Source organism: Providencia sp. UF-183 (assembly GCF_058246155.1).
On record NZ_JBSICD010000001.1, the window covers coordinates 115,343 to 173,013 of the forward strand.

Annotated in this window: 38 protein-coding genes (2 of these 38 running past the window's edge); 23 read left to right on the forward strand and 15 right to left on the reverse strand. The window is 41.5% G+C overall.

Annotated elements, in window-relative coordinates:
- On the reverse strand, nucleotides 1-417 hold the 5' portion of the coding sequence (gene dksA / locus AC4IFT_RS00500) for an RNA polymerase-binding protein DksA (protein ID WP_004260494.1). Its footprint begins 39 nt before the window's first position; the window shows 417 of its 456 coding nt (coding positions 1-417); its start codon is at nucleotides 415-417; its stop codon lies beyond the left edge, outside the window.
- Nucleotides 418-611: 194 nt separating this feature from the next.
- A complete protein-coding gene (sfsA, locus tag AC4IFT_RS00505) occupies nucleotides 612-1,322 on the reverse strand; it encodes a DNA/RNA nuclease SfsA (protein WP_490750351.1) in 711 nt (236 codons plus the stop codon).
- Between the two features lie 100 nt (nucleotides 1,323-1,422).
- On the opposite strand from sfsA, the gene hrpB reads away from it, so the two are divergent.
- Together hrpB and mrcB are read left to right on the forward strand one after the other, a co-directional pair.
- On the forward strand, nucleotides 1,423-3,882 hold the full coding sequence (gene hrpB, locus AC4IFT_RS00510; RefSeq protein ID WP_490750352.1) for an ATP-dependent helicase HrpB: 2,460 nt from the start codon (nucleotides 1,423-1,425) through the stop codon (nucleotides 3,880-3,882).
- Nucleotides 3,883-4,071: 189 nt separating this feature from the next.
- The gene (mrcB, locus tag AC4IFT_RS00515) at nucleotides 4,072-6,594 is read left to right on the forward strand and encodes a bifunctional glycosyl transferase/transpeptidase (protein WP_490734575.1); all 2,523 of its coding nucleotides are present in this window, start codon (nucleotides 4,072-4,074) and stop codon (nucleotides 6,592-6,594) included.
- A 319-nt stretch (nucleotides 6,595-6,913) separates the two neighbouring features.
- Here mrcB and hemL read toward each other — a convergent pair whose 3' ends face one another.
- Nucleotides 6,914-8,203: a glutamate-1-semialdehyde 2,1-aminomutase gene (gene hemL / locus AC4IFT_RS00520; protein WP_490734577.1), complete on the reverse strand. Its 1,290-nt coding sequence runs from the start codon at nucleotides 8,201-8,203 to the stop codon at nucleotides 6,914-6,916.
- 213 nt (nucleotides 8,204-8,416) lie between these two features.
- Here hemL and erpA point away from each other — a divergent pair, with 213 nt between their 5' ends.
- Nucleotides 8,417-8,761, forward strand: coding sequence for an iron-sulfur cluster insertion protein ErpA (erpA, locus tag AC4IFT_RS00525; RefSeq protein ID WP_154623408.1), 345 nt, complete (start codon nucleotides 8,417-8,419; stop codon nucleotides 8,759-8,761).
- Between the two features lie 341 nt (nucleotides 8,762-9,102).
- On the opposite strand, the gene btuF is transcribed toward erpA, so the two are convergent.
- Together btuF and mtnN are read right to left on the reverse strand one after the other, a co-directional pair.
- On the reverse strand, nucleotides 9,103-9,933 hold the full coding sequence (gene btuF / locus AC4IFT_RS00530; RefSeq protein ID WP_490734579.1) for a vitamin B12 ABC transporter substrate-binding protein BtuF: 831 nt from the start codon (nucleotides 9,931-9,933) through the stop codon (nucleotides 9,103-9,105).
- A gap of 62 nt (nucleotides 9,934-9,995) precedes the next feature.
- Entirely contained in the window at nucleotides 9,996-10,688 is a 693-nt protein-coding gene (mtnN, locus tag AC4IFT_RS00535; RefSeq protein ID WP_490734581.1) for a 5'-methylthioadenosine/S-adenosylhomocysteine nucleosidase, read from the reverse strand.
- Nucleotides 10,689-10,934: 246 nt separating this feature from the next.
- Between mtnN and dgt the strand changes: the two genes are divergently transcribed.
- The 8 genes from dgt (at nucleotide 10,935) to AC4IFT_RS00575 (ending at nucleotide 29,726) form a co-directional block, all read left to right on the forward strand.
- The gene (gene dgt, locus AC4IFT_RS00540) at nucleotides 10,935-12,461 is read left to right on the forward strand and encodes a dGTPase (RefSeq protein ID WP_490750353.1); all 1,527 of its coding nucleotides are present in this window, start codon (nucleotides 10,935-10,937) and stop codon (nucleotides 12,459-12,461) included.
- Between the two features lie 165 nt (nucleotides 12,462-12,626).
- A complete protein-coding gene (gene rlmD / locus AC4IFT_RS00545; protein ID WP_490734585.1) occupies nucleotides 12,627-13,958 on the forward strand; it encodes a 23S rRNA (uracil(1939)-C(5))-methyltransferase RlmD in 1,332 nt (443 codons plus the stop codon).
- 16 nt (nucleotides 13,959-13,974) lie between these two features.
- Nucleotides 13,975-16,206, forward strand: coding sequence for a GTP diphosphokinase (gene relA, locus AC4IFT_RS00550; protein ID WP_490750354.1), 2,232 nt, complete (start codon nucleotides 13,975-13,977; stop codon nucleotides 16,204-16,206).
- Between the two features lie 420 nt (nucleotides 16,207-16,626).
- A complete protein-coding gene (gene mazG / locus AC4IFT_RS00555) occupies nucleotides 16,627-17,421 on the forward strand; it encodes a nucleoside triphosphate pyrophosphohydrolase (RefSeq protein ID WP_490734589.1) in 795 nt (264 codons plus the stop codon).
- A 569-nt stretch (nucleotides 17,422-17,990) separates the two neighbouring features.
- A complete protein-coding gene (pyrG, locus tag AC4IFT_RS00560; RefSeq protein WP_490734591.1) occupies nucleotides 17,991-19,628 on the forward strand; it encodes a glutamine hydrolyzing CTP synthase in 1,638 nt (545 codons plus the stop codon).
- 65 nt (nucleotides 19,629-19,693) lie between these two features.
- Entirely contained in the window at nucleotides 19,694-20,995 is a 1,302-nt protein-coding gene (gene eno / locus AC4IFT_RS00565) for a phosphopyruvate hydratase (RefSeq protein WP_206082943.1), read from the forward strand.
- A gap of 206 nt (nucleotides 20,996-21,201) precedes the next feature.
- The gene (locus AC4IFT_RS00570; RefSeq protein ID WP_490750355.1) at nucleotides 21,202-27,996 is read left to right on the forward strand and encodes a TcdA/TcdB pore-forming domain-containing protein; all 6,795 of its coding nucleotides are present in this window, start codon (nucleotides 21,202-21,204) and stop codon (nucleotides 27,994-27,996) included.
- Between the two features lie 344 nt (nucleotides 27,997-28,340).
- The gene (locus AC4IFT_RS00575; protein WP_490734595.1) at nucleotides 28,341-29,726 is read left to right on the forward strand and encodes a DASS family sodium-coupled anion symporter; all 1,386 of its coding nucleotides are present in this window, start codon (nucleotides 28,341-28,343) and stop codon (nucleotides 29,724-29,726) included.
- Nucleotides 29,727-29,793: 67 nt separating this feature from the next.
- On the opposite strand, the gene AC4IFT_RS00580 is transcribed toward AC4IFT_RS00575, so the two are convergent.
- The 3 genes from AC4IFT_RS00580 to AC4IFT_RS00590 form a co-directional block, all read right to left on the reverse strand.
- Entirely contained in the window at nucleotides 29,794-30,732 is a 939-nt protein-coding gene (locus AC4IFT_RS00580; RefSeq protein WP_490734597.1) for a two-partner secretion domain-containing protein, read from the reverse strand.
- Nucleotides 30,733-30,927: 195 nt separating this feature from the next.
- Nucleotides 30,928-34,086 carry an efflux RND transporter permease subunit gene (locus AC4IFT_RS00585; protein ID WP_490734599.1) on the reverse strand — a complete coding sequence of 1,053 codons (3,159 nt, stop codon included), beginning with the start codon at nucleotides 34,084-34,086 and terminating at the stop codon, nucleotides 30,928-30,930.
- A gap of 15 nt (nucleotides 34,087-34,101) precedes the next feature.
- Complete coding sequence (locus AC4IFT_RS00590) at nucleotides 34,102-35,289, reverse strand: efflux RND transporter periplasmic adaptor subunit (protein WP_490750356.1); 1,188 nt, start codon at nucleotides 35,287-35,289, stop codon at nucleotides 34,102-34,104.
- Between the two features lie 134 nt (nucleotides 35,290-35,423).
- Between AC4IFT_RS00590 and acrR the strand changes: the two genes are divergently transcribed.
- The 3 genes from acrR to mscK all read left to right on the forward strand — a co-directional run bounded on the left by acrR (nucleotide 35,424) and on the right by mscK (nucleotide 39,958).
- A complete protein-coding gene (gene acrR / locus AC4IFT_RS00595) occupies nucleotides 35,424-36,074 on the forward strand; it encodes a multidrug efflux transporter transcriptional repressor AcrR (protein ID WP_490734601.1) in 651 nt (216 codons plus the stop codon).
- 13 nt (nucleotides 36,075-36,087) lie between these two features.
- Nucleotides 36,088-36,441 (forward strand): DsrE/DsrF/TusD sulfur relay family protein, encoded by a 354-nt coding sequence (locus AC4IFT_RS00600; protein ID WP_219246128.1) that lies wholly within the window; start codon nucleotides 36,088-36,090, stop codon nucleotides 36,439-36,441.
- Nucleotides 36,442-36,559: 118 nt separating this feature from the next.
- Nucleotides 36,560-39,958, forward strand: coding sequence for a mechanosensitive channel MscK (mscK, locus tag AC4IFT_RS00605; protein ID WP_490750357.1), 3,399 nt, complete (start codon nucleotides 36,560-36,562; stop codon nucleotides 39,956-39,958).
- A 135-nt stretch (nucleotides 39,959-40,093) separates the two neighbouring features.
- Here the strand turns inward: mscK and AC4IFT_RS00610 are convergent, their stop codons facing one another.
- From AC4IFT_RS00610 to priC, 5 genes are all read right to left on the reverse strand, one after another.
- Nucleotides 40,094-41,161 (reverse strand): T6SS immunity protein Tli4 family protein, encoded by a 1,068-nt coding sequence (locus AC4IFT_RS00610; protein ID WP_490750358.1) that lies wholly within the window; start codon nucleotides 41,159-41,161, stop codon nucleotides 40,094-40,096.
- Between the two features lie 22 nt (nucleotides 41,162-41,183).
- Nucleotides 41,184-42,257: a T6SS immunity protein Tli4 family protein gene (locus AC4IFT_RS00615; protein WP_490750359.1), complete on the reverse strand. Its 1,074-nt coding sequence runs from the start codon at nucleotides 42,255-42,257 to the stop codon at nucleotides 41,184-41,186.
- The gene (locus AC4IFT_RS00620; protein WP_490750360.1) at nucleotides 42,248-43,954 is read right to left on the reverse strand and encodes a lipase family alpha/beta hydrolase; all 1,707 of its coding nucleotides are present in this window, start codon (nucleotides 43,952-43,954) and stop codon (nucleotides 42,248-42,250) included. Before AC4IFT_RS00620 ends, AC4IFT_RS00615 begins: the two co-directional genes overlap by 10 nt.
- 260 nt (nucleotides 43,955-44,214) lie before the next feature.
- Entirely contained in the window at nucleotides 44,215-44,400 is a 186-nt protein-coding gene (locus tag AC4IFT_RS00625; protein ID WP_490750361.1) for a DUF2496 domain-containing protein, read from the reverse strand.
- Nucleotides 44,401-44,429: 29 nt separating this feature from the next.
- Nucleotides 44,430-44,978 (reverse strand): primosomal replication protein PriC, encoded by a 549-nt coding sequence (gene priC, locus AC4IFT_RS00630; protein ID WP_490750362.1) that lies wholly within the window; start codon nucleotides 44,976-44,978, stop codon nucleotides 44,430-44,432.
- Nucleotides 44,979-45,120: 142 nt separating this feature from the next.
- Between priC and apt the strand changes: the two genes are divergently transcribed.
- The 9 genes from apt (at nucleotide 45,121) to AC4IFT_RS00675 (ending at nucleotide 55,529) form a co-directional block, all read left to right on the forward strand.
- The gene (gene apt, locus AC4IFT_RS00635) at nucleotides 45,121-45,672 is read left to right on the forward strand and encodes an adenine phosphoribosyltransferase (protein ID WP_219246132.1); all 552 of its coding nucleotides are present in this window, start codon (nucleotides 45,121-45,123) and stop codon (nucleotides 45,670-45,672) included.
- A 112-nt stretch (nucleotides 45,673-45,784) separates the two neighbouring features.
- Nucleotides 45,785-47,707, forward strand: coding sequence for a DNA polymerase III subunit gamma/tau (gene dnaX, locus AC4IFT_RS00640; RefSeq protein ID WP_490750363.1), 1,923 nt, complete (start codon nucleotides 45,785-45,787; stop codon nucleotides 47,705-47,707).
- A 47-nt stretch (nucleotides 47,708-47,754) separates the two neighbouring features.
- Nucleotides 47,755-48,084 carry a YbaB/EbfC family nucleoid-associated protein gene (locus AC4IFT_RS00645; protein ID WP_070925175.1) on the forward strand — a complete coding sequence of 110 codons (330 nt, stop codon included), beginning with the start codon at nucleotides 47,755-47,757 and terminating at the stop codon, nucleotides 48,082-48,084.
- The gene (gene recR, locus AC4IFT_RS00650; protein ID WP_273803791.1) at nucleotides 48,084-48,683 is read left to right on the forward strand and encodes a recombination mediator RecR; all 600 of its coding nucleotides are present in this window, start codon (nucleotides 48,084-48,086) and stop codon (nucleotides 48,681-48,683) included. Before AC4IFT_RS00645 ends, recR begins: the two co-directional genes overlap by 1 nt.
- Nucleotides 48,684-49,012: 329 nt before the next feature.
- Complete coding sequence (gene htpG / locus AC4IFT_RS00655; RefSeq protein WP_490734634.1) at nucleotides 49,013-50,881, forward strand: molecular chaperone HtpG; 1,869 nt, start codon at nucleotides 49,013-49,015, stop codon at nucleotides 50,879-50,881.
- A 192-nt stretch (nucleotides 50,882-51,073) separates the two neighbouring features.
- The gene (gene adk / locus AC4IFT_RS00660) at nucleotides 51,074-51,718 is read left to right on the forward strand and encodes an adenylate kinase (RefSeq protein ID WP_206082928.1); all 645 of its coding nucleotides are present in this window, start codon (nucleotides 51,074-51,076) and stop codon (nucleotides 51,716-51,718) included.
- A 182-nt stretch (nucleotides 51,719-51,900) separates the two neighbouring features.
- The gene (hemH, locus tag AC4IFT_RS00665; RefSeq protein ID WP_490734612.1) at nucleotides 51,901-52,866 is read left to right on the forward strand and encodes a ferrochelatase; all 966 of its coding nucleotides are present in this window, start codon (nucleotides 51,901-51,903) and stop codon (nucleotides 52,864-52,866) included.
- Nucleotides 52,867-52,989: 123 nt separating this feature from the next.
- A complete protein-coding gene (gene wzz(fepE), locus AC4IFT_RS00670) occupies nucleotides 52,990-54,108 on the forward strand; it encodes an LPS O-antigen length regulator Wzz(fepE) (protein ID WP_490750364.1) in 1,119 nt (372 codons plus the stop codon).
- Nucleotides 54,109-54,215: 107 nt separating this feature from the next.
- A complete protein-coding gene (locus tag AC4IFT_RS00675; protein ID WP_490750365.1) occupies nucleotides 54,216-55,529 on the forward strand; it encodes an inosine/guanosine kinase in 1,314 nt (437 codons plus the stop codon).
- 318 nt (nucleotides 55,530-55,847) lie between these two features.
- Here the strand turns inward: AC4IFT_RS00675 and eutH are convergent, their stop codons facing one another.
- The gene (eutH, locus tag AC4IFT_RS00680) at nucleotides 55,848-57,098 is read right to left on the reverse strand and encodes an ethanolamine utilization protein EutH (RefSeq protein WP_490750366.1); all 1,251 of its coding nucleotides are present in this window, start codon (nucleotides 57,096-57,098) and stop codon (nucleotides 55,848-55,850) included.
- A gap of 22 nt (nucleotides 57,099-57,120) precedes the next feature.
- Nucleotides 57,121-57,671 carry the final stretch of an FGGY family carbohydrate kinase gene (locus tag AC4IFT_RS00685; protein WP_490750448.1) on the reverse strand. 889 nt of this gene lie beyond the right edge of the window, so the window shows 551 of its 1,440 coding nt (coding positions 890-1,440); its start codon lies off the right edge, out of view; the stop codon is at nucleotides 57,121-57,123.

Here is a 57,671-nt window from a genome sequence, read left to right on the forward strand (position 1 = left end):
TTTACAGTCGATACATAAATCAGCGGTAGGACGGGCTTCCAAACGGCGGATACCAATTTCTACACCACAAGATTCACAATAGCCAAAGTCGTCATCTTCAACTTTTTTCAGCGTTTTCTCGATTTTCTTAATCAATTTACGTTCACGATCCCGGTTACGTAATTCAAGGCTGAATTCTTCTTCCTGAGCGGCTCTATCAACGGGGTCTGGAAAGTTAGCTGCCTCATCTTGCATATGAGTAACAGTCCGGTCCACTTCATCTCTGAGTTGATTGCGCCATGCTTCGAGAATGAGCTTAAAATGCGCCAATTGGGCTTCGTTCATGTACTCTTCGCCAGCTTTTTCATGATAGGGCTCAACCCCAGCAATGGCGAGAATGCTTAAGGACGATGTCTTACGTTTTTGCCCTTCTTGCATAATGCTTCTCCTACACACGCAAATTTTACAAAAACCCCAAGGGGGAAAATTTAAGGTCGCTATAAATAGCAGAAGAGAGCTCTCTTGGCAATCGTTCATGCAATGAGTTTTGTAATGCTGTGAGGGCGAGCGTGTTTATTCCCTTTTAGCGCCCAGAACTCAGCGGCCTCGTATAAAAATCTACTAAAAAAATATTATTTAATAGATGTAAAACTAATCTGTTTACTTAACGACATTTGTTGAACGGTTATATCTGCCTGATAACAAAGTACTTCAACTCCACTTTGCCTTGCTTCCTCTAATAATTGCGCATATTTCTTATCAATATGTGCAGCTGCTGATGCTACGTGAATACCTGTATGTAAAGCAACAAACAATAGTATGGCTCTTTTTCCTTCTTTCGCAATGTGCATTAGCTCCCTGAGGTGTTTTTGTCCTCGGAGTGTGACAGCATCAGGAAAGAAACCCTGATTATCATCCAGTAAAGTCACTGATTTTACTTCAATAAAGCAGTCTGGTAACTCATTATGAGAAAGAAAAAAGTCAATACGGCTATTTTCTGCCCCATATTTCACTTCAGGTTTTATTTCACTGTATTCGGATAATTCTGGAATGCATTTTTTGGTCAAAGCTTCAGCAACTAACTGGTTCGCTCTCAGGGTATTAATGCAAATAAAGTGCCCTCTCGCCGTTTGGGTTAACTCCCAACTGTGGGGGTATTTGCGTTTTGTATTGTCAGATGTGGAATACCAAACTGTATCACCGGGAGTTGCACACCCCGTCATCGCACCCGTATTGGCGCAGTGAATTGTTATCTCTTCACCATTTGGCAGGGTGACATCCGCTAAAAACCGTTTGTAACGCTTAATTAAGATGGCGGGCTGTAAAGGGGGATGAAATTCCATAAGGTCTCCGTGCTGCTAACCAGTGATAAGCTGACTGATGAAAGTGGCTAATGCTACAATGTCTGATAGCAAAAGTTAAATGCAGGGAGTGGTTACTTTCGTGTTACCCATATTAGAAGTCAGTGAATCGTTATTGGCCGCCTTAAAATCGTCCCCACAAGTTTTGTTGCATGCACCTACAGGTGCGGGTAAATCAACCGTTTTACCTCTTGAGATATTAAGAAGCGATGTGATTGATGGGCGAATTATCATGTTGGAGCCGCGCCGCCTTGCTGCGCGCTCGGTTGCCGCTCGCCTTGCGCAGCAACTTGGGGAAGAGGTCGGTAACACGATTGGGTTACGCATGCGCTCAGAAACTAAAGTTAGCCGCCATACGCGTCTCGAAGTGGTGACTGAAGGGGTACTTGCGCGGCAGTTACAAAATGACCCGATGCTCGAAGGCGTTGGGTTGGTTATTTTAGATGAATTTCACGAGCGAAATTTACAGGCTGACCTTGGCCTTGCACTATTATTAGATAGCCAACAGGCACTGCGAGATGACTTACGTATCTTATTGATGTCTGCAACATTGGATAACGAAGGGCTCACGCAGCTATTTCCTGAAGCGCCAGTCATCACCTCTCAAGGACGAACTTTCCCTGTTGTGCGTGAGTACCATCCAATTAACCCTAATAAGTTATTCCATAAAGAAGTTGCCTCACTGGCATGGCAATTACTGCAACAACAATCAGGTTCATTACTTTTATTCCTGCCTGGGGTGGGGGAAATAGAGAAAGTGAGACTAGAGCTCTCCTCCATGGTAAGTGAGGACATACTTTTGTGCCCTCTATATGGCGCTCTTTCACTACAGGCACAGCAACAAGCTATTCAAGTTGCTCCCGAAGGAAAGCGCAAAGTGGTGCTGGCAACCAATATTGCCGAAACCAGTTTAACCATCGAAGGTATTCGTTTAGTGGTCGATAGCGGCTTTGAGCGTGTTGGGCAGTTTAACCCGCGTTCAGGGCTAACTAAACTGGTCAAACAGCGGATTAGCCAAGCCTCAATGGCTCAGCGAGCTGGGCGGGCAGGTCGTTTGGAGGCGGGTATTTGCTGGCACTTATTTAGTGAAGAACAAGCCGAGCGTGCTGCGCAGTTTAGTGAAGCAGAAATTAACCAAAGCGATCTCAGTGGGTTATGGCTCTCCTTATTGCAATGGGGATGCCATGATACGGCACAACTAAGTTGGTTATCGCCACCGCCACAACCTGCTATTGCCGCTGCGAAGGATTTATTAACGAAATTAGGCGCGGTTGATAACCAAGGTAAGTTAACAGTCTTGGGGCAAAAGATGGCAGCTTTCGGTAGCGAGGTGCGAACTGCCGCGATGCTCTGTAAAGCGCAAGAAAGCCAAAATAAAAATGTGATTCAGCTCGCCGCATTGCTCACGGCAATCATTGAAGAACCTCCACGTAATGGGGGGTGCGACTTACGCAGCTTCATTGAAAGGCCGACAGACAATTGGTGCAAGCGAGCATCAGTGCTGAGTGAACAAAAAGTATCAAATAAAATTGGGCTGCAATCAGAATTGATAAGTGAGTGGTTACCAACATTATTAGCCGCGGCTTTCCCAGACCGCATCGCCAAATCGCGTGATAACCAACTGCGCTACCAACTCGCCAGCGGGCTGGGGGCATCCCTGACTGAATCGGATCCGCTAATTGGCACGCCTTGGCTAATGGTTGTCTCTCTCTGGCAGCCTGAAAACTCAGCGGATGCGAGAGTCTCATTAGCCTATCCTATTCAAATTGAAAGGTTACAAGCAGATTGCCCTTTTTTATTTAGCACACAAGAAACCGTTGAATGGGATGAGCAAAAAGGCACTTTGCTAGCATGGAGGCGCTTACAATGTGGGCAATTGGTGGTGAAATCAGAGCGGCTCTCAAATCCAGATAAAACAGAAATTCGCCAAGCATTGGTTTACTGGTTAAAGCAAAATGGGTTACAACAGCTAAATTGGCAGGAAGATGCACTGCAACTGTGCATTCGTTGCACATTGGCAAAGCAGTTGTTTCCTGAAGTCGATTTCCCTGATTTTGATGAAAATGCCCTATTGGATTCTTTGGGAGAATGGTTAGAACCCTATCTGGATGGCGTGACAAACAAGCAAAAGTTGCAACAAATTGATTTGGCTAAGTTATTAATCAACCGTTTGGATTGGCAGCAACAACAATGGTTACAGAGTCTGTTCCCTGATACCTATCACGCACCATCTTCCCACGATGTGAGTATTCACTACGCTTTAGACAAGCCTCCCTTTATTGAAATTCGCATGCAGGAAATGTACGGTGAAAAAACGAACCCGACTGTTGCTCAGGGAAAACTGACGTTAACCGTGTCTTTGTTATCGCCTGCCATGCGACCACTGCAAATTACGCAAGACCTTGGTGCTTTTTGGCAAGGTAGCTACAAAGAGATCCAAAAAGAGATGAAAGGGCGTTATCCAAAGCACTTGTGGCCCGATGACCCTGCTAATACGGCACCCACAAGGCAAACAAAAAAAGCGATGATGAGTACGAAATAACCGATTTTTATGCTCTAATAGCGGGTTTCCAAAACTGGCTTAAATGGGCGAGTCAGAGTAAGGAAATGTAATTAAGAGCTTTCTTTGGTGAAATCTCAAGGGTTATGGGCCAAAATTAACCACTACGCGTTAAGCAATTAGTGAATAATTAAGTTGTTAAGTGATTTTGTAAGGTGATATGGAGCGACCATGTCCGGTAAAGATTTTGAACCAATCGGCCGACGTAATAAAAAAACGGCTGACAAAAAACAATCTTCATCACGCCGCCGTAGAGACCGCGATGATTATGATGATGAAGATTTATACCAAGATGATGATATTGAAGAACAATATCTTGACGATGAAGATGAAGAAGAGCACATGGCTAAAAAAGGCTCAAAAAATAAAAAAACACGCAAAGTAAAAAGCAAATGGCGTTGGTTCTGGCTACTTGTCAAACTGATGATTGTATTTGCAGTGCTATTGGCTGCGTATGGTTTTTATTTAAATCAACAAATTAAAGAACGCCTCGATGGTAAGGTCTGGGATCTCCCCGCTGCGGTATACGGCCGCATGGTCAACCTTGAGCCGGGGATGGATTACAGCCAAGCAGAAATGACACGCTTGCTTGAAGGCATGCAATATCGCAAAGTCAGCAAAATCACCACATCGGGTGAGTTTGTTGTGCGTGGCAATACCATCGAAATTTTACGCCGTCCATTTAACTTCCCTGACCAAAAAGAAGGGCAGATTTTGGCGCGTATGGTGTTTGAAAACAATTCATTAAGTAAGATTGAAAATATGGAAAATGGCCGCTCATTTGGCTTTTTCCGTTTAGATCCAAAACTTATCACCATGATGCAATCAGCAAATAACGAGCAGCGCTTAGTTTTGCCACTCGCTGATTTCCCTGAATCATTGGTGAAAATCTTACTTGAAACCGAAGATAGGAACTTTTACGAGCACGATGGCGTCAGTTTGTACTCTATCGGCCGTGCTGTTGTCGCTAACTTAACCGCAGGGCGTTCTGTTCAAGGGGGAAGTACCCTGACACAGCAATTGGTCAAAAACCTATTTTTAACCAATGAGCGCACCCTGAAACGTAAAGCCAATGAAGCCTACATGGCGATTTTGTTGGACTATAACTACGGTAAAGAGCGTATTTTAGAACTGTATTTAAACGAAGTTTTCCTTGGCCAAAACGGTAATGACGAAATTCGTGGTTTCCCATTAGCGAGTTTATATTATTTTGGTCGTCCAATTAATGAGCTGAGTTTTGATCAGCAAGCATTGTTAGTGGGCATGGTGCAAGGGGCGTCAACGTATAACCCTTGGACGAAACCGCAAAATGCCATTAAGCGCCGTAATATCGTGTTAAAAATCCTTGAAACACGCGGTGTGATTGACCAAGAAATGTACCAAGTCCTTAGTGCAAGGCCGCTAGGTGTGAAAAACAAAGAAGGGCTGGTGGCTTCTCAACCTGCCTTTATGCAGATGGTACGGTTAGAACTCAATGAAAAATTGGGTGATAAAGTCAAAGAACTATCAGGCGCGAAAATTTTCACAACCTTAGACCCCGTTGCACAAACTGCGGCAGAAAATGCCGTGGAAAATGGTGTCGCAGATTTACGCAAAACCCGTAAATTAGATGACATTGAAGGTGCTATGGTGGTGGTTGACCGCATTAATGGCGAAGTTCGTGCCATGGTTGGTGGTTCTCAACCTCAGTTCTCCGGTTTTAACCGTGCATTGAACGCACGCCGCAGCATTGGTTCATTAGCAAAACCGCCTGTGTACCTTGCCGCATTGAGTGAACCGGACCGTTACCGTTTGAATACGTGGTTAAAAGATGAGCCGCTGACGGTTAAAGTTGGCAATCAAAATTGGAGCCCAAGAAACTACAGCCGTAACTTCAATGGCCGTATGATGCTGGTTGATGCATTAGCTAAATCGCAAAATATCCCAACAGTAAACTTAGGGTTAGATGTTGGTCTCGACCAAGTGTTTAATACCTTTGTTCGTTTAGGGGCACCTGCCGCAGCGATGGAAAAAGTCCCTGCAATGTTATTGGGTGCCGTTAACTTAACACCAGCGGAAGTGGCTCAGGTATACCAAACCATTGGTGGCGAAGGGAATCGGGCGAAATTATCCTCCTTACGTTCTGTTATTGATGGTGATGGTAACGAAATTTACCAAAGCTACCCATCCGCAGAGCGTGCTGTGCCTTCGCAAGCTGCTTATTTAACACTTTATGGTATGCAGCAAGTGGTGAATCAAGGCACAGGGCGCGTTTTATTATCCAAATACGGTAAGTACAATTTGGCGGGTAAGACGGGGACAACCAATGATTTGCGTGATAGCTGGTATGCGGGTATTGATGGTAAAGAAGTGGCAATCGTCTGGGTTGGGCGTGATAACAATGGTCCAACACAGTTAACAGGGGCGACAGGGGCTTTGAAAGTCTACCAACGCTACCTTGATAACCAAGCACCTTTAGCGCTGATTAACCGTGCACCGGAAGGCATTGTTGATATGCAAGTTACGGCAGATGGGCAGTTAAGTTGTTCAAACTTTGGTGGCGGTAGAATGTTACCGATTTGGACAGATAACCCAGAAAGCTTGTGCCAAGGCTCAGAAAATCAAGCACCTGAGTGGAATTTAAATGGCAATAATGACGAGCAAAAAAGTGATGCGCCAGATTGGGTAAAAGATATGTTTGGCGATAACCCATAAATTCTCGTCATATTTCGAGCTGTGGCGGTGTTGGCTACATTCAACTACTCGGGTCACATACTAGTGTATGCTCCCCGAGATAGTTTCACTTGCCGCCTTGCCACAACTCGAACTATTTAGAGAATTAACGGTATATTTAGTTTTCTGATTCTCTTCATTGTTCATGTATCTAGACTAGTTACAGTTCAAGCTATTTAAATAACTAATAAAGATGATCTGTTCTAGATTTAATAACCTAATTGGGTGAGTTAGCGGGGAATACTGATAGGTAAGAGAGAGGTGAAGCGAAATTGCTTCACCTCTTTGTTTTTAATACGAATTAGTTTGCTTTAATCTTTGCCAGTGCTGTTTCTGCAGCTTTGATGGTTTTCTCAATATCTTCATCGCTGTGTGCGATAGACATAAAACCTGCTTCAAAGGCAGATGGTGCGAGGTAAATACCTTGTTCTAACATATAATGGAAGAATTTTTTGAAGCGTTCCACATCACATTTCATCACGTCTTGGTAGCAAGTTACTGTTGGCGCATCAGTGAAGAAAAGACCAAACATACCGCCGACATGGTTAATAACCATCGGAATACCTTGCTCTTGGGAAACACGTTTTAACCCGCGTGCTAATTTTTCGGTTAACTCATTTAAACGTGAATGAACCCCCGGCTGAGACACTTCTTTTAAGCAAGCAAGGCCTGCGGCCATCGCAACAGGGTTACCTGATAAGGTACCTGCTTGGTAAACAGGGCCGATAGGCGCTAATTTTTCCATGATTTCAAGACGGCCGCCAAATGCACCCACAGGCATACCACCACCAATAATTTTACCTAAGCAGGTCAAATCTGGCTCAACACCGTAGTAATCTTGTGCGCCACCTAATGCAACACGAAAGCCTGTCATCACTTCATCAATGATTAGGACAGCGTTGAACTCATCACATAGCGCACGTAGGCCCGGTAGAAATTCAGCGGTTGGTGGTACACAGTTCATGTTCCCAGCAACAGGTTCTACGATGACACAAGCGATATCTTCAGGATAGTTTTCAAATGCTTGGCGTACAGATGCAAGATCATTGTAGGTGCAAGTTAGCGTGTGTTTGACAAAATCTTCTGGTACACCCGGTGAGTTTGGTTCACCCATAGTCAGTGCGCCAGAACCTGCTTTGACTAATAAGCAATCTGCGTGGCCATGGTAGCAGCCTTCGAATTTGATGATTTTATCGCGGCCCGTATAGCCACGCGCTAGGCGAATGGCACTCATGGTGGCTTCAGTACCCGAGTTCACCATGCGTACTAAGTCCATAGAAGGAACCAGTTCACAAACTAATTCAGCCATTTCAACTTCGGCAGCGGTTGGGGCGCCGAAACTCAACCCTTTATGGACAGCTTTAATGACAGCATCACGAATTTCTGGGTGATTATGGCCTAAAACCATTGGTCCCCATGAGCCAACGTAATCGACATACGCTTTACCATCAACATCATAAATATAAGCGCCATCTGCTTTTTCGATAAATAAAGGCGTGCCACCGACACCGTTAAAGGCGCGAACAGGCGAGTTTACACCGCCGGGAATTTGTTGTTTTGCTTGCTCATACAGAATTTCAGATTGCGACATGGCAGGGCTCCAAAAAAGGGCGAAATAAAAATTTGCTACCATTCTAAAGCACCACATCAATTAAACCAAATGTTGCTATCAAGATATGCACAATGTGTCTAATTGTGTAACAACACTTGAACGATTTAGTCAAGTGGCGGATAATTAGGTTAATTGATCTGAGTGGGTTTTAGCCCACGCATGAATTTACCGGTCACCGGTTTGGAGTAAAAAATGAGTGATGATGCAGCTCTGCCATTGCAATTTACTGATGCGGCAGCAATTAAAGTTAAAGATTTAGTCTCTGATGAGGACAACCCAAATCTGCGTCTGCGTGTATATATCACCGGTGGCGGATGTAGCGGTTTCCAGTATGGTTTCACCTTCGATGATCAAATCAATGATGGTGATATGACGATTGAGAAACAAGGCGTTGCACTGGTCGTTGATCCTATGAGCCTGCAATATTTAGTAGGCGGAAGTGTTGACTATACCGAAGGTTTAGAGGGTTCTCGTTTTATTGTTACGAATCCAAATGCTAAGTCTACGTGTGGGTGTGGTTCGTCTTTTAGCGTCTAATTTTCGTCATATTTCGTAATTTTCGTCATATTTCGCGCTGTGGCGGCGTTGGCTTCATTCAGCTACTCGGGTCACATACTTATGTATGCTCCTCGAGATATCTTCATTCGCCGCCTTGCCACAACGCGAACTATTTAGAAAATTCCTGTAATTCGTAATTCGTAATTCGTAATTCTTAATTGGATAAATCGTTTAGCTGTTCGCGTAGTTGTTAGCTTTACGCTCTTTTCACCCTAGTCACATACTTGTGTATGCTTCCCGAGATATCTTCATTCGCCGCCGTGCCACAACACAAACTATTTAGAAAATTTTTGTAACTCGTAATTTTTAATTATTACTTATCAATAGGATAAGGTATTTAGCTGCCCGCAGAGTTGCTCGGTGGCGTCGATAATTCGTGGGCCTGCGCGGTGGAACCAGTCTTCATTTAAACGAATGATTGGCACATCCAATTGTGAATGCCAAAAATCCCTGACGACTTTTTCCTGTTCAGCTGAGCCCGTCATTACAATCACATTAGGATTGCGTGTGAGCACTTGCTCACGACTAACTTGTGGCCATTGTACAGCGCTGTTAGCAAAAATATTTTCCCCTCCACAAAATGTCACAACATCATTTTGCAAGGTATGGTTACCTGCGCTGAATAAAGGCTGAGTTCCCAGTTGGATAAATACTTTTTGGGTTTTAAGGCCTGATTTTTTTTGGTTTTGATAAGGTGTTAGTTTTGCTCGCATAGCATCAACATTTTGCTGAGCCAGCTCAGGTTTAGGGCTATATTGGGATAATTCATTGACTGCATCAATGACATCATCAATGGTTTGTGGGTCAAAATAGACAATGGGAATACCAAAGGACGCTAGCTGATCAAGTGGCCGCTGTGGGTTTCCCCCTCGCCATGCCAAAATCAAGTCAGGTTTAAGCGCGATAATACGTTCGACATTAACCCCTTGCCAATCAGAAACTTGTTCTAATATTTTTGCCTGCTCGGGGTAATCTGAATAAGCACTGACCGCAATCAAGTTATCACCTAAACCAGCGGCATAGGCGAGCTCTGTATTTGCAGGGGATAGGCTAATTACACGCTGCTTTGGCTCTGACAAAGCAGAAAATGAGATAAAACAAGCCAGTAATAAAGCAATAAGTTGAGATAAATAGACGGTTAATTTTTTCATCGCTATCATCATATTGAAATAAAAGGCATGCCTGACAAACAGTTATGCCTTTTTTGTTGAACTTAAGCCAGCTTAGCTAAAATTGCATTAATCATCAGTGAAGATTGGCGGGCAGCAACGGGAAGAAATTCGTCAAAACTGGTGTGCGATTCTTTATCAGCAACATCTGAAATCGCGCGAACTACGACAAATGGTACACCGAATTGATGACAAACTTGGCCAATCGCAGTGGCTTCCATTTCAACGGCAGCTACTTGCGGGAAAGTGGCTTTAATACGTGCCAACGGCTCTGCGCCATTAATAAAAGCATCGCCACTGCACACTAAACCACGAACTGCATTCATGTCGAGTAACTGAATGCACTGCTCAGCAACATCAATCAGTTTGCTATCGGCAACAAATGCAGGTGGGCATTGTGCCATCTGACCCGGTTCATAGCCAAATGCGGTGACATCGGCATCGTGATAACGTACTTCGGTAGAAACGACGATATCACCCACATTTAAGCGTGGATCCAACCCGCCTGCGGAACCTGTGTTAATCACTACATCAGGCTGGCAGTGTTCTAATAATAAGGTTGTACCAATTGCAGCAGCAACTTTACCAATACCTGATTTTAATAGGGCAACATCAACACCATTAATTTTACCTGTATAAATTTCACAGCCTGCACGGCTAATGGTTTGGCAGTTTTCAATTTGTGAGCGCAAAATGGCAACTTCTTGCTCCATCGCACCAATGATCCCAACTTTCATTTTGTCTCCTTTTCCCTGCTTAATGTGTACGATTAGTGTCAATATTTTGACTAGGGAAGATAATGTTTTATTGTGTTAGTGCTGTATTCTTCGAGCGGGTTCGCAAATTTTTTTGCAACAACTCGAATTTTGACAACGAAATTACAAAGATGCACGAAGTGTAACATTGAAAGGCAAGTCGGGAAGTATTTTTCCTGTATTTAGGCTATATAATGAAGCATCAATCGAGATAGGGAAGGTGGCAGCGTGGGTGAGATTAATTTTCTAAAGAAACTGAGTTTTCAACGTAACTACATGAGCAGCGCTAAAAACCAGAAAGTCTCACCGCAGGATGAAGACGCTGTAAACCGCTTATTTGAAAGTGACCGTGGGCGCATTATTAACTCCGCTGCTATCCGCCGTTTACAACAAAAAACACAGGTTTTTCCATTAGAACAAAATGCAGCAGTGCGCAGCCGGTTAACGCATTCACTTGAAGTTCAGCAGGTTGGGCGCTACATCAGTAAAACGGTGCTTGGTGAGCTGAAAAAGAAAAAATTGTTAGAAACCTATGGGTTAGATGAGCGTTGTGATGCTTTTGAAAGCCTAGTGGAAATGTCTTGCTTGATGCACGATATCGGCAATCCACCTTTCGGCCACTTTGGCGAAGCCGCTATTCAGCGTTGGTTTAGTAAGTTACTTTTTCCTGATTACGTTTATTCACCAGACTTGCCTGATCCTTGCCAAATTCAGGCACTGCAATTAACGGGGAATGAGAAACAAGACCTTTTTCGCCGCCAATTAAAACAAGATTTATGTTCATTCGAAGGGAATGCGCAAGGTTTGCGCATGGCTCACCGCTTGCTGAAACTTAACCTAACCTATGCACAAATTGGTGCCATCTTGAAATATACGCGTGGCGCTTATGATTTAGAACCCATTCCCGCAGAATTTGATTATTTGATGAAAAAACCAGGATATTACTGGTCTGAAGCGGATTTTGTAAGCGAACTCACCAAAAAACTCGATATGGAGAAATACTGTCGCTTTCCACTTTCGTACATTATGGAGGCGGCTGATGATATATCTTATTGTATTGCCGATTTGGATGATGCTGCAGAGAAAGGGATATTTACCGTTGAGCAACTGATCGATTATTTACGTGCAGAGTGGGGCGAAGTTGAGCCGAATGATTTATTCGACCAAACCATTATGCGTGCTTATAACAATATTAGTGATAATCACACTAGGCGTATTCAGCAAGACCAGTTTTTTATGTATTTACGCGTCAATATTACGGGTAAGTTAGCGCACTATAGCGCTCAACGGTTTATTAAAAACCTTCCAGAGATCTACCATGGTAATTTTAATAGCGCGCTATTAGAGGATAAAAGCCCCGAGCATCGCTTACTGAAAGTGTTGAAAACCGTTGCTTTTAAACATGTGTTTAATCATCACGAAGTCGAACAGTTAGAGTTACAAGGTTATAAAATTATCAGTGGGCTACTCGATTTTTATAGCCCATTATTGATGATGAGCCGGACTGACTTTGCGGATTTAGTCGAAAAAAACTACCACAAACACTTTTTTATTGAAACACGGCTATTCCATAAGTTATCCAACAAGCACCGATTATCCTACAATGAGGCGCTTGAGAAAGTGTCTGCAACGAATGAATCGGATAAATCTATTCTTGAGTTTTATTACCGAGCTCGTTTGATCCAAGACTATATTAGTGGGATGACAGATCATTATGCCTATGAAGAATATCGAAAATTTATGGTGAGTAATTAATAATATTAATTCGCTAAGCAATAAAGTCGCAAAGTAGGCAATAAAATAAAAGGAAAAACAGGTATACTATACATGTCTGTTTTTCCGTCTTCATGCATCAAAAATGCTTGAAATGGAAGCAAACAAGGACCCTTTTTTGTAACTAATACTTCGTTGTGATGACTTATGGCTCAATTTTACTCTCCGAACCGCCGCACCACTCCACGCCGTCAACTTACGGTTATTGCTGATAGCTTAGATGCCGCTGGACAAGGTATTGCACGCCTTGATGGCAAAACAATTTTTGTTGCGGATTTATTGCCTGGGGAAGAAGCCCAAATTGAGTTAACGGAAGATAAACGTAGCTTTGCAAAAGCGAAAGTGGTTAAACGTTTATCAACAAGTCCACAGCGGGTAAAACCCCAATGTCGTTATTTTAATCAATGTGGTGGCTGCCAACAGCAGCATATTGATATTGAATTACAAAGAAAAAGTAAGGCAGAAGCTTTACAATATTTAATGATGAGGGAAACTGGAGTTGATAAAAGCGCAGCTCCTGTAATGAGTGGTGAGTCTTATGGTTATCGACGTCGTGCGCGTTTAGGCCTGCAATACCAGCCTAAAAATCAACGGCTGGTTATGGGATTTCGACAAACACAATCAAATACACTCGTTGATATTAAAAATTGCCCTGTATTAACCCCAGAGCTGGATGCTTTACTTAAGCCGCTTTCTGAATGCCTTAACCAACTGAGCATTAAACCAAAATTAGGCCATGTTGAGCTTATTCATGGTGATAACACCAATATCATCATGATACGTCATTTAGTGCCTTTTTCTCATGCAGATAAACAAAAACTCCATGATTTTGAATGTGAATATGGCGTGTCTGTTTGGTTGGCAGGGAATGAGAACGCATTAGAGGCTTTGACGGGGAACTCTCCAATGCCTGAATATCAAGTTGCGGGTGAAGTGCTTAAGTTTAACCCATTAAATTTTATCCAAGTGAACGGGCAAGTGAACCAATTGATGGTGGCACAGGCGTTAGAATGGTTAGATCTAACACGTGAAGACAGGGTATTAGACCTTTTTTGCGGAATGGGTAACTTTACGCTACCAATAGCGCGATTAGCGAAATCGGTTGTCGGGGTTGAAGGTGTCGAAAATTTAGTCGAACAGGCACGAAACAACGCTCAGCTCAATACTATTTCCAATGCGACCTTCTATAATGAGAACCTAGAAGCCGAAATTCATACACAACCGTGGGCAGCTCAAGGGTTCAATAAAGTGTTATTAGACCCTGCCCGGGCAGGGGCGGCGGGCGTGATGGAACATTTAATTAAACTGATGCCCGAAAAAATTGTCTATGTTTCTTGTAACCCAACGACATTAGCAAGGGACAGTAAAGTTTTGCTTGATGCAGGGTATCAATTATTACATTTGCGGATGTTAGACATGTTTCCGCACACTAGCCATTTAGAATCAATGGCACTATTTATCCGTCGACCAGAGCATTAACAGGTAGGGAGAATATATGGTTGCAGTAAGAAGCGCACATCTTACCCCAGCAGGTGAGTTTGCCCCGGAAAAATGGGTAGGCGGTCTGGGTTTGAGCAATAAACAATCAGAAGAAAAGCTCATCCATACCTGGCAGTTTTGTCACGATAAATTAGCAGGCCAAGAAATTGGGCCGTTATTGCTATGGCGTGGCATCGAGATGACCGAAATCTTATCCACGCTCAGCATGGATATCGGCAGCTTACAAGCCGCATTATTATTTCCGTTAGTTGAAGAAGGCAAACTGGAAGAGCAAGAAGTCATTGATGAGTTCGGGAATTCGATTCACGAATTGGTTAAAGGCGTGCTTGAAATGGATGCCATTCGCCAATTAAAAGCGACACAATCAAGTGAAACTAGCTCTGTCCAAGTTGATAATATCCGCCGCATGTTATTGTCGATGGTGGAGGACTTTCGCTGTGTTGTCATTAAGTTAGCAGAACGTATTGCGCATTTACGTGAAGTCAAAGATGCTACGGAAGATGAACGTGTATTAGCCGCAAAAGAATGCTCCAATATTTATGCACCGCTAGCGAACCGCTTAGGAATTGGGCAATTAAAATGGGAATTAGAGGATTTCTGTTTCCGTTATTTGCACCCAGATGAATACAAAAAAATTGCTAAGTTGCTCCATGAACGCCGTATTGACCGTGAAGATTATATCGATAACTTCGTCAGTACATTGCGTAAACATATGTTAAAAGAAAACATTCAAGCTGATATTTACGGTCGTCCCAAGCATATCTACAGTATCTGGCGCAAAATGAAGAAGAAATCATTGGCGTTTGATGAGTTGTTCGATGTGCGGGCTGTGCGTATTGTGGTTGAGCGTTTGCAAGACTGCTACGCAGCGCTGGGAATTGTGCATACACATTTTCGCCATCTTCCGGATGAGTTTGATGACTATGTAGCTAACCCGAAGCCAAATGGCTATCAATCCATTCACACCGTCGTGTTAGGTCCTAACGGTAAAACGCTTGAAATTCAAATACGCACTCGCCAGATGCATGAGGATGCTGAACTGGGGGTAGCTGCGCACTGGAAATATAAAGAAGGCGCAACGGGAATTGGTAAGGGAAGCAGTTACGAAAACCGCATTGCATGGCTGCGTAAATTAATCGCATGGCAAGAAGAAATGGCTGACTCAGGTGAAATGCTTGATGAAGTTCGTAGCCAAGTATTTGATGACCGTGTATATGTTTTCACACCGAAAGGTGATGTGGTCGATTTACCTGCGGGGTCAACACCACTTGATTTTGCCTACCATATTCACAGCGATGTAGGGCATCGGTGTATTGGTGCAAAAATTGGTGGTCGGATCGTGCCATTTAGCTATCAATTGCAGATGGGTGATCAAATTGAAATTATCACCCAAAAGCACCCGAACCCAAGCCGTGACTGGTTAAACCCAAACTTAGGTTATGTCACAACAAGCCGCGGGCGTGCAAAAATTCAAAACTGGTTCCGTAAACAAGATAGAGATAAAAACATTCTTGCAGGACGTCAGATTTTAGATAGCGAGCTATCTCAGCTAGATATTAGCCTGCGCGAAGCGGAAAAACTGCTTATTGCTCGTTATAATGTTCATTCACTGGATGAAGTATTAGCGGGTATTGGTGGCGGTGATATTCGTATTAACCAGTTAGTGAATTTCTTACAAAGCAAATTCAATAAAGCCACTGCGGAAGAAGAAGACCGCGCGGCGATGAAGACGCTAGAAAGTAAATCTTCCGTACCAAGAGCACCATCTCACAGTAGTGGCCGTGTTGTTGTTGAAGGTGTTGGTAACCTAATGCACCACATCGCAAGATGCTGCCAACCTATCCCTGGAGATGAAATTGTTGGTTTTATCACCAAAGGGCGAGGGATCTCAATCCACAGTGTCGATTGTGAGCAACTGGCAGAGCTACAGAGCCATGCCCCAGAACGTGTGATAAATGCAGTATGGGGTGAAAACTACTCCAGTGGCTATTCATTAGTGGTTAGGGTTATTGCAAACGACCGTAGTGGATTATTGCGTGATATCACCACAATCCTTGCTAACGAGAAAGTAAACGTACTAGGGGTTAGCAGCCGCAGTGACGTTAAGCAGCAGTTAGCAACCATCGATATGACAATAGAAATTTATAATATCGAGGTGCTAGGCAGGGTGTTAGCGAAGTTGAATCAGTTAGCCGATGTTATTGAGGCCAAACGTCATTCTCAGTGATTTTCGTCATATTTTGAGCCGCAGCGTTGTTGGCTGCGTTTAGCTACTTGGGTCACATACTTCTGTATGCTCCCCAAGATAGCTAATCTTGCCGCCTACCTACAACACAAACTATTTTGAAAATCGATATTTTTATAAATCGCCATTTTCATATTTTGAGCCGCAGCGTTGTTGGCTGCGCGCTCTCACCTTAGTCACATACTAATGTATGCTCCTAAGGGCTCGCCTACTTGCCGCTTACCTACAACTCAAACTATTTTGAAAATCGGTACCTTTATAAATGACCGTTTTTATATTTTGAAAATAATTTTTTCTTTGTTTTCTCATTTGTTGGGAAAAATTTGTTGATTAGCGTTTATATCTGGTAAGTTTGAGATAAAGGTACAATGTAGAAGCAAAAGAAAATCAAAGGGTAATACTATGAGTCAGGAAAATCGCCAAATCGAACGTTTACTATCCATTATGGCGCAGCTGCGCGACCCGCAAACGGGGTGCCCTTGGGACAAAGTACAAACATTTAAAACGATTGCCCCCTACACACTTGAAGAAACTTATGAAGTACTTGACGCGATAGAACGTGAGGATTTTTCTGACCTAAAAGGTGAACTGGGTGACTTATTATTCCAAGTTGTTTTTTATGCACAAATGGCGAATGAAAAGTCACTCTTTGATTTCAATGATATCTGTCAGGCGGTTAGTGACAAACTTGAACATCGTCACCCTCATATCTTTGATACGAAAAACCAACTTTCAAGTTCTGAAGTGATTGAGGGATGGGAAAAGCGTAAGGCAAAAGAACGCGCTGAAAAATCACAATTTTCTGTACTCGATGACATTCCCAACTCACTTCCTGCCTTGATGAAAGCCTATAAAATTCAAAAACGTTGCGCTTCTGTTGGTTTTGACTGGGATACGCTTGGCCCAGTGGTTGGGAAAGTCCATGAAGAACTTGAAGAAGTTATGGAAGAAGCCACTCAGGTGGTTGTAGACCAAGGCCGGCTAGAAGAGGAAATTGGGGATTTACTGTTTGCGACGGTAAATTTGTCTCGTCATCTAGGCCATAAGCCTGAAATTGCGCTGCAAAAAGCCTGTAATAAATTTGAACGACGTTTTAGGCAAATCGAAAAAAGTTTATCTGAAAGTGGTAAGTCTGTAGAAGATGCTACACTTGAGGAGATGGAAGCGCTCTGGCAGCAGGTTAAAAGCCAAGAATAAAATGTCTCGTCATATTTCGCACTACAGCGTTGTTGGCTGCGTTCGGCTACATGGGTCACATACTTATGTATGCTCCCCGAGATATTCTCTCTTGCTGCCTAGCTGTAATGCGAACTATTTAGAGCTATTACATGTAAGTATTGAAACTATTTGTCGTTTTAAGATTTGGATATTGTTGGTTTACTCTAAAAGTACCTTATTCAACAGCGCCAAACAAAGCTTCAAAAACAATGAATAACGTGGCACTTTTGGGCGTTAAATGCCTTGTGATAGAGTAAATAGTTATTCAAAATCAAACTTAGTGCAGAATCGCATTTTTTACGCTATAGAATGAGCTGAAAGGATTTAGCTTTTGCCTTTAAACTGTGTTAATGTATAAAAACAGACGCAGATGACTATTTTTGAAGCGATAAATAATTTTCGTTTTTAACTTGCTGATAATATTAGAGTATTGATGAAATTTAGCCTTATTATGCTTAGAACATTTGTAGCGAAATTAAGGTTCGGGTATACTGTTTTCCCGTCCTGTTATATCCATCATCTTTTAAACCTAAACTTTCAGGTTCAGCATGAAAACTAACTATATTTTTGTGACCGGCGGGGTCGTATCCTCTCTGGGTAAAGGCATTGCCGCAGCCTCGTTGGCGGCTATACTCGAAGCCCGTGGACTCAATGTAACCATTATGAAACTGGATCCCTACATCAACGTAGACCCAGGTACAATGAGCCCAACCCAACACGGGGAAGTTTTCGTTACAGAAGACGGCGCTGAAACTGACTTAGATTTGGGTCATTATGAGCGTTTCATCCGTACTAAAATGACACGTCGTAATAACTTTACGACAGGCCGTGTTTACTCTGAAGTTCTGCGCAAAGAGCGCCGTGGCGACTACTTAGGCGCTACCATTCAAGTTATCCCTCATATCACTAATGAAATCAAAGACCGTATCATCCGTGGTGGTGAAGGTCATGATGTTGTTCTCGTTGAAGTTGGCGGAACTGTCGGTGATATCGAATCTCTGCCATTCTTAGAAGCGATTCGTCAAATGGCGGCGGAAGTGGGTCGTGAACGCACACTATACTTGCACTTAACCTTAGTGCCATACCTTGCAGCTGCAGGTGAAGTGAAAACCAAACCAACGCAACATTCTGTGAAAGAGTTGCTGTCCATTGGTATTCAACCTGATGTATTAATTTGTCGTTCAGACCGTGTGATCCCTGCAAATGAACGTGCGAAAATCGCGTTATTCTGTAATGTGCCAGAAAAAGCAGTTATCTCACTGAAAGACGTTGATTCTATTTATAAAATCCCAGCTTTGTTAAAATCCCAAGGTTTGGATGAATACATCTGTAGCCGTTTCCGTATCGATGTGCCAGAGGCGAATCTGTCCGAGTGGGAACAAGTTATTTACGAAGAAGCTAATCCAGCGGGTGAAGTCACCATCGGGATGGTAGGTAAATACGTTGAGCTACCAGATGCATATAAATCTGTTATCGAAGCACTGAAACACGGTGGCTTGAAAAACCGTTTAACAGTGAATATCAAGTTAATCGATTCGCAAGATATCGAAACGCGCGGTGTTGAATTACTGAAAGGTCTGGACGCAATTTTAGTCCCAGGTGGTTTTGGTGAGCGCGGCGTTGAAGGGAAAATTCTGACGGCACAATATGCACGTGAGAACAAAATTCCTTATTTAGGTATTTGTTTGGGTATGCAAGTTGCTCTGATTGAATTTGCACGTAATGTTGCCAACATGGCAGATGCAAATTCAACAGAATTCAAAGCAGATTGTAAATTCCCAGTTGTTGCGCTGATTACAGAATGGCGTGATGAAGAGGGTAACGTTGAAGTGCGTTCTGAAGAGAGCGACCTTGGCGGTACAATGCGTGTTGGTGGCCAGCCGTGTCATTTAGTGAATGGCAGCTTAGTTCGTGATATGTATGGTTCTGATACTATCGTTGAACGTCACCGTCACCGTTATGAAGTGAATAATTTATTACTGAAACGCATCGAAGATGCGGGCCTGAAAATTGCAGGTCGTTCAGTAGATAACAAGCTGGTGGAAATTATCGAAAACCCAAATCACCCTTGGTTTGTGGCTTGTCAATTCCACCCAGAGTTCACTTCGACCCCAAGAGATGGTCACCCGTTATTTGCAGGTTTTGTTAAAGCCGCTGGTAAGTACCAGAAAGGTGAGTTGAAATAAGATATGGGGAAGTCGGCGCAATGGCACCAACTTCCCGAAATTTAACTTGTACTGAGGAAAACCTAATGTCCAAAATTGTTAAAGTGATCGGCCGTGAAATCATTGACTCTCGTGGTAACCCAACTGTTGAAGCTGAAGTTCACTTAGAAGGTGGATTTGTTGGTTTAGCAGCTGCACCATCAGGTGCATCTACAGGTTCTCGTGAAGCTCTGGAACTGCGTGACGGTGATAAAGCACGTTTCCTGGGTAAAGGTGTTCTGAAAGCTGTTGGTGCAGTTAATGGCCCAATCGCAGAAGCCTTAATCGGTAAAGATGCAAAAGATCAAGCAAACATCGATAAAATCATGATTGACCTTGATGGCACTGAAAACAAATCTAAATTTGGTGCGAACGCAATTCTGGCTGTTTCTTTAGCAAACGCAAAAGCAGCAGCAGCGGCAAAAGGTATGCCTCTGTATGAGCATATTTCTGACCTGAACGGAACTCACGGCCAATATTCTATGCCTCTGCCAATGATGAACATCATCAACGGTGGTGAGCACGCAGATAACAACGTTGATATCCAAGAGTTTATGATCCAACCTGTTGGCGCTCCGACTCTGAAAGAAGCGGTTCGCATGGGTTCTGAAATTTTCCATCACTTAGCGAAAGTACTGAAATCTAAAGGTATGAACACCGCTGTTGGTGATGAGGGTGGTTATGCACCTAACTTAGAATCTAACGCAGCAGCATTAGCCGCTATCAAAGAAGCGGTTGAGCAAGCGGGCTATGTATTAGGTAAAGACGTAACTTTAGCGATGGACTGTGCAGCATCTGAGTTCTTCAACGCAGAAACAGGTAACTATGAACTGAAAGGCGAAGGTAAAACCTTTACTTCACAAGAGTTCACCCATTACTTAGAAGAACTGACTAAACAGTACCCAATCGTGTCTATCGAAGATGGCCTGAATGAATCTGACTGGGATGGTTTCGCATACCAAACTAAAGTTCTTGGTGACAAAATCCAACTGGTTGGTGACGACCTGTTTGTAACTAACACTAAGATCCTGAAAGAAGGTATCGATAAAGGCATCGCTAACTCTATCCTGATTAAATTCAACCAGATCGGTTCTTTAACTGAAACTCTGGCTGCAATTAAAATGGCGAAAGATGCTGGCTACACTGCTGTTATCTCTCACCGTTCAGGCGAAACTGAAGATGCAACTATCGCTGACTTAGCGGTTGGTACTGCAGCGGGCCAAATCAAAACGGGTTCTATGAGCCGTTCTGACCGTGTTGCTAAATACAACCAATTAATCCGTATCGAAGAAGCTCTGGGTAACAGCGCACCATTCAACGGCTTAAAAGAAGTTAAAGGCCAAGCATAATTTAATTGCTTAGCAAACTGACTGAAACGGGAGGCGAAAGCTTCCCGTTTTTTTATATAAAATAAATAATAAAAATATTAATCTTTTTATTTAAAAGTTTATCTTAAAATTTTATTTTTCATTAGAACTAACGTAATAAATTCTATTTTTTATGATAGTAATAAGATGTTTGTAACTAGTGGAAATTAATATTAAAGGATAAAACTATGGAAACGGAATGTTATAAATCATTGCTCGCAATTTCAAGATTGGGAAGGGATAAAGCAAAAATTGATCAGGAAATTATAGATTTAGTTAGAGAGATTAAAGTTGCTTATAAGAATAATAACTTTAATTGGGACCCAACACTAAGAGCAAAAAAGAAATATATCGAAGATAAAATCACAGATATTATTTACCATTTATACAGTAATGACACACCATCAGAAGCATCTAGGTTAAATCTTGAAGAAAGAAAATTATTTCTAGAAAACTTTCAATTAACTCTAAATTCAATGGTTAGAAAAAAGGTTAATATTAAGGTTCAAGGGCAAAATGAAGAATCTTTTTTTAAATTAAATCAAGAGCAGCTGTTAAATGCAAGTGCATATCGTATTTTACCAAAAGACTCTCGGCAACGTTATTTGCATAGTTCTAAATTAATGGCTCGATTAACCGTCAATGTGAACAAAAAAAACTATAATAATTTAGCTGATGCGTTAATTAAGTTATATGACAATGACCCACAAAAAAGAGTTACTCAAGCTAAAATTATGGGGCCCAGAAAATTAGGCAGTCGAACTGATCAAGCGGTTATTTATTTGTCAGAAGCGAATATTGAATCAGCGAAAGAAGTGAGCCAGCAATTGAAATTACTCTTACCTTCAGATGCACTCATTGGGCATACACCAGCGGGTATGAAAAGGCTAACGACAGGGATTTCCTACTCAGAGACAGTCGAGGGGCAATCAAGCAGCCATGGGGAATCAAGGGCACTGATAATGGCGAAAGCCACTACTGAGTCGTTGCTTACAGGTGAAAAGTTGAAAAACACATTACCAAGAACATTACAACGCTTTGGCTATGACCCTAAAGACCCTGCACTTATTTCTCAAACCATTAGAGACCGATTTTTGCTAACAGGATTAAATAGCCCGGACCAAGAATTAAGCACAATACAGCCAAGTCGAGATATACAGCAATTTGTATTAAATCCCGAACAATTTTGCTATGCATATAAAATTAATGCGAGTTACCTTAACGATATAAAAGAAATACCTGAAAGTGGAAAAGTTGTATTTTACCGTAATGAAGAATCTGAATATGAAATAAAGTATGTTGATGAAACCTACCGTCCAGACCTTTCATATGCACTCAATAGTGACTTCTTAGATACCAGTTTGAAGGAATCTGATAAGGGCTTCTCTAATTATATTGATATAAAAAAGACCGCACCTGATAACGTTTTTTTATTTTTAAGCGAGGTTAAAAAAGGCTCGGTTATCGTGACGGAACTAAATGCTGAGAAGTACAGGGTTTATTATGATGCTCGCTATAATAGTTCCTTACTTTACGATAATGTTGTCATGGCGGTAGATGAACAAGATTATAAGAATGAGTTTAGCAATAATGATTTTGTTTTTTTATATTTTGATGAAGACTGGAAAATAGTCATTCAAAACAGAAATAATAATGAAGGGGTTATTTTTGAACCTAATAATGTTAAGGTTAAATCATCTGGAGATTATTCTTTAGATGAGAAAAAAGCTGAGTTTAATCTTTATCGAAATAATATACATGAAAAATTAAACATTTTTTCGAAAAAGTTAGATGTCTATATTTCTACAGCAGAAGAATATTCAACGTCAGATAAAAACTCAACTAACTCTATTCATTGGCTAAATCTGGCTAATGAAGTAAAAAGAAAAGTTCAAGCGAGTTCGGATGAGTTAAAAAATAGAATTCAAAGTATAGAATCAGACTTGAAGAGAACCAATGATGAAAACATTATTGCTGACATGAAAGCGGCGATGGATGTTAATCAGGTTCTTGATATCATAAAAAATAAGCAATTTAATGAAATATATTCAAATTTGCTTGAAGTTGAATATGCTTTTTATTTGCAACAACTTAAGCAAGATAAAGGTATGGATTTCGTTGTTCGAGGAAATAAGTCAGGAGCTTCATCATCTAAGGCGGATGAACATGGTCGACTAACGATAGTTGAACGCTATGAAAATTTATTATATTTACATAAAACATCAAAAAACAGTGAATTTAGGCATGAGTTTAATGAGGGAATAAAAAATTATAATGATATTGTGGTTAAAGGGATTGATAGTACATCAACATCTTGGGAGTTAAAAAAACGATATGTGATAGCTGAGCTTTCTGCAAAAGAAAGAGGTGCATTATATCGGTTGATTCAAGATGCTGGTTATGCCGAATATATTGATAAAATTCTTACCGAAACGGGAAAAATTAGCGAGTTTTTTTATGAAAATGGCAGCAAAGCGAACCGACTAATACCACAGGATTTTTATTTATCTGTTATTAAAAGTGAATCCGGTGGGCGCTGTTATCCTCTCGTTAGAGCAATGTCTGTTGCATTGGCAAAAGATGGGCAAAATGGCGCAGGTAAACTCATTGATAAACTCTATGTCGCAGCTGCAAATCCAGATGATAAAAACTCTATTTTCTTAAAAGAGGGACTGAAAAACTTACACTCAAATACTGATGCTGTAGAGGCTTCTTTTTCCTACGGAAAAATGGGACTTAATAAGATTCAAGAGATATTAGATGTTCGTGATGAAACAATGATGTTTGCATTAAATAGTAACAATCACTCAATGATGTTGGGCAAAAAAATAGAAAAAGGGAAGAAAACTTACTATTTTTATGATCCTAATTTTGGTGTTTTTGCATTTGATGATAACCAAAGTCTGTTTGAGGCAGTGAGAAAGTTTTTTATTGAAAAAAAATTTGCACCATATTATTCCGCGTTTGAAATAGATGGGAAACCTGCCTTTAATCTCGTTTATATTGATACCAATAAAATGGGGCGTGTCCCAATAGGTAGCCAGCTTACAGTTGAAAATTTAAGTGAAAATGATGATCTTACAACAATAGAAACTAGGCAGAATAAAGCAAGATTAATATTAAAAAACCAAGATGAAATATACCAAGATTTGCAATTAAAAAGGTCATTAATGATCTTAGATGCTAATCAGTGGGCAGAGAAAATCCATGAAGCAACATTTAAATTATCGGTAGAAAACGAACTTGATGGTCGATGGCTTCCTTTATTTTATAATGTAGAAGAAGTCAAAGAGGGCCATTATCGTCTTCAACTTATCCATTTAGATGATCCAAGCTTGACGCGGTGGGTTGAAACAACGGATAAAACATTTAAAGATTTTCACCAATATAGCTTAGATAAAATGATGGAGTTTGGTCGTTATTACCACCTTATCGAAGAGGAGTTTAAATTAAAGCCTGAAAGTGCTGAAGGTGATTCTATTGATGGTTTGAATGCAGGCATTGCGATTCAATCTATCATTCAATGGGTGGAAGATAGAAATCGGAATGTAAACACAGAGACTTCAGATACATCAAATCTAGCGATGGCTTTAAAAATTCACACTTATCTTAACTATGCATTAATCGCCCATAGTACCGCAAAAGATGTTGCTCATATGGCAGAGCTTGTTAAAACAGCACTGAGGTACCAGAATAAATCTGTGGCATCCTCAATGACTATTTTTTCATCTTCACTGGCTAAAGTTGCAAATGAAGGTCTATCAACATTTTTTAATGGAGCCTTAATTGGGTTTGATGTTTACGAAATAACGCAAGCTGAAAACGAACCACAAACAATTACATTTGGAACACAATTGGCTTTTGATTCAGCTAGTTTTTTGACAAGTAGTGTAGCTATAGGCGCAGATGCTTTTGGTTATTCGACGGCATCAGCCTCTTTAGGTGGAATAGGTGTTATTGTTGCAGGACTTGGTATTGGATTCACAGCACTTGCGCGTAATTTTGCGATCATTGGCGAAGATGCCAAAGCGGTTGGTTTGTATTTTAGCGCTTTGGATAATGCATACCAAGGCAATGGGTATGAATATTCGAAAGATAGGACCGTTTTAATACCTAAATTTGGTGCGGTGTTTAAAACGATAGATTTACAAACCAATCAAATTGAATTTGATAGCCAATATATTTACCGTACAAGTGAGAAATCGTCGGGAGGGGGGCGGAAGAATTATCTTTTTTGGGCAGGTAATTTTCCAACTATGGTGCATGATAGGCAGCAAGCAATTAATATTCGTGCTGGAATAGGCTATGCAAATAGTAATCACACTGTAGATTTTTCTTCACAAGAAAGCCTCTTTTTGCCGATCACGCCAAAATCATATATAAAATATGATTATAATTTATGGCCAGGCGCAACAACAAGGCATGACAATGGTTTTGATGTTATCCGTAGATTAGAGCAAGGTGATAATTTTGATTATGATTTTTATATTTTTCCAAGTGAAAATATAATTACTCACATTTATCATGAGTATGTCAATACCCCTATAACTATTAAATTAGATAATAAAAAACGTAATTTAATTATACCAAATTTGCCAAAAGAATGGCGGGGTTTTATTGATTATAAATTGGAAGGTAGTGGAGGCCAGTACACAGTTAATATTAATGAGGGAGTTAAAATATTATTATCAGATAGCCCAGTTACTCAAACTCCATCTCAATGGTTTATTAATTCAAAAGAAATCGGAAATGGGCGCATTCAAATTTTTGATGACAGAGTTAGAGTCGGGGATGTGGATATTTACATCGAGAATAAAAATCCCGAAAGTAAATATTATATTATTAAAAATAACAATGAAGTAAACGAGATAGAACTCAAGACAAAATCAATTAAAACAGTGAGTGTTGATGAGGAAGTATGGAAAGATAATATCAAAGGCTTTGAAGAATACTTACATACCTTATTCCAAGAACAAAAATCACATCAGCAGTATGTTATTATTGAAAATTATCAACACCATGGAAATAATGTAGGACGAGCCTATTTTGATGTAAAAACGGAAAAAATAATATTTACACATTCAATTGAAGCAGAGAAAAAAGATGCGTTATTAGCAGGTGTTAGAAATGATAAGGCTATTTTTTATTCATTAGAATCTCCTTTAATTTGGGTTACGGATCTTAATAATGGGAATATTCTTTTTGAATACCGGTTAGAAAATAAAATGGCTCGTAATTTGGAAATTTTAAAAGTTTGGCCAGGAGAAAATACCATTTATTTTTCTTGCCGCTATCAAGACTCATTTGAGGTGGCAAATTATCAAATTGTAGAAAATAATATTGAATTAGTGAGTATCGTTTCAACGCCTGAAACACTCGTATATTTAGCCAGTACACATACTCAATTAGAGGAAGTTGAGCCAGAGGAAATTTTAAAAAATTATTTAATTGATAATAAGAATAATATTGCAACACCCGGTTTGAAGGGCTCAAACTTAGCAAGCTTAGTGATGATATCTGGAAATGACCATAATCAAACGCAACATCGCTACTGGATCAGGCCGCAAGATAATAAACTGATTAAGCCTAACCTATCGGCATCATTAGGGTTTGGCCATTTTCCTGTTGATCGTACTTTGAAGCAAAGCCACTGGGCAATTCCCGAAGACTTACATTTAGTGACTTCATTGTTTGATAGTGACGGTACTGAAGTTTTTTACTTTTATAGTGATAAACAAAAATCACTTTATCGACAAGAAGGTGCTGGGCAAGATGTCTTAAATGTGATTAAACCTTCAGCATGGTTTATGTACACTCCAAATTTAGAGAGTGTATTTACATGGAAAGGGAATTTGCTACTTATCGATAGCTTTGGTGTTGTTAGCCAGTTAAGTGCAAATGGAAATTCATCCATTGTTGCATTGAATGACAAATGGTTTAAGGATCATGCGTACTGGTGGCGAGACTTAGAATATGTTTATCGAGATAAACCAGTTATTGCATTACTAGGTATTAAAAGTGTTGATAATGGAAAAATACTCCCAGCTTGGAGTATTCAAGGAAAAATAATCATTGCACATCAACTTTCATCAGAAAATGAACTGCAATTTTTAGGTATGAATGCAACTCGTTCAGGAGGGTTAATCTTTGATAAAAAGCAAAAAAAATTGTATGAGCAATATTTTGCTACAGAAAAAGAATTAATTGCTGCATTTGCTGAGGGCTCAACATTGAATAACCCTGCTGATTTACCTGCCATCATTGATCTTTACCCTAATTATCAATTTAACAAAGTCGAACGGGTCGCTGATGGTTTATTAATGTCTGCTGGAAGTGGAGAAATATTTTACATTGATCTGGTAAATAGCCAATCTATTAATCCTAATCATCTAAGTTCATCTTTGATTATTAAAGGTGGGAAAGAACATGATATTTTGAGCCCATCAATAATAAAAAATGTGAAAAATATCATTTTAAGTGGCGGGGAAGGGCAAGATAGCTATTTAATTACCCAAGAGGCTTGGTTAAATTACCAAACGATTATTATTGACAATGACTGCTATGATGAAAAAGAGGATTTGCTTATTTTACCCCCATTAAATCGCCAATCGCTTATGACACTTCGGCAGAATGATGATTTAGTTATTTTTGATATGCACTCATCGACGTCATTAATTATCAGGCAGGTATTTGGTGAACAATCTAAAACGCATAACCATTTGAATATAAGGATGCACAATCAATCATACTCAATGAGTCTAAGCGAATTTACCAGTGGCACAATACAATCAGAAGGCTTATTTAATATACAACAAGGTGGTGTTATTTCACAGAGTGAGCAGCAAACTCAATTAATTATTGAAAAAATAACAGCGTTTAATTTTGATACGGAATTATCTCAACAAGACTCTGTTGCTTTTTTTCCTCCAGAACGTGTATTGAGTTTAATGCCACCGCTTTTACCCGCTAAAAAAGAAAAGTAAAGATAAATGATTTCTAACTGATTTTTATATTAATAAATAGTACTGAGAAGGAGTTGGTTTATTTTAATAAAAATCAGTTGGTTATGCTTTTATATTTTGAATGTGAAATGGTTGTTTATGTTGCTTTTAACTATTATGTTGACATTTAATTCTTCGTTTTTTACGATTTAATAGTTCGGATTTTTGGAGTTCATGTTAATTACTAGAAAATTACACGGTATAGATCGCACTTTTGGCTACAACACATTTTCATTCCATTCAATTAACTCTATATTTCAGACCTCGTAAATAAATATTAACAATAATACTCGAAAACAATTTGCTTCCGAGCTATGGAGTTTTACATGGATGCTTCTGAATCTTTGACGCCGGCAGTAAGTCCTACTCCCGCAAATAAGCGTGGTTGGATTATTTTAGCAATTGATATTGTGCTTCTAATTGTACTTTTGAAATACCTGCCCTTTGATGAAAAAGCGAATGCAGGTTTAGCAATGATGGTCTTCATAGGTGTACTTTGGTTAACTGAAGCTATACACGTCACAGTGACAGCGCTCTGTATTCCTATTTTAGCGGTAGTCCTAGGGCTCATGAATACAGGGGATGCACTTAAATCCTTTGCAAACCCAATTATTTTCTTATTTTTTGGGGGATTTGCGTTAGCAACGGCTTTACATATTCAAGGTCTAGATAGGCTTATAGCCAATCGCTTATTAATGGCAGCGCGTGGGCGCCTTTCTGTAGCCGTATTATTGCTATTCGGTGTCACAGCAGGCTTATCAATGTGGATCAGTAACACAGCAACAGCGGCAATGATGTTACCGCTTGTACTCGGTATTTTGTCTAATCTTGATGTGCGCCATGAACGCAATACCTTTGTGTTTGTATTACTTGGTGTTGCTTATAGTGCAAGTATTGGTGGATTAGGGACGATTGTTGGTAGTCCTCCAAATGCCATTGCGGCTTCTGCTTTAGGTTTAGATTTTCTGTCTTGGATGAAATATGGCATTCCAATTATGGTTGTCTTATTACCAATGATGTTTGTTTTAATGTACATGATGCTGCGCCCAAACCTTAAACATCGCTTTGAAATTGAATTAGAGCATGTTCAATGGAACAGCAAGCGTATTACTGCAATGGTCATATTTTTGTTAGCTGTAGTTTGTTGGATCACCAGTACTTTCATCAGTGACGCGTTCGGTGGTGTAAAAGATTTAGATACTATCATTGCGATGAGTGCCGCAATCCTCATTTGTGTTACGGGTGTCGCAAGCTGGTCTCAGATTCAAAAAAATACAGAGTGGGGCGTATTGATGTTATTCGGTGGTGGTCTAACACTGAGTGCAATTTTAAGCTCTTCTGGTGCAAGTAAAATTATGGCGGATTGGATGCAGCTGACATTTGGTCAAAGCCATTGGTTTGTTATCATTTTAGCGGTAACAACGTTTATCATTATTTTGACAGAATTCACCAGTAATACAGCGAGTGCTGCATTATTAGTCCCTATTTTTGCAACAGTAGCTGAAGCGTTAGGGATGCCAGTGATCGTACTGACAATGATTATTGGTATTGGTGCATCGTGTGCCTTTATGTTGCCTGTAGCAACACCGCCAAATGCGATAGTGTTTGGTTCGGGGTATATTCGTCAAATAGAAATGGTGAGAGTCGGAGCGGTACTGAATGTCGCTTGTATCATTGTGATTTCATTATTTGCTTGGTTCTTCTGGATGTAATTCAAAAAATATACCTTACGGCCTCTTCTTTTGAGGCCGCTTTACATTGTTGTGCTGCATTTCGATATTATTGTGAGGGGCGTGCGACAAGTGCTTGTTGATTTTTCCCTATCTGAATAACTCCTGTATCTGTAAATGTAATTTCACTGTTGCCACGCAACGAAAAATTCATCGCTTTAATTATTCCCTGTATATCGATTTTATTTTGTGGGCAAAGAAAATCATTATTACATTGATATTGATGACTTTCTAACATAACGGTGTGCCCTGTTAATTTCGCTTGTTCACTTAATTCAAAGTGATTTCCTTGAAAATAAGGGATATCAGTTTTGAATTTAGTGCCGAGTTTTACCACACCTTCACTGGGAGAAAGTGTTCCACTGCCTGATGAACTTATGTAGTTTTGCAAGGCAGCATTGATATTGAGGTTGTTTTGCAGTTTTATTTGATCGGCAAAAACATTCATTTTAGATAGTTGAATTGGATTGCCTTGTTGTTGGCTTATGCTGACGAGCCCAGCCGGTTGGGTTGAAAATTTAAGGTTGCTATAATCCTCCTGTTTTTTAGGGTCGAGTTGTTTCTTATTTTCTTTATTTCTACTGTATTGTTGTTCTAGTTTCCCTGCAATTAAAGACAGACTATTGATATTATTTATCGCGCCTTTTTTCCACGAGATACCATTTGGGTTTGCAATAACCAGGTTTGCACGTTGCCCCTTGATACCCAATATCCCTTGAATTTGCGTTTCTTCGGTGCCTGTCACTTCAGCGAGTATTAACTTGGCTGCCCTATCACTCAGGTTGTTATTACTGGCTATGTCATTATTAAAAATTAAACCATGTTCATTTGAAGATAACGCTTCAAATGTATTGAATGAAATATGGTTTTTTAGTGGAGCATTGATATTGATGATTTTGGCTTTATCAATGCTGATTTCATTTGCATTAGTGATAGGTGGTGAAAATAAGAAAATGACCGTAATTGTTTGTGCCGCTATTGATTTCATTTATCAGCTCCCTGCTATTAAAAAATCCCTTCATCGCTAACGAGTATAAGGGGTAATGCATTTTTCAAAGCAATCAAAAAATAGTATGGGATTGATAGAAACAATCAAAACAGGGTAACTGTGTTGGGTTAAGGATAAGGATAAAAAAAGAGCCACATTTCTGTGGCTCCCATTATTTAGGTCACTTATCAGCAATTAGTGTGCTGTTGGTGGATGGCTGTGTTCAATATCTTCAGACTTCTTAGAGAAGCGGCGACGGATCACCACAAAGAAGACGGGAACAAAGAAGATAGCCAGTGAGGTTGCGGCGAACATACCACCCAGAACACCTGTACCTACTGAGTTCTGAGATGCAGAACCTGCACCATTACTAAACACTAGCGGGATAACACCTAACATAAATGCCAATGATGTCATCAGGATTGGTCGTAAACGCATCTTAACGGCATTCAGCGTTGCTTCAACTAACCCTTTACCTTCTTTTTCCATCAAGTCTTTGGCGAATTCAACAATCAAGATTGCGTTTTTCGCCGAGAGCCCAATGGTTGTTAACAGGCCGACCTTAAAGTAAACGTCATTATCTAAACCACGGACGCTGGTAAAGAGTAATGCGCCGATAATACCCAGTGGAACGACTAACATAACGGAGAATGGTACTGACCAGCTTTCATAAAGTGCTGCCAGGCAGAGGAATACCACTATCAAGGAAATCGCGTACAGAGCAGGGGCTTGGTTACCTGCTAAGCGTTCTTGATAGGACATACCCGTCCACTCATAACCAATACCTTCCGGTAGGTTTTCAGTTGTTAGTTTTTCCATCAATAGCATCGCATCACCGGTACTTTGACCTGGTGCTGCTTGGCCTTGAATGTTCATCGCTGGTACACCGTTATAACGCTCTAAACGTGGTGAACCAAACTTCCAAGGGTCTTTGGATTCATCTAAGAATGCAGAGAATGGAACCATTTTACCTTGGTTATTACGAACATACAGGTTGCTGATATCTGATGGCAACATACGACTTTCTGCATCACCTTGTACGTAAACTTTCTTAACACGACCGCGGTCGATAAAGTCGTTCACATAGCTTCCACCAAAGACGGAGCTGAGTGTTGCGTTAATATCGCTGATTGCGACGCCTTGTGCCTGTGCTTTTTGTTGGTCAATGTAGATACGGTATTGTGACGTATCATCTTGCCCATTTGGACGAACACCTTGGAGCATTTCTGGATGTTGAGCCGCTAAACCAAGTAATTGGTTACGTGCTTGCATCAGTTTGTCATGCCCTAAGTTACCTTTATCGACCAACTCGAAGTCAAAACCGTCTGCGGTACCTAACTCAACAATTGCAGGCAGGTTAAAGGCGTAAATTAGTGCTTCTTGCTTCTTGGACATCGCGATATTTGCGCGTTGTACAATTGCATCAACGTGGTTTTCATCACCTTTACGTTCGCTCCAGTTTTTCAGAACGACGAAGGCAAGACCCATATTTTGACCTTGACCGGCAAAGCTAAAGCCCCCAACAGTAAAGACAGATTCAACATTGTCTTTTTCGTCAGTGTGGTAGTAGTTAGTGACTTCATCCAGCACGGCTTGGGTTTGTTCTTGTGTTGATCCTGGCGGTAATTGAACCATTGACAGGAATACACCTTGGTCTTCTGCTGGTAAGAAGGAAGACGGTAAACGAACAAACATAAATGCCATGCCTGCCACTAAAATCAGGTAAATCACAAGGTAACGACCTGTGCCGTTAAGCATGCGGCTTACACTGTCTGTGTAGTGGTGAGCTTGCTTTTCAAACGTTCTGTTAAACCATCCAAAGAACCCTTTTTGGCTACCATGGCTGCCTTTCTCAATAGGCTTCAACATCGTCGCACACAGTGCTGGTGTTAAAATCATAGCCACCAGAACTGACAGGATCATGGACGAAACAATGGTAATCGAGAACTGACGGTAAATTGCCCCTGTTGAACCACCAAAGAAGGCCATTGGGATGAATACCGCAGACAGAACCATTGCAATACCGACTAACGCACCTTGGATTTGACCCATTGATTTTTTGGTCGCTTCTTTCGGTGATAAGCCTTCTTCTTGCATAACACGTTCAACGTTCTCTACAACAACGATGGCATCATCGACGAGTAGACCGATGGCAAGTACCATCGCGAACATGGTCAAGGTGTTTATTGAGTAACCAAATGCCGATAGGATGGCAAATGTCCCCAACAAGACAACTGGAACGGCAATCGTTGGAATTAATGTGGCGCGAATGTTCTGGAGGAACAAATACATAACCACAACAACCAACATGATTGCTTCAACTAACGTTTTAACAACCTCGTTAATTGAGATTTTAACAAATGGCGTTGTATCGTATGGATAAACGATTTCTAACCCTTGAGGGAAGAAAGGTTTCATCTCTTCCAGCGCAGCACGTACGTTGTTAGACGTATCTAACGCGTTCGCACCTGTTGCCAGTTTGATACCAATACCTGCTGCTGGTTTTCCGTTAAAGCGCGCGATCGTACTGTAGTTTTCTGCACCTAACTGAACGTCAGCAACATCTTTAATACGAACTTGAGAACCGTCTTGGTTAACCCGCAGTAAGATATTGGAAAACTCTTCTGCACTATTTAAACGTGTCTGTGCAATGATTGAGACGTTTAAACGTTGGTTTGCAATTGACGGTGAACCACCGAGCTGTCCTGCTGCGACTTGGTTATTTTGAACCTTGATAGCATTAATGACATCGGTTGTCGTCATGTTGTATTTAACAAGTTGTTCAGGTTTTAACCAAATACGCATCGCATATTGGGTACCAAACAGCTGTGTTTCACCCACACCATTTACACGGCTTAATGGGTCTTTAATATTCGAACCTACATAGTCGGCAATGTCATATTGGCCCATTGAGCCATCATTAGACACGAAACCTGCAACCATTAAGAACGAACTTGTTGATTTATCGACACTAATACCTTGCTGCTGAACTTCTTGTGGCAGCAATGGCATCGCCAGTTGCAATTTATTTTGCACCTGTACTTGCGCGATATCACCATCAGTTCCTGCTTCAAAAGTAAGCGTAATGCTTGCAGAACCTGATGAATCACTGCTCGATGACATATATACCAAGTTATCGATACCGTTCATATTCTGTTCGATAACCTGAGTTACTGTGTTTTGTACCGTCTCGGCATCCGCTCCCGGATAGTTAGCTGAAATAGAAACAGCCGGCGGTGCGATGGTCGGGTACTGAGAAACAGGTAACTGGATAATTGCCAACAGACCAGCAAGCATGGTGATAATCGCAATTACCCACGCAAAAATTGGTCTTTCTATAAAAAACTTAGGCATTAATCAGCCGCTCCCTTATTTAGACTTTTCTTCAGGTTTAGCCTGATTGTCTATGGATTGCGTTTCTAAGTTTGCTTCCTTAGGATTCACAACAATTCCTGGTTTGATTTTTTGTAAGCCAATGACGACAACGCGATCACCTGCTTTTAAGCCATCTTTAATCAGCCATTTGTTGCCAACCGCTTGTCCTGCTTTAACCGTTCTGACTTCAATTTTGTTCTCTGCGCCAACAACCATGACTTGAGAGGTACCTTGAGCAGTACGCGATAATCCTTGTTGAGGAACCAGAATTGCATTTTCAACAACGCCATCTTCTAAAATTGCACGGACAAACATTCCCGGAAGTAACTCTTTGTTCGGGTTAGGGAAAACGGCTCTCATTGTGATGGAACCTGTGGTTTCATCAACGGTGACATCAGAGAACTCGAGAACACCTTTTTGTGCGTATTCTTGGCCATTGCTATTAATTAAACTAACAGGTGCCTGACCAGATTCTTTTTGCACAGCGCCTTGTGCTATCTCATTTTTTAGACGTAAGAAATCATCGCTCGATTGCGTTACGTCAACATAGATAGGGTCAAGTTGCTGAACACGCATTAATTCAGTCGCTTGGCCTGTAGAGACCAATGCCCCTTCAGTCACATTCGATTTGCCAGTACGGCCACTGATTGGTGCGGTTACCTTGGTGTAGTTCAGGTTGATACGTGCAGTTTCAACAGCCGCTTCCGCTGCTTTGACGGCAGCAAGCGCTTGAGCATAGGTTGAAGTCGCTTGGTCGTATTCTTGCTGACTAATGTAATTCGTCCCTAACAATGGTTTATAACGCTTAACCGTCAGCGCCGCGATATTTGCATTCGCTTGCGCTTTTGCCAGTTCTGCTTTTGCACTGTCATAGGTCGCTTGGAAAGGAGCAGGATCAATTTGATACAAAGATGTTCCCGCTTCTACGTCGCTACCTTCTTTATAGTTACGTTTTAAAATGATGCCGCTCACTTGTGGGCGAACCTCGGCAACACGGAATGCAGATGTACGGCCTGGTAACTCGGTCTTGAGAGTCAGAGGTTCGGCTTTCAGCGTAACAATTCCTACTTCAGGCGCCGGGCGTTCTCCGCCACCTTGTTGTTCATCGTTACAACCTGATAAAGCTAAGCCACCTGAAAGAACCAACAGAGCCAGAGGTAACACCCCTCTGTTTTTTCGCATAAGTTAACCTCAATTAATCAATATGAGTTCAAAACAAAAATAAGAAAAATGGTAAACAATATGATTTATCACTGTGCTATAGTACAAACATACACGAATGTATGTAAATCAGCTTTCGATAGAAACGGGTCACAATGGCACGAAAAACTAAACAACAGGCTGAAGAAACCCGTCAGGAAATATTAGATGCTGCCATCAAAACATTCTCTGAGCGAGGAGTTTCAGCCACATCATTAGCCGATATTGCAAAAGCAGCGGGGGTAACCCGAGGTGCAATATATTGGCATTTTAAAAATAAAGTAGATCTCTTTTATCAGGCCTGCGAGTTTGGTGATAACCAAATAATCCAAGCCGAAGAATATTATCGTTCTAAATATACCAATGATCCACTTTCAATACTAAGAGAATTATTGGTTTTTATTTTGACCGACTTCATCGACAACCCTAAAAACCGTGCGTTGATGGAAATTTTCTTTTTAAAATGTGAATTAGTGGGCGAAATGGCGGAATTAGTCGATTTTAAACGGGCTAATTATGTGGCTAGTCAGTGTCGTATTGTCGATAATTTGCAAGATTGTATCGATGCAGGGCAATTACCTGCTGACCTTGATATTGAATGCGCCGCCATCATGATCCGCTCATTAATGTCGGGTTTATTAGAAAATTGGTTATTACAACCTGAGAACTTTAATATAAATCAACACACGATAACGCTGGTTGAGACACTATTAGAGACGTTAAAATGTAACCCAGCAATACGGCTTAAACCCACCCAAATAAAATAACTTGGAGTCACAGATGGCCTCTATTCTGATCATCGCTAACGGCGCACCTTATGGCAGCGAAACTTTATTTAACTCATTGCGCCTTGCTATCACGCTAAAAGAGCAAAACTCAGATTTAGATTTAAAAATCTTTTTAATGTCAGATGCAGTTTGTGCAGGTTTAGCGGCTCAAAAACCGAAAGAAGGTTACAACCTTCAGCAAATGTTAGAAATTTTAACGGCTCAAGGGGTGCCTGTTAAATTATGTAAGACATGTACCGATGCCCGTGGTATCAGTGAGTTAACTTTAGCGGATGGTGTTGAGGTTGGCACATTAGTGGAACTGGCTAGCTGGACATTAACATCAGAGAAAGTCTTAACATTCTAATTTGTTAGTTTAAAATGTTGCTCTAATTGTATGTGCTGGTAATGTGTTACTGGCACTTTGCTTTTTTGAATAACGTACTGAGCAAAGAATGAATATGCGAGGGTATAAGGATATTACGATGATAAAACAACATAGAATAGAGCGGTATTTTATTAGCGCTGCGTTGTTATTCGCAATGATATTTTTTTCTTACTCTGCATCTGCTTTAACTCCAAATAACCTACCTAACAAAAACGACATTAAAAGTTCGCTCACCGCATTAAGTAAAAAAAGTAGCTTAAGTGAAGAAGAAAAATTGGTGCGCGGGGACTTAGAAAAAACATCCGATTTTTATAATGAATTAGATAAACTCGAACAGCGAACAGAAGAACTGCAAAAAAAACTTAATCGAACCAATGAAGAATCAAGAATTGCTGTTCAAGGTTTACAACAAGTTAGAAATGAAAGCCAACAACAGGCTTCGCAATTTGCTGAAAAAATAAAAAATAGCTCACTTCCCCAATTAGAAGCCCTACAAGCGACCTACTTAGAAAACTTACAGTCGGAACAAAACGACCTCGCAACCTATAATAGCCAACTAATCGGTTTACAAACCCAGCCAGAACGCGCGCAGGCGTTGATGTTGGATAATGCGCGGCGGTTACAAGAAATTCGTAATGAACTTAACAGCACGGTTAATGACTCAGTGAGCTTGCGCCCATCTCAAATTGATATGCTGCAAGTTGAGCAGTATCTCTTACAGCAACAAAATGAATACCAAAAACGTATTTTGCAAACCAATACGCAATTACAAGATGTTCTGCAAAAACAACGTGATTATACTGCTGCATATATCGCTCAGCTTGAGGATCATGTTCAACAATTACAAGCCGCTATCAGCAACCGCCGTCTAGATGATTCCCAATCAACGGTACGCGAAGCGTTAAATACTTCTGAAGCGGATATTCAAGCGCAGCAAAACCCCGTCATCCAAAAAGAAATCGCCATCAATAATGCGCTCAGCGATCGTTTGATTCAAGTGACTGAAGATAGCAATAAGCTGGTGCAAAATGGCATTCGTGTTAAAGCATGGCTAGAAAGGGCGACGCAGTCAGAACGTAATTTGAAAGAGCAAATTAACGTTTTACGTGGGAGCTTATTGCTATCTCGTATCTTATTCCAACAGCAAATTGATTTACCGCCAGATATTTTAACCAAAAACTTACCTGTGACGATTGCGGATTTACGTCTTGAACAGTTTGATATTAATCAGCAGCGTGATGCTTTATATCAACCTAATGACTACATCTCTGGTTTAGAGAGCCAACTGGCCGTCAAAACAGGTGAAGAGCAGGGTAACGGATCATTGCTATCAACAGATGATAAGGCCGCATTGACCAAGCTTTTAGATGTCAGGCGTGGCTTGTTAGATGAACTCAACCAGCAACTGGGTGGGCAAATTTCCCAAGCAATTAACTTACAGCTCGACCAAAACCAATTATTGAGTGTGGTAAGCTCCCTTGAAAATACATTAGCTCAGCAAATATTTTGGGTGAACAGCAATAAACCGATGGATGTGGAGTGGATTAAAACCTTCCCTGAAGCCGCGGCAGCCCAAATCAGCAGCTTTGATTTCAGTTTATCGTCTCGCAGTATTCAGCGCGGGGTAACAAACTCATTGTTAGTGGTGATCCCGCTGGTATTGATTGCGGTGATTTTTATTTGGTTTCATCGCAAAATTAACCGACGTTTACAAGAGATTGACCAACGCTTATCGAGCCTACGGAATGACAGTGTTTTGAGCACGCCAATAGCGCTCTTACTGACATTGATGCAAACCCTGCCTATCTCTTTATTATTATTGGCAATAGGTTATTGGTTCTTAAAAACAGGTAATGTCCAAGGGCCGTTCTTTTGGCAGTTTTGCCAGCAGCTTGCCGTTTTTTGGGCGTTGTTTGAACTCACATTTCGCATCTTGAAGCCCCAAGGCATTGCACAGAAGCATTTTGGGATAGACCAAGGCACTATCTCACGAACGCGTCGGCGTATGTCGCGCTTATCTATCCCGCTGATCCCATTAATCTTCTTTTCAACTTATGGGGTTATCAACCCATTAAAAGTTTCAGAAGATGTGATTGGGCAATTGATTGTTTTCGTTTCGCTACTGTTGTTGTGTATTTTTACCGTGCCATTTTGCAAACAAGTTTGGCAAGAGAAAGGCAGCCATTTAACGCGGACGATTGTTATCACATTATTGACGTTTTCCCCGCTTATTTTAGTGGGGCTAATGATGGCTGGCTACTATTACACCACATTGCGTTTGGCAAACCGCTGGCTTGATAGTTTGTATTTGTTGTTGCTTTGGTACATCACCTATAACGCCTGCTTAAGGGGCTTGACGCTGGTGGCACGCAAGCTGGCTTATCAACGTGCAGTCGAACGCCGTGAAGCATTAAGGCTAGAAAGGCAGGAACCGCAGGAAGATGCGGAAAATGAGCCAATTAAAGAGCCGCCAATGACCATTGAATTGATTAGCCAGCAATCTTTGCGTTTAACAACCATGGTGCTGTTTATCATATTTGCGTTGGCATTTTACGGCATTTGGTCTGATTTTATTACGATTTTCTCGTTTTTTGATAGCGTAGAACTGTGGCGCTATAGCGATGTTTCTCCAGAAGGAACGAATATTCTTCAGTCGGTGACACTCGCTAATCTAATTTTAGCGGTGGTGATTATTATTGTGGCGTGGGTGATGACGCGTAACTTACCGGGCTTGTTAGAAGTACTTGTTTTATCACGCTTAAAATTGAGGCAAGGGTCAACTTATGCCATCACCACAATACTGACTTATATCATCGTGGGTATCGGCGCGATTGCGTCACTCGGCATGATTGGTGTGACATGGAACAAACTGCAATGGTTAGCTGCCGCTTTAACCGTTGGGTTAGGGTTTGGTTTACAAGAAATTTTTGCAAACTTTGTTTCGGGGATCATCCTTTTATTCGAAAGACCGATCCGCATAGGCGACACAGTCACCATCGGGACCTATTCAGGTACGGTAAGCAAAATTCGTATTCGAGCGACCACCATTGTTGATTTCGATCGCAAAGAAGTGATCATTCCCAATAAAGCGTTTGTCACTGAACGGCTGATCAACTGGTCGTTGTCAGATACGGTTACGCGGATCACGATTTCACTCGGCGTAGCGTACGGATCGGATCTGGACAAAGTGAAGCGTGTGTTACTCTCTGCGGCCACCGGTAATGCCAAAGTGATGACAGAGCCCGCACCGAGCGTCTATTTCACCACGTTTGGTGCGAGTACGTTAGACCATGAACTGCGCTTCTACGTCCGCCAAATTGGCGATCGCAGCGTGACCAGTGATGAAGTGAATCGAGCGATTGATAAACTGTGCAGAGAAAACGATATTGATATTGCCTTTAACCAGTTGGAAGTTCATCTGCACAATAATAAAGGGGAGGAAGTACAGGAAGTGCAACGTTCCCCGAAAGAAAACGGTCATGATAACGAAAAATAATTAGAGTTATTCAAGGCTTCTACCTTCAAAAGTAACGGGGTGGCATAAAGGGTGGGAATAAAAACCATCATTCCCCCTACCGCCACACTGAAGGTTGCAAGGTGCCTTTTCATCGATGAATTTTTTACCTGTGAACTAAAGGGCATTTGGTTTGTAGCGCAAGGTGCGAGTAATGCGCTCCCAAATATCCACCATTTGTGCTTCGCTATAGCGGGTTTGTTTATATTGGCTATCTAATTCAAGCTTAATCAGTGGCTTAGTTTTACTTGCTACTGCCTCATTCGCATAAAGGAGAAAGTCATAAACTAGCAACTCTTTTCTATCGTACGGTTGAATACCTTTAAAAAACCAAGCTTCAGTCGGGATACTATCAAACGTTAAGGCTTCTGTTTTTAAGGTTTCCATATAGGTATCTTTAAGGCCTTCATTAATTGCCTGACTCCGACCAAATAATGTATCTCCATTTGCATCATGTTTATTATTGGTATTGATATCAAATTGAAAGTCTTCGTTATCATAACTAAACCCAATCACAACCTCATGCCTGCCGTTATCATCGGCAATAAAGCCATTTGGGATACACACCCCTTTTTCGGTGGGGATTTCATGATCTAACCGCCCCTTTAAGTGGGAGATTAATGAACGTAATGCGGTGAGCTTGGTGTATTTGTCGTTCAATTTAAATTCAGCAAACCCCGAATTTAAATAGTTTTGCCTTTCTTCCGCATATTTAGGTGCAGATAAATCGAGAATGTCTATCGTGATAATAAAAGCAATATGATCAACATAAACATGAGCTTCTAAAGTTCTGTAAGCATCATCTGAGCCACTTTGGTTTTTATCAAATATCACCCCGAGATTATTAGGCAGCAAGATCTTTTCTTTCAGGACAGGGGCATTTTTTTCACTGGTGGTTTGGTTTTTTAAGGCTTCTTCCCTTAAGGTTATCCGTTGTTTAAAGGCGGGGGGATAAATAAACTGGCTCTCTATTTTAAAATCATCATAGGTTGCCGTATGGGTGTCATTGACAAATGACTCGGGGACATCCACCAGATACACCCCCACACATTGCGGTTTGGTTTGGGCAAATAAATCATCAACCATCATCGGTTCCTTCAAAAGTAACGGGGCGGCATAAAGCGGGGGAATGAAAACCATCATTCCCCATACCGCCACACTGAAGGTTGCAAGGCGCCTTTTCATCGATGAATTTTTTACCGGTGAACTAAAGGGCATTCGGTTTGTAGCGCAAGGTACGAGTAATGCGCTCCCAAATGTCCACCATTTGCGCTTCGCTATAGCGGGTTTGTTTATACTTACTGTCCAAGCCTATTGTTATTAATGGCTTAAAGGCTGTCGCGACCGCTTCATTCGCATAAAGCGTAAAATCATAAACTTGTAATATTTTTTGCCGATAGTCCTGAGTTCCCTCAAAAAGCCATGCTTCAAACGGTATATGATTTTCTGTTACTGCATATTTTTTCAAAGTTTTCATGCCTGAGCCTTTTAAAGCATCGTTGATTGCATCACTTCGCCCAAAAAAAGTATCACCGTCTGCTATCATTGTATTGTCGGTATTGATACCCAAAAGAAAATCAGCATTTTTATAACTAAACCCAATCACAACCTCATGCCTGCCTTTATCATCTGCAATAAAGCCATTTGGGATACACACGCCTTTTTCGGTGGGGACTTCATGATCTAACCGCCCCTTTAAGCGGGAGATTAATGAACGTAATGCCGTGAGCTTGGTGTATTTTTCATTGAGTTCTCTTTCCGTAAATCCTGCATCTAAATAAGACGCTCGTTCTTCTGCATATTTCGGGGCGGATAAATCTCTAAATTTTGCTGTAATAATAAAAGCAATATGATCAACATAAACATGAGCTTCCAAGATCCTATAAGCATCATTTGAGCCGCTTTGGTTTTTATCAAATATCACCCCGAGGTTATTAGGCAGCAAGATCTTTTCTTTCAGCACTGGGGCATTTTTTTCACTGGTGGTTTGGTTTTTTAAGGCTTCTTCCCTTAAGGTTATCCGTTGTTTAAAGGCGGGGGGATAAATAAACAGGCTCTCTATTTTAAAATCATCATAGGTTGCTGTATGGGTGTCATTGACAAATGACTCGGGGACATCCACCAAATACACCCCCACACACTGCGGTTTGGTTTGGGCAAATAAATCATCAACCATCATCGGTTCCTTCAAAAGTAACGGGGCGGCATACAGCGTGGGAAGAACAGCCATCAGGCTAAAAAACGAAAAACACCGTAAGAGATAGGATTTTTTTAGTAACATTTCGGCACCCCTTGTACCATTTTAGCAATCGCTCGCAGGGTAAATTGCAATGCAGGGCGCTTATGGATATCCGCAAGGTTTGTTACCTCATATGCCCCTTGGTGATCAACGTCCGTGACTAAAACACTTTTAATCCTGTAGCCATTGTTATCTTTAATGGTATTCAGCGATTCCACCGGTACCGTGCCATCCCCTGGGGTATTTGATGGTTTCAATTCATAAAACCGCGAACGATTAAAAGGAAGTGGGGTTTCCTTAAAATTGTTGGGATAGCGTTTGTCACTGTCATGCAGGTCTTTGGGAAATGTTCTCGATGAAATATCCCATTTAACAAAGCCATCTGAAGGGATCTGATTACCGTAAAAGACATAACTTGTTGGGTGGTAATATTGGTTACTTAATACTTCGATGAATGGTTGTACCTGATCTTTGATTAAATCAAAGTATAACTTCCAGTTTTTTGTGCTGATTGACTCGTCCTTATCTAAGATATCCGACTCATACAGCTTCCACCATAAGTCTTTGTTTAAGTAAATTTCATTAAATGGGTCTTTATTTTTAGGTAACTGCAAATAACGGCCATCGGCTTCCCCCTTTTCAATCCACAGCCAAGGGGCTCCGTATTTATAATTCGGGGCAGGCAGTAACTGTAAAGGCGCAGGGGATTGGGCTAAGACGGGCATTAACTCCTCGGCGGATTTGCCCATCACAATACCTGCTGCTCCCTCTTGCTTACCCCCCACTTTCATACGTCGATAGGCGGCTGGCGAGCCTAAATCCGGTATCACCCCATGAACGACACCCAAGACTTTATCTTGGCACCCTATAAAATCCGCCTCTTTGGGGGGATCCATTGCGTAACGTGCCACTAGCCCACCCATGGAGTGCGTCACTAAAATCACTTTTTCAACGGCTAAGCCATATTTGACTTTATACTTGTAGTGATAGAGTATTTTATCAATATATTCAACGAGTTTTGCCGCAGATACCGCATTGTCCTCTAACCAGTTATAGCCAAAAACATGTAATGGGTAGAGGAAGGCGGAAAAGTGGTCAACTTCGGCTTCGGTTAACAGCTCTTCGTGTTTGTCTTCAGTTTGCAGTGGTTTGCCACACAACTGGCGCATAATGCCGTTCTCTTTTGGGTTCTCGCTATGCGCCGTTTTCCCCTCAGAACAACGTTTCACCGCCTTTTGCCAATCATCCAGTAAAGCGGCTTGAAGGACACTGAGTGTATTGCCATAACTAAAATTAAGGACTTCTCCCCAACCTCGCATTTCTCTTGGTAAAAATAAGGTGCCAAAATCCCCTTTGCCATCATCGGTGATTAAGGAGTATATATTGGTACTGATTTTTCCACGATTATCCACAACAGTTGTCTGAGGGTTCAATAATGCTTTACGTTGAGGACCTTTTAACTTAGCCCAATCAAGGTAAACTTGAATATCACTATCCCCTCGCCAAATCGGTTCATCATCTTTGAATTTTCCCCCCGAAGACTTTAAATTCGTCCCCATCACACCAGGCAAAAAAATCACGGGGATAACTTTAGTTGGGGGACGAATACAGTGTGCCTCTGCATTAAGGGATTTGTGCTGAGCTCGAACGTCCTTCCAACAGCAAGTTCCATCTTCCTCCCATTCGGGGTGATGATATGTAATATGTGGGCTTTTGGGTTCTTCATCCTTAATTGACATGGTTAGGCTCCTTTAAAAAACTTAAGTTAAATAAGATAGCCTAATCCTGTTAAAATATCGTACTGAATTAGTCGTGTTTATCACTAGTGATCAGTCAAAATGCCTAGCAATAAATAAAATAAATACAAATTTTATATATAAAATAGGTTAATTCACTATTTTTTTGAGTGAAAATACTGGTGAGGTGAATGAATTTTGAATGAGGTTCTATTCACTGACTTCGTGTTAGTCAGCTAAAGATAAGGTTGGCAGGTATGCCTCTATTCTACTTTATCTTTAATCTCGAAGGGGGAGTGTTCTTGCTTTTGCTGTTTTAAAACATAATCATTTTTAACAATATCAAGAGCTTTAAGAACAATATCGGTTTCAATATCTGATGTTTCTAATAAGTAAATCAAATCAACGGCAAGCTGTGTTTCGAGGGGGGCGTCTTTGAGTGAGTCCATTCGTGTTCCTTATATCGCAGTGTGTCGAATTATTCAAAATATTGATTTTCTTGATGCTCTATGGCTTTTTCAATGCGTAAAAGGGCTTGGCGGCAACGATACAAACGGCCTGCTAATGTTGCGAGCTCTTTTTGGCATTGATGTTGGATACGGTGATCTGTTAGCTCTGATAACTGAAGTTCTTTTTCACTGACCATCGCTTGTAAGCGGCGCTCATAGTCCTGATGTTGTGATAAACGTTCATATAAATCAACCTGTTCCTTTTTCTTGGTAAAGGATGATTCCTTTTCACGCAACGATTGCGTTGAAATTTCGCGGGAAATGGCCTGCATTTGATGCACAATTTTTTCGGTGAGAAAATTGACTTGTTCTGTGTGGTTCAGTGTGACACTGTTACACAACTGCTGATAAAGGTTATTCAACTCTTTTTGGCAGTCCCCCAAGCGCGTCGATTTATGGCTAAACAGCTGCATATCAAAACGGGAGTGGGAAAACTCATTATCTTTAATGGGGGCGACACGGGTTTCTAACTCATCAATCTGCTTTTTTAACGCATCCAACAGAGCCTGTATTTTCATTTTTTGTTCTCATTAAATGTGAAAAATCGCGGAAAATTGATATTCAGCAACAAAACTCGCTGCAAATAGGCGGCTGCTTATTGCATTTTTATGGTACTTTACATAGATTCTACACTTTCGTGTTTACTACATGGCTTTTATTATGACCGCTAAAGAGCAACAACTGCAATTGATTAAAGAAAGTATCGCATCCATTCAAGATTATCCAATCGAAGGTGTGATCTTCCGTGACATTACGACTTTGTTAAATAACCCTGCTGCCTATCAAGCAACGATTGATATGTTAGTTGAACATTACCAAAACAAAGGCGTCACTAAAATTGTAGGAACTGAAGCGCGTGGCTTTCTATTCGGCGCACCAGTTGCATTACGTTTAGGCGTGGGCTTTGTTCCTGTTCGTAAAAAAGGAAAATTACCGCGTGAAGTATTAAGTATGACTTATGATCTCGAATACGGTACCGATACCCTTGAGATCCACAAAGACAGCATTCGTCCAGAAGATAACGTGCTGGTGGTTGACGATCTACTGGCGACTGGCGGAACGGTTGAAGCAACCGTGAAAATGATCAAACAGCTGGGTGCTAATGTGGTCGATGCGGCATTCATCATTAGCCTGCCTGACTTAGGTGGTGTTGAACGCTTACAAAAAGAAGGCGTTTCTTCATACAGCTTGGTTGAATTCCCAGGCCATTAATCTTTATTTTCCCTCTATTTTTATCACAGTCTCGCCGTAGAGGTTGAGGCTGTGGTAGCATGTACTATGATTACCTTTATTCACACATCATTATTAAATTACTGTGGGATCCATGAGCTATCAGGTACTTGCCCGTAAGTGGCGACCTCAAAAATTTTCAGACGTTGTTGGCCAACAACATGTCTTGACTGCACTTGCTAATGGGCTGGCGCACCAGCGGCTTCATCACGCCTATCTTTTTTCGGGTACCCGCGGCGTTGGGAAAACGACGATTGCACGCCTTTTTGCTAAAGGGCTTAATTGTGAAACAGGGATCACTGCAACACCTTGTGGGCAATGTGCAAACTGTCTCGAAATCGAGCAAGGTCGCTTTGTTGACCTGATTGAAATTGATGCCGCTTCGCGAACTAAAGTCGAAGACACCCGTGAATTGCTGGATAACGTGCAATACGCACCCGCGAGAGGGCGCTTTAAAGTGTACCTTATCGATGAAGTCCATATGCTTTCACGGCACAGTTTCAATGCGCTGTTAAAAACCCTTGAAGAACCGCCTGAGCACGTCAAGTTTTTATTGGCAACAACAGATCCACAAAAACTGCCAGTGACGATTTTATCGCGTTGCTTACAGTTCCATCTTAAAGCGTTGGATGTGACGCAAATCAGTGAACAGCTGGAGGTTATTCTCAATGCCGAAAATATTGAACATGACCTGCGTGCACGCCAGTTAATTGCTCGTGCTGCCGATGGCAGTTTGCGTGATGCATTAAGTTTAACTGACCAAGCCATTGCCATGGGGCAAGGTAAAGTCACCGCAGACATTGTCAGTCAAATGTTAGGGACGCTGGATGATGAGCAACCTTTAGCCATTATCGAAGCCCTCGTTAGAGCCGATAGCATTGCGGTTATGACCCAAGTGGAACACGCGGCAAGTCGCGGTGCTGATTGGGAAAATTTATTAGTCGAAATTTTATCGCAACTGCACCGTATTGCGATGATCCAGCTATTGCCTGCGGAACAAGAAACCGACCCATCTTCAACCGAAGGGCGTTTACGCCAAGTGGCGAGAGTAGTTTCCCCTGCGGATCTGCAACTTTTTTACCAAACACTGCTGGTGGGTAGAAAAGAGCTTCCGTATGCCCCAGAGCGGCGTATGGGGGTTGAAATGACGCTATTGCGAGCGTTAGCTTTTCACCCAAAGAGCGTGATTGAAGAGATTGAACCGCCCCCAAGAATTGTGCAGCAAGCGCCAGTTATAAATCAGCCTGTCGCTCAGCAACGTGTTGCTCCTTCAATGCCGCGTTCAGAAAATTTGCCTGAAAATAGCCCGACAGCGCAATTGCTCAAAGCAAGGCAGGCACTACAAAGTGAGGATCCTAGCCCAAAAAAGGCTAAACCGGTGATGTCTGAAAGGGCAAAGCCGGCGGTATCAGCACTTGAAAGGCTGGCCGCCGTGACCAGCAAACATCAACAAAATGTGGAAAATAGAGTATCTGGGTCTGCGAAATCGGAAAAACCGAAGCAGTACCAGTGGAAGCCGCAAAACGAAGCGGCCATGCAGCCAAAAGAGGCGGTTACGACGCCAACGGAGATCAAAGAGGCACTCGAATACGAGAAAACCCCTGAATTAGCAGTGAAAATTGTCGAAGAAGGGCGTGAGCGAGATAGCTGGTCAGGTAAAATTGCACAATTAAATATTCCAAAGCTAGTTGAACAATTAGCTTTGAATTCATATATAGAAGAATTAAGTGAGTCGCAAATTGTGTTGCATTTGCGCCCCGCTCAGAAACACCTTGATAAACCGGCTGCACACAAAGCACTGGAAGAGGCTCTGAGCGAACTGTATGGTCGTACTGTTGAACTGAAAATCGTTCACGATGATAATAGCGAGGTGAAAACCCCGCTAGAATGGCGACAGGCGATTTATGAAGAGAAACTGGCGCAAGCTCGCCAGTCTATTATTGCGGATAAAACGATTCAAAAATTGCGTTCCATGTTTGATGCGCAGTTGGATGAAGAGAGTATTCGCCCCGTTTAACGCTACAGTCTTATGTTTAGCTGTAGCCTCAGTTGTGAGAGAAAACTATGTTTGGTAAAGGTGGATTGGGTAACCTGATGAAACAGGCCCAGCAAATGCAAGACAAAATGCAGAAAGTTCAGGAAGAAATCGCCAACTTAGAAGCAACAGGTGAATCAGGCGCAGGTCTGGTCAAAGTCACTATCAATGGCTCACACAACTGTCGTCGCGTAGAAATCGACCCAAGCTTGCTCGAAGACGACAAAGATATGCTGGAAGATTTAATTGCTGCGGCATTTAACGATGCAGCGCGTCGTATCGAAGAAACCCAAAAAGAAAAAATGGCGAGTGTTTCCAGTGGTATGCAATTACCACCAGGCTTTAAGATGCCATTCTAATGCAAACCAGTCCGCTTCTTGAATCATTAATGGAAGCTCTGCGCTGCCTTCCCGGTGTCGGGCCCAAGTCAGCGCAGCGAATGGCTTTCCAGCTACTACAGCGTGACCGTAGTGGCGGGATGCGTTTAGCGCAGTCGCTCACACGCGCAATGTCTGAAATTGGCCATTGCCGTGATTGCAGAACATTTACCGAACAAGATGTCTGCAATATTTGCGATAACCCCCGTCGCCAACAAAACGGTTTGATTTGTGTGGTGGAAAGCCCTGCGGATATCTATGCCATTGAGCAAACAGGCCAATTTTCAGGGCGTTATTTCGTTCTGATGGGGCACCTGTCACCGCTAGATGGTATCGGTCCGATGGATATTGGTTTAGACAGGCTTGAAGAGCGCTTAGCTGCCGAAACGATTGTCGAGGTGATTTTAGCCACCAATCCGACGGTAGAAGGCGAAGCGACGGCAAATTATATTGGGCAAATGTGCGCACAATATGGGGTGACGGCGAGCCGTATCGCCCACGGGGTGCCTGTGGGCGGGGAGTTGGAGCTTGTCGATAGCACGACTTTGTCCCATTCGCTCTCAGGCCGCCTTAAACTTTGATATCCTCGTCATACTTTGCACTGTAGCGTTGTTGTCTTCATGCGTTAACCCTAGTCACATACTTGTGTATGCTCCCAGGGATTAACGCATTCGACGCCTAGCTACAGCACAAATTATTTAGAGGATATGATTGAAACTCTCTCATCCGCGGTTTCTTTTAAAATAATTTATGTCGTTATTATTTCCTTTCTAATCATTGGTTTTAGGTTTTTATTCGATAAAAATTTTTGCCTTTGTCGCTTGAATTTCTGTTTTTTGCCCCCAACTAATCTGCATCGGTAAGTCAAACCTATCCAATTAGATTGATGAAATAGAGGCGATTAATGAGTATGAAAGGACAGGAAACACGTGGTTTCCAATCAGAAGTTAAACAACTCCTCCAATTAATGATCCATTCTCTTTATTCCAATAAAGAAATTTTCCTGCGTGAGCTTATCTCGAACGCATCTGATGCGGCAGATAAACTGCGTTTTCGTGCGCTGTCTAAACCAGAATTGTATGAAAATGATGGTGAGTTACGTGTACGCATCAGCGCAGATAAAGACAATGGCACGCTGACCATTAGCGATAACGGTATCGGGATGAGCCGTGACGAGGTGATTGACAACCTTGGGACAATCGCAAAATCAGGTACAAAAGCCTTCTTAGAAACTCTCGGTAGCGACCAAGCTAAAGACAGCCAAATGATTGGCCAGTTCGGCGTGGGCTTCTACTCGGCGTTTATTGTGGCTGACAAAGTTACCGTGCGTAGCCGTGCTGCGGGTGCGCCAGCTGATGAAGGCGTTTTCTGGGAATCTGCGGGCGAGGGTGAATACACCATCGCTGACATCGAAAAAGCAGAGCGTGGGACTGAAATCACCTTACATTTGCGTGATGACGAAAAAGAGTTCCTTGATAACTGGCGTTTACGTTCGGTTATCAGCAAATATTCCGACCATATTGCGCTGCCTGTTGAAATCGAAGATAAAAACGAAGAAGACGGCACGGTCACTTGGGAAAAAATCAACCAAGCAAAAGCGCTGTGGACACGCAGTAAATCTGAAATTTCAGACGAGGAATATGTTGAGTTCTATAAACATATCTCCCATGACTATGCTGACCCACTAACATGGACACACAACCGCGTCGAAGGTAAACAAGAGTACACCAGCTTGTTGTATGTGCCTTCCCAAGCACCATTTGATTTGTGGAATCGCGACCAACAACACGGCTTAAAACTGTATGTTCAGCGTGTATTCATCATGGATGACGCAGAGCAGTTTATGCCAAATTACCTGCGTTTTGTCCGCGGTGTCTTGGATTCCAATGATTTGCCACTAAACGTGTCTCGTGAAATTTTACAAGATAGCGCACTGACTCGTAGCTTACGCAGCGCATTAACGAAACGCGTCCTGCAAATGCTCGAAAAACTGGCAAAATCAGACGCAGAGAAATACCAAGCCTTCTGGCAGCAATTTGGTCTGGTGATGAAAGAAGGCCCTGCGGAAGATATGGCAAACAGCGAAACTATCGCGAAATTGCTACGCTTCGCCACAACACATACCGATAGCAACGTACAAAACGTGTCGTTGGAAGAGTATGTGAGCCGTATGGTTGAAGGTCAGGATAAAATTTACTACATCACCGCAGACAGCTATGCCGCAGCGAAAGGTAGTCCACACCTTGAATTGTTCCGTAAAAAAGGCATTGAAGTCCTGCTGTTATCTGACCGCATTGACGAATGGATGATGAACTACCTGTCTGAGTTTGATGGCAAACAGTTCCAATCAGTCAGTAAAGCAGATGAATCATTGGATAAACTCGCGGATGAAAACAAAGCAGAACAAGAAGAAGCAGACAAACAGCTGGAGCCGTTTGTTGAGCGCGTGAAAACCTTCTTAGGTGAGCGTGTTAAAGAGGTGAAATTAACGCACCGTTTAACCGACACACCTGCGATTGTCACTACCAACGCCGATGAAATGAGTACGCAAATGGCGAAATTATTTGCGGCTGCGGGGCAAGCAGCGCCAGAGGTGAAATATAACTTTGAGCTAAACCCTGCGCACCCATTGGTGAAAAAAGCGTCTGAAGTCTCAGATGAGTCTGTCTTTGCTGACTGGGTGGATGTCCTGCTGGATCAAGCCTTACTGGCAGAACGCGGCACATTAGAAGATCCAAACCTATTTATACGAAAAATCAATGAATTACTTTTAAAGTAACGTGAGCTTGTATTTTCGTTTTTGAACATAAACCGCGCTTTTGCTTATGCTTTAGCGTGGTTTTTTTCTTTTGCGAAAAAAGATAAATGCGAAAACGTTTACGTGTGTTCTTGAGTAATGCGCCATGCTAATGGTATGGTAGCGTGTTTTCTTTTCAAATTATAAAAAACTAAATAGCAAGGGGTTTACGCAATGCGTATCATTCTGCTGGGCGCTCCGGGCGCTGGTAAGGGCACTCAAGCTCAATTTATTATGGAGAAGTTTGGGATCCCACAAATTTCAACAGGTGACATGTTACGTGCAGCTGTTAAATCAGGGAGCGAGTTAGGTTTACAAGCTAAAGAGCTGATGGATAACGGCAAATTAGTGACTGATGAACTCGTTATCGCACTGGTTAATGAGCGCATCAAACAAGATGACTGCCGTAACGGTTTCTTGTTGGATGGGTTCCCTCGCACAATTCCACAAGCGGATGCGATGAAAGAAGCGGGTATCACCGTTGATAACGTACTTGAGTTCGACGTACCAGACGAAATCATTGTTGAGCGTATTATCGGTCGCCGTGTTCACGCACCATCAGGCCGTGTTTACCACGTCAACTTCAATCCACCAAAAGTGGAAGGCAAAGATGATGTGACGGGTGAAGAGCTGACTATTCGTAAAGATGACCAAGAAGACACAGTTCGTAAGCGTCTGGTTGAATACCATGCGTTAACAGCGCCATTGATTGCTTATTACCAAAACGAAGCGAAAGCGGGTAACACCAAATACTTTAAATTAGACGGTACTCGTAAAGTTGCAGAAGTTAGCGCAGAGTTAGCGAAAATTTTAGGTTAATATTTATACGTATCATGCGCTAAATTACAGTATTGATAACTGCAATTCGAATTATTTAGAGTATGAATGTATTATGTGAAGGCAGCGATTATCGCTGCCTTTCTTTTTTATACCACTTGGTGACAAAAATCGTTATTTAACTGTGATAAAGTTGGGAATGATTATCAATTAGGAGCTGTTTCATGTCAGAAAAAAAAACCGGCATTCTGTTAGTTAACCTAGGAACCCCTGATGCCCCAACGACTTCAGCAGTGAGACGCTATTTAGCCGAGTTTCTTAGTGATAAGCGTGTTATTGATGTGCCGAGCTTGATTTGGAAACCCATTTTGCACGGGGCAATTCTGCCACTTCGTTCATCGAAAGTCGCCAAACTCTACCAATCAATTTGGCTTGATGATGGTTCACCTTTATTGGTGTACTCATTGCGCCAAAAGCAAAAATTGGCAGAGTTGATGCCAAATACCCCAGTAGAAATTGGCATGAGCTATGGTTCGCCTTCTGTTAAAAGTGCCGTTGATAAATTAATGGATCAAGGTGTTAATGATTTAGTGGTTTTACCGTTATACCCACAATACTCTTGTACAACAACTGCGGCGGTGTATGACGCAGTAACAAGAGCGTTTCAAGGTAGACGTACCATTCCGTCAGTGCGTTTTATTCGCAGCTATGCGACGCACCCCGCTTATATTCAAGCATTAGTCGCATCAATAGAAGAGAGCTTTGCAGAACATGGTGAACCCGATAGGCTAGTATTGTCGTTCCACGGCATCCCACAGCGTTATTGTGATACAGGGGATATCTACCAGCAAGAATGCGAGCAAACGGCTCAGTCGCTTCGAGAGGCGCTAAATTACCCAAGCGAAAAAGTGTTACTCACTTACCAGTCACGTTTTGGTCGCGAACCTTGGTTGATGCCATATATGGATAAAACCATGCATGAATTACCCTCAGAAGGCGTAAAATCTGTTCAGGTTATTTGCCCAGGTTTTTCGGTTGATTGCTTAGAAACATTAGAAGAAATAAGCGAACAGAATAAAGAGTTTTTTATCAGCAGTGGGGGCAGTAAATATAATTATATAGCGGCGTTAAATGATAATCCAAATAGTATTCGTATGATTAATTTAATTATTCAGGATGAGCTAATTTAGGTTATCGCTTAAATTAGCATTAAAAAGTTCGGTAATCGATATATCAAAATTTCCAATATAGACTATAATAACTTATCTTAAATTATAAATTATTAAAGAAATGTTATGTCTTTTGGAATTAATATGAGCAACGAGCAACCGCCACGAAAGAACATTGAGCAGAAGTCAAACTCTGCTCATCAGTTTCATATTCAGCAGAATGATGAAATTGACCTTATGGCGTTATTGAGTGTTTTATTAAAAAATAAAGTATTGATTATTATTTTTACGGCTTTTTGTATCGCATTAAGTGTGGGGATTGTTAAACTCTTACCTCAAAAGTGGAGTAGTACGGCGATCGTTATTCCACCTATTTCTGAAAACATGAAGGAAGTTAATGCACTAAAAGCCCAATTAGATGTGCTTGAAATTCCTATCGATTTAACCTCTCAACGTATCTTTAATACCTTTATTGACCAATATCGTTCTAAAGTTAATCAAAGCGATTATGTCAAAAGTACAGCGTATTATCATAAGTTTGCACAAAATGTTGATCCTAAAGATGATGTGATGGCACAGCAGCGTTTAGTGAATCAAATCATCAATAACGACATTCAAATCCAAGACCAATCCAAAGAAAAAAATAGTACTTCGAGCGATATCGTCTTGAAATTTACAGCTCCACAGCCAACGGAAGCGCAAGATTTACTGGATGGTTATATCCGCTATAGCGCCTCCAAAGTGAGAAGCCAGATTAAAAACGAAATTGATAATACGGTTTCTCAACAGCTTATTTTTGCCACTGAATCCCTAAAGCGTGAAATGAGCAAAATTCAAACTGAGTACGATGTTAAAGTTGAAAGACTAAAACGTGCGGTTGATATTGCTAAAGCGGCAGGGATTGAAAAGCCCATTGCTAGCGACTCACAGGCGATTAACGACGACCCTGATTACCCTATCGCATTAGGGGCTGAGGCGTTAGAAAAGAAATTGCTGATTGAGACACAAAATCGCGACTTAGCTTTAATGAGTGAAAACCTGCAAAATCGCCAGATTTATATCAATGAAATCAATGAGCTTAAAAGTAAAGAATTGGGTTTTACGCCAGTAACGTTTATCATGCAACCTGATTTGCCATTGAATAAAGAATCACCGAAATCAGCGTTGATAGTGGCATTAAGCGCCATTCTAGGCTTAATTTTAAGCTGTGCATTTGTATTAAGCCGCGAGCTTTATCGCGATTATAAACTGCAAAATCACTAAATTAGCTATACAAAAGACAAACGATGAAGCCAGTGCTTTCTTTGAAGGTGCTGGCTTTATTTTATCGTGCTAGAATAGCGCGATGTTCCATTGTTAATCTTCTTATTATGAAATTCCCCGGTCAACGCAAGTCAAAACACTATTTCCCTGTCAGTCTCAGAGATCCCCTTTTACAGCCATTAAAAGAGACATTGGTAGATGATGAGAATTGTAAATCCTATATTGTCGGGATAGACCAAACTCTTGTGGATATTGAAGCAAAAGTGGATGATGATTTCATCCAACGTTATCAGCTCAGCAAAGGCCACTCATTGGTTATTGAAGATGATGCTGCGGAAGCATTGTATAAAGAACTAACTGACAATGCGCTGATTACGCATGAATTTGCGGGTGGTACTATCGGTAACACACTGCATAATTACTCGGTTTTAGCGGATGATAGATCGGTGTTATTAGGTACAATGTGCAATAACATCCAAATTGGCAGCTATGCTTATCGCTACCTGTGCCACACGTCAAGCCGTATGGATCTTAACTATCTGCAAGGTGTAGATGGGCCTATTGGTCGCTGCTTCACATTGATTACCGAAAATGGTGAGCGGACATTTGCGATTAGCCCTGGTCATATGAATCGTCTGCACCCAATGAGCATCCCTGAAGAGATTATCGCAGGCGCATCGGCATTAGTTTTAACGGCATATTTAGTGCGTTGCAAACCGGGTGAAACCATGCCAGATGCCACGATGCAGGCCATTGCCTATGCAAAAAAACACAATGTGCCAGTAGTGCTTACCCTTGGAACTAAATTTGTGATTGCCCAAGATCCGCAATTTTGGCGTGATTTCCTTGCTGAGCATATTTCAGTTGTCGCGATGAATGAAGATGAAGCACAAGAGCTGACAGGCCTGAGTGACCCGTTATTAGCCTCTAATATGGCATTAGACTGGGTTGATTTGGTGCTCTGTACAGCTGGCCCATCAGGGCTGTATATGGCAGGGTATACGGAAGAGAGCTACAAACGTACAACTCAACATCCATTATTGCCAGGGGCGATTGCCGAATTCAACTTATATGAATTTAGCCGAGCTATGCGTCAGCAAGATTGCCAAGTACCGTTGCGCATATTTTCGCATATTGAGCCGTATATGGGCGGCCCTGAAAAAATCATGAATACAAATGGGGCGGGAGATGGCGCATTATCTGCGTTACTGCATGATATTACTGCAAATTCCTACCATCGTTCCAATGTGCCTAATTCCAGTAAGCATGAGCGTCAATATTTAACCTATTCGTCATTGGCTCAGGTTTGTAAATATGCAAATCGGGTTAGTTATCAAGTGTTAACCCAGCATTCCCCTCGGCTAACTCGTGGGCTTCCTGAAAAAGAAGACAGTTTAGAAGAGTCTTATTGGGAACGTTAATCATTAGATTATAATTTATCCAATTTTGGTATATTTGATTTAAGAACACGTTAATATCAGAAAGGGTATTAACGTGTTTTTATATACTCCATTATGGGTATTTAATTAACACATTAATAAAAGAATAAAACTTAATTTATAAGAAAATGAATGATTCATATTGATAGTGAAAAATGTAGAGAAATAGACAGATATCAACTATCAAAATTGGACGTGAATAATATCACTAATGATGACGAATAATAAAAAACTGCATTTGATATTATTTAATTTCAATATTACAAATGCAGTTATTTTATTATTTAATATTAATTATACTTAACTTTGTTTTGCAACCGCTAACTCAGCATCACCTTTAACGGCATCAACTGCTTTTTGGTCTTCCTCTTCATAACGTAATGCCTGAGGAACTGAAATTTTAATGGCGATAAATACCGCTAAGAAGCCCCCAACCAGTTTTCCTAATAAAATAGGCAGAACGAGTGTTGGTTGGAAGTTGGCGGTAAAGGCTAAGTGATCACCGATGGTCGCTTGTGCACAGACACCAAATGCGACGCACAGAACTTTATCCCTTGCACGCATATCTTTGAATAAATGGTAAGTTGCAATAATGTTTGCCATCACCATGATAAAACCTAATGACCCTGTATCACTTAGTTTCAACCGGTTGCTTAATGCACGGACTAACGGTTTGCAATAACGTTGGAACAGGTAGCAAATTGGGAATGTCCCTGCCAACATGATGCCAATATAACCGGCTATTTCAATGGCGCGGAACAGCTCGTTTTGGTCTGCAAAGAGTGGATCAAAGCCCCACGCACCGAAGACTTTGGTGAATACGCCAGTAAAGTGCTCGACAATCGAGAAAGCCAGAACCAGTTTGACAAAGGCATCCATAATCTTACCGAAGATTAAAAACCCTGTAACCATCAGCATCGGGCGGTATTTCAAACCTGCAGCCAATAAGAAACAGAAGACAAACAGCGGCATCAGATATTGCAGCATCGTCATAAAATCTAAGGTGAGCTGGTGTGCTGCGGGGGAATTGGTCGAAATGATATCGCGAACAGGGATATTATTGAATGTGATTAATAATAGCGAAGCTAACACGCCAAATGGAATCGATATCAATCCTGCCATTGCACCAAGCGCGAGGTATTTGTGATCTTTGCGATTTAACATGGTTAAGCCAACAGGGATCAGATACACAATTGTTGCCCCTGAGGTATAGCCGATCAACATTGCAGTGATCCACATATCACGGTTGGTGGTTAACGCATCTGCAAGCTGGTAGCCGCCCATATCAACGGCAATGATCGACAATGCGGCGATAGAGACATCGGAGCCCACAGACGAGAAAATAGGCCCTAAAACATAAGAAATTAATTGAGAAAGCAGCGGTACAGCAGCCATGATCCCCGCTTGTGCAAGGAATACAGGGCCAATGGAGAATATACCGTTAACAAACTCTTTGCCCAGATCACTGGCAGGTCTAACGATAGAGGCGACAGCACCAATAATGGCACCGCACATGATTAAATAGATAATGTAATTTCCGAATTCAGCCATGGTAGGGTTTCCTTTTATTATTTTAGTGTCTTAATTGGCGAGAACGGGCAATGATGTCGCGGTACTGTTCCATCACACCTTGCATGTTGGTGCCATCGGGGCGTGTTATGGTTGCATTGCGCCTAACTGCCATATCGTGAGTCAGCCCTAACCCTTTGCGTGCCAATAAGGCCGCGCCAAGTGCAGTCACTTCACGGTTTGCTGGTGCTTCAATGTTTTTTTGTAATAAATTGGCTAAAAATTGCTTAAAGTACTGATTTGAAGAAAGCCCTCCATCGACAGAGATTGATTGTCCCAGTGGTGAAATTTTTTCCATTGCAAAAATGACTTCAGCAGAGCGGGCAGCAATGCCTTCAAGTACCGACTGCATCATGTCTTTTTTGTCTGTATCTAATGAAAGCCCTGCCCATAGGCCAGCTGCACTGCGATCCCAATACGGGCAGCCTAAGCCTGATAAAGCGGGGACAAACGCTAAACCACGCTTAATAGCGGGTTCTGCTCTGAAATCACTTAGTTCATCAAATTGGTCAAATAATCCAATTTTTCTTGCCCAATTAATGGCAGACGCCGCGT

Excerpts from the sequence above, each read along its gene's own strand:
- AC4IFT_RS00590 (WP_490750356.1), bottom strand. The coding sequence starts at position 35,289 with ATGCGAAAAAACAGAGGGGTGTTACCTCTGGCTCTGTTGGTTCTTTCA.
- dnaX (WP_490750363.1), top strand. The coding sequence starts at position 45,785 with ATGAGCTATCAGGTACTTGCCCGTAAGTGGCGACCTCAAAAATTTTCA.
- AC4IFT_RS00610 (WP_490750358.1), bottom strand. The coding sequence starts at position 41,161 with ATGAAAAGGCGCCTTGCAACCTTCAGTGTGGCGGTATGGGGAATGATG.
- erpA (WP_154623408.1), top strand. The coding sequence starts at position 8,417 with ATGAGTGATGATGCAGCTCTGCCATTGCAATTTACTGATGCGGCAGCA.
- recR (WP_273803791.1), top strand. The coding sequence starts at position 48,084 with ATGCAAACCAGTCCGCTTCTTGAATCATTAATGGAAGCTCTGCGCTGC.
- AC4IFT_RS00625 (WP_490750361.1), bottom strand. The coding sequence starts at position 44,400 with ATGGACTCACTCAAAGACGCCCCCCTCGAAACACAGCTTGCCGTTGAT.
- AC4IFT_RS00620 (WP_490750360.1), bottom strand. The coding sequence starts at position 43,954 with ATGTCAATTAAGGATGAAGAACCCAAAAGCCCACATATTACATATCAT.
- AC4IFT_RS00615 (WP_490750359.1), bottom strand. The coding sequence starts at position 42,257 with ATGTTACTAAAAAAATCCTATCTCTTACGGTGTTTTTCGTTTTTTAGC.
- pyrG (WP_490734591.1), top strand. The coding sequence starts at position 17,991 with ATGAAAACTAACTATATTTTTGTGACCGGCGGGGTCGTATCCTCTCTG.
- AC4IFT_RS00575 (WP_490734595.1), top strand. The coding sequence starts at position 28,341 with ATGGATGCTTCTGAATCTTTGACGCCGGCAGTAAGTCCTACTCCCGCA.
- relA (WP_490750354.1), top strand. The coding sequence starts at position 13,975 with ATGGTTGCAGTAAGAAGCGCACATCTTACCCCAGCAGGTGAGTTTGCC.
- rlmD (WP_490734585.1), top strand. The coding sequence starts at position 12,627 with ATGGCTCAATTTTACTCTCCGAACCGCCGCACCACTCCACGCCGTCAA.
- eno (WP_206082943.1), top strand. The coding sequence starts at position 19,694 with ATGTCCAAAATTGTTAAAGTGATCGGCCGTGAAATCATTGACTCTCGT.
- mazG (WP_490734589.1), top strand. The coding sequence starts at position 16,627 with ATGAGTCAGGAAAATCGCCAAATCGAACGTTTACTATCCATTATGGCG.
- AC4IFT_RS00580 (WP_490734597.1), bottom strand. The coding sequence starts at position 30,732 with ATGAAATCAATAGCGGCACAAACAATTACGGTCATTTTCTTATTTTCA.
- btuF (WP_490734579.1), bottom strand. The coding sequence starts at position 9,933 with ATGAAAAAATTAACCGTCTATTTATCTCAACTTATTGCTTTATTACTG.
- apt (WP_219246132.1), top strand. The coding sequence starts at position 45,121 with ATGACCGCTAAAGAGCAACAACTGCAATTGATTAAAGAAAGTATCGCA.
- adk (WP_206082928.1), top strand. The coding sequence starts at position 51,074 with ATGCGTATCATTCTGCTGGGCGCTCCGGGCGCTGGTAAGGGCACTCAA.
- eutH (WP_490750366.1), bottom strand. The coding sequence starts at position 57,098 with ATGGCTGAATTCGGAAATTACATTATCTATTTAATCATGTGCGGTGCC.
- hemL (WP_490734577.1), bottom strand. The coding sequence starts at position 8,203 with ATGTCGCAATCTGAAATTCTGTATGAGCAAGCAAAACAACAAATTCCC.
- AC4IFT_RS00675 (WP_490750365.1), top strand. The coding sequence starts at position 54,216 with ATGAAATTCCCCGGTCAACGCAAGTCAAAACACTATTTCCCTGTCAGT.
- mtnN (WP_490734581.1), bottom strand. The coding sequence starts at position 10,688 with ATGAAAGTTGGGATCATTGGTGCGATGGAGCAAGAAGTTGCCATTTTG.
- AC4IFT_RS00570 (WP_490750355.1), top strand. The coding sequence starts at position 21,202 with ATGGAAACGGAATGTTATAAATCATTGCTCGCAATTTCAAGATTGGGA.
- sfsA (WP_490750351.1), bottom strand. The coding sequence starts at position 1,322 with ATGGAATTTCATCCCCCTTTACAGCCCGCCATCTTAATTAAGCGTTAC.
- AC4IFT_RS00600 (WP_219246128.1), top strand. The coding sequence starts at position 36,088 with ATGGCCTCTATTCTGATCATCGCTAACGGCGCACCTTATGGCAGCGAA.
- htpG (WP_490734634.1), top strand. The coding sequence starts at position 49,013 with ATGAAAGGACAGGAAACACGTGGTTTCCAATCAGAAGTTAAACAACTC.
- hemH (WP_490734612.1), top strand. The coding sequence starts at position 51,901 with ATGTCAGAAAAAAAAACCGGCATTCTGTTAGTTAACCTAGGAACCCCT.
- acrR (WP_490734601.1), top strand. The coding sequence starts at position 35,424 with ATGGCACGAAAAACTAAACAACAGGCTGAAGAAACCCGTCAGGAAATA.
- AC4IFT_RS00645 (WP_070925175.1), top strand. The coding sequence starts at position 47,755 with ATGTTTGGTAAAGGTGGATTGGGTAACCTGATGAAACAGGCCCAGCAA.
- priC (WP_490750362.1), bottom strand. The coding sequence starts at position 44,978 with ATGAAAATACAGGCTCTGTTGGATGCGTTAAAAAAGCAGATTGATGAG.
- mscK (WP_490750357.1), top strand. The coding sequence starts at position 36,560 with ATGATAAAACAACATAGAATAGAGCGGTATTTTATTAGCGCTGCGTTG.
- mrcB (WP_490734575.1), top strand. The coding sequence starts at position 4,072 with ATGTCCGGTAAAGATTTTGAACCAATCGGCCGACGTAATAAAAAAACG.
- AC4IFT_RS00585 (WP_490734599.1), bottom strand. The coding sequence starts at position 34,086 with ATGCCTAAGTTTTTTATAGAAAGACCAATTTTTGCGTGGGTAATTGCG.